This window comes from Bacillus sp. WMMC1349, from assembly GCF_013155385.1.
In the GTDB taxonomy this organism is placed as follows: domain Bacteria; phylum Bacillota; class Bacilli; order Bacillales; family Bacillaceae; genus Bacillus.
Genome location: NZ_JABJUQ010000008.1, coordinates 1 through 49,168 on the forward strand (window position 1 = coordinate 1; position 49,168 = coordinate 49,168).

The window sequence follows — 49,168 nt, forward strand, 5'->3', positions numbered from 1 at the left end:
AACGGAGTATCCTTTATTGGCTTGCCATCAGCCCACTGAGTAGCTCTATACTCTAGTTCCTGTACAACAATATAGGCTGGCTTACTTTTGATCCCAATTGGTACAGCTAGTTCAAAAATATTTGATGGTTTCACCAATAAATAAAAGCGCTGGATCATTCTCCAACGCTTCAAATACTTTGTTTTTCAGTAGTAAAGACCTTTCTACTACATTCATAGCTTGTACCCTCTTTTAATTACGCTTGCCATCGCTTGTAACATTCTTTCATTTGCGCTTCTCATACTTCGCTGAATAAATGGATTAGCTGGCTGATGAATGGTTCCGAATTCCGGTAAGTGAACACGGAATTTTGTGTCTTTAGTAGGTCCAACAACAGCATAGATTTCACCATCCAAATCCTTTCGAGTACGGTTTCCAACAATAATATCCTCATCAATATGGGGATGACTGCCCCCAATATCAGATCGAGGTGCATTTTTATCTATTTCTTTGGCAAGAATAGCACCCCGGCTTTTACGGCTGCTTTATTGATTGACTCATCTTTCCTTGCAAGGTCAGTTAAATATGAATCTAATTCTTTAAAGCCCTGCATCTCCATTTCAAATTCCATTATTCCACCGCCTTTGCCCTTATTGTGGTGAAATGTTTCCGAGAATAGTTCGGCAAAATTGATTCAATCTCGTATGGTTGATCTTGAAAAAGAATTCGCATATGTTCGTTAAGATCTTCACGGTGACGAATTGTAAATTTTATAGTTTTTTCTTTCTGAACAGCTGCCGCTGCATAATACTCTCGGCCTTTTAATCCCTCAGCTTTGGCCCAGCATTCCACAACAGTTTCATACTTACCTTCCACAGGGAGGCGCCCGCCCTCTTTTTTCTGTTGAAATTCAATCCGATACCGCATGTCATTCAACATTGGAACCAGTCTCCGAAACCGTATATTTTAATTGATTGATCATCATCGTTAGCACCCCATCAAGGTTTGAAGTTGTGCCAGCTACTTCCCTGTTTTCATACCAATGCGTTACAAATGCTTTTACACACATATCAGCTCGTGCTGAATGATTTGGGAACTTTAAACCAGTTGCAGCTGTAATATATTCCTTCGCCGAAGCGATAAATCCCAGGATTAAATCATCTTCCAAATCACCATCAACCCTGAGAAATTTTTTCGCTTCTTTAAGTTCTTTTTGCTCAATTTCTGTCATTGGGCATCACCTAGCTTTCATTCACCTATTATTTGTTCTCACCAGAACCGGGATTTGGAACCCCATTGTCTGGAGTTGCATCTTTGATTGATGAAAACTCTGCAAACACAACAGCATCAGTATCCCAAAGAACAACATCTTCACGTTCAATGATTCGCATATCTGTAGAATTACGATAGAATGCTTTACCGCCAACATTTGTCGTTAAAATGGAATATTGCTGACGGTCAAATAGTTTAACAGCTTCTTTAAGATCACCGACAATCAACGGATATTTTGGCGCTGCTTTTGTACCACCGTTTGGCAAATATTTATCAGATATAACGGACACAGGCTTTCCGAATAAAAGTTTTTTAGTCGGATCTGTTGGATTAGGCTGTAGTAAGTACCGGCCAAAAGCATCCTTCAATTTATCCAAAACATTAAATCCTGATTGATTTGTAATAAAAGAGGTTGTGGCGTTGATAGCTGGATCAAGCTTGACGTTCAAAATATCTTTAATATCGTCTTGCTTTGAAACTGCTGTTTTTACGAGTGTTCCTAATTGCTTAATAATCAACGTATTACGCGTAACAGCTGATTTCTTAGCGAGCCAATTGGTCAAATATTGAAGAGTTAAGTGAATTCTTGTGTATCTGAAAGCAAATCATTAGAAAGAACCAAAATTCCTGCATAATCTTTAATGTTATATTTAATGTTTTCAAATTTAGGATTCTCTAGTTCCGTAATATCCGCTAATTCTTCAAGGTTTGCTAATGGAGTGATATCTGCTAGTTTTTCAAGCACTCGTGAACCTTTATTTGTAGATACCGGAATGACATCAACGAGATTAGCCAGTGTATCAAATTGTCTACGTTTTTCGTTGATCTTCGTTGAAATATCTTGCGGAACAACAAGACCGCCATCTTCATCCACACCTTCTTTCATTGCGGAAAGAGGTTTCGGTATTGTTCCAGATTTAAGAGCTGACGCAAAAAGCTGAACATGGTTCTTTACTTCCGTTTTGGCGATATCATCTGTTGGCTGTTGACCAGTTGCTACTGAATCTTGTGATGTCTGCTCCTGTTCATAAGGGACTTGCATATTTCGGACTTCTTCATATGTCTGGATCTGCTCTTTTATTTGTTGAGCTTCAGAAAGTAGTTTTTTAGCTTCATCAATTTTCCCTTTGTCTGTCAATGCTTCAATTTCTGTACGCTTTTCTGCTAGCGTTTGGCGTAACTCCCGTTCTTTTTTAGACATTCCACCTCCAGCAAAAAATTGAATATCTAGTTTCAATAAAAAATTTTTTGTTTTAATAGTTTCGGTTTCAAATTCTTGTCCTCCTTAAAAGTGGCATTAAAAAAGAACCCTTAAAGATTTAAGAGTTCAAGTTTCATATCAATTTTTGTTTTTGTAATTCATCCAATCCTGCTTCTTCAGCCGAATTTTCAGCAACTGTTTTAGCAACTATCTTTCCTGGCACATGTTTAAAGTGTGCCAAAATTTGATGATCAATACAGGCTGCTACATCCTTTGATTCTGAGACCTCATCAATCAAACCATAATGTAATGCTTCATCAGCTGTCAGCCACGTTTCTTCATCAAGTAATTGATGTAAAGTAACATCATCCAGCTTGTCACCAGCTTTATCAAGGTATGTCGAAACAATACTTTCTGTGATCTTGTCAAGATCATCGGCAGCCTTTCGAAATTCTGTTGCATTCCCGACCATTCCCATGTAAGGATTATGAATCATCATCATGGCGTTACTTGGCATTGTAATGTTATCCCCGCCATTGCAATAACTGAGGCAATACTTCCAGCCAGTGCATCCACATAAACATTAATTTTAGCTTTATGACGTTTAAGCATTGAATGAATCGCTTGGCCCTCAAAGACATCTCCTCCAGGTGAATTAATGTACAAATCAATAGAGCTTACATCACCTAAACTTTTCAATTCTGACTGAAAAACTTTAGAAGAACTCTCACTAAACCATCCTTCACCCGTTATTGAGCCATAAAGTGTGATTTCAGCAGTAGAATCATTCAGAATCTTCATGTTCCAATACTTGTTTTTCTTCTTCGTTGCCATCACCCCCCTTCTGTTCATCAGATGTCCCTTTTACTTTGTTCAATTGATATTCTTTCATAATTGAAAGAGGAACAAGATTTAAATTCCCATAATGCTCATCCCCAATATCTCCAATTCCGGTCATGTCCTCTTTTTGAAGGATTGTGTTTACGCTAAAAGCGCCAACACTTTGCATCGTTTTATAAAACTCAGCACGAGATTTACTATCTCCACGAAGTTCTGATTCTAGGTTAAATTTAAAGTAATAACCACTTTTTAACTGGTTTTCTGTCAATATTTTATCGTTCAATTCTTGTTCTATATTTGTCACTAAAGGTTGTAACGTCGTTTTGACATAATCCAATGATTGTTGTTCGATATTAGAGAAAGTGGCTCGATCAAGTTCACCTATTTTATGTGGTGGTACCTTATAAATAGATGCGATCTGCTGACGGTTCCATTTCATGGACTCAATAAATTGAGCATCCTTCATCGGCATGGTTACTTGTGAATAGTCGAGACCAGCGTCTAGGACTGCAATAGACTGACCCGCATTTACACGCTCCCAGTCTTCTCTCACAATTTTTTTACTTTCTCTATCTAATAGAGTTGGTGCTTTGACAACGCCAAACGGAGCGCCACCATTTTTATAAAATTTGCATTGAATTTTGTGGCAGCTCGATTTGATCCGATATTGTCACGAATAACTGAAATCGGAGTTTGTCCCACAATTCCATCAAGAGAAAGGTTTTTAAAATGCAGAACTTCTTCATAAAAAAACTCACGATATTTGCTGTCAATCGTGGTTGAATACCAACCCGACCGTTATTAGGGTCAATATTTGTATTTGTTGCCTCAGGGTTTAAAGGTCTGATTCCAGTCACATTTCCGTCTTTATCAAAAAGCAAAAGATTGTAACTGTTCCCCCAAGTACAAAGCCTTGTGACCAAAAGCCTTTTCCAAATAAAACTTGTCATATAATCATTGACTTTGTTCAGAATCATCTCACTAATATCATTTTGGACTTGTTTGATATTGCCGTTTTTATTCTGAAAAAGTTTGATTGGCAGTTTCGCGATATCATCCGCCAAAACTATGACACATGCATAAACATCGGGATGAAGAACAGCTGTTTTTGATGATACTCTTTCACCTGATGAGGTTTCAGTGCCAGCAAAAATATTTCTAAACCAATTGGCTGGATGAAGAAGGGAAGGGAGCGCTATCTCTTCTGCGATTTCATTCTTGACCCCGCCCTTTAAACGGCTTAATAGCATCTAATCCCCTCCTTCCTCCTTACGCTGCCTATCTACACCTAACAAGCCAGCAAGAGAAAATAAAAAAACACCGGTCGCAATCAAACCCGCGTTGATATTTATTCGATATATGGCAGTAGAAATGAATATCATCCCTATAATAAGTAAGATATCATCTATAAACGGCTGCATACTTTTTATAAATTTCATATTCCCACCTCCTACAGGCTGAAAGATCCTGACTTGATATAAGCATTTAAGTCAATCGTCATATCAATTTGAGATGCTCTCACATGTGCATTAATAAGGGCTGCAGCAGGGTCAATCCGTTGTGTTGACTTTGATTTGTCCAGCATGATATTTTCTTGAGCATCTACTTTTGTAACAGCATTACCCATCGCCCATGTCAGTAGATCGTTTTTATTATGGATGATGTTTTTCGCCTTTACTTTTTCGCGAAAGTCTTTTGTAGGCTCTGAAAGTGTGGCAACTCCCTGCCTAATTTCAATCATCACATATCCGTCAGCCTCCATCTGTTGAGCAAACTGTGTCGCATTATATGGATCGTAACCGATTTCTTTAATTTTCCATCCTTTCTCTTTCTCCATTTTCTTGATATAAGCTCTGATATAGTCATAATCAACTACAGCACCATCAGTAACGGTTAACCAGTTCCTCTCCCTCCACAAGTCATAAGGGACATGATCTGTCTTCATACGTTCATAGAATGTATCTTCAGGCATAAAACCATGACTTTCTACAGCAAAGCTCCCATCATCTAACGGAAAAATAAAAGATACGGCTGTCAGGTCAATTCGTTTTGATAAGTCAATTCCAACATAGCACTCCCGGCCGGATAGATCAGGAAAATGATCAGATCCACAATCTTTCCAAGCTTGCATGTCCATGTAGCCATTTTCACGCATGTTAACCCAGATATTCATATTCTTAGTCAGAAAGTTCCTCATTTTCTCTGGTACAGCCAAGGCAACTTCCAACTCTCCACGCAGATAATTAAGTCCATGTTCATTTTTAGCAACAATAGGATTGGCTTTGATCCAGTTCTGCTCATCCTTAATGTCATCACCTTTGTCTAATTCATTAACCATCACAAAATACTGCTCATTTGTTTCTACTTTATTTGGATCTAAAATGCGTGACACGTAATCATATTCAACGCGGTAGGCAGGGTTATTTAATTCAAAACCGGCAGTCGTAATAATGACCATTAACGGCTGATTTCGTGCAGCCATACCAGAAACAAGTACATCATATATTTCAGATGTTTTATGTGCGTGATATTCGTCTATAATTCCGCACTGAGGATTGAACCCATCTCCTGTTTTCCCTGCATCTTTAGAGAGTGCCTCAATTTTAGATTGTGTTTTTGGATGTTCAATTTTCCCGTAGGCAATCCTATATTTTTGCTCAGGTTTTTTTAATAGCTCACACTGAAGAATCTGTGCTTTGATCTCATTCCAACATATTTTTGCTTGCTCAGTTTTCGTTGCCCCAATGTAGACCTCTGACATATTTTCATCATTTGCCATAGCTTCATAAGAAGCAACACAAGCTAAACTTTGTGTTTTCGCGTTCTTACGTCCAACTTGCCAATATACTTTTGTGAATCTGCGATACCTTGTTTCTTTGTGAACCCACCCATACACATTGCCAAAAATAAAAATTTGGATTGGTTCGGGGACAATATTTTCTCCTGCGAGAGGTCCTTTTGTATGCTTAAACTGAGTCATCCAATAAAGAAACCGTCTAGCTTTCTCGTCATCAAATATATAAGGGAACTCCCTTGTTCCTTCTCTCTTAATGTCATTTAAAAAGCGATGACAAGCCCAAATATGTTTTTGACACGCCACAATCTCACCCGATATCACATCGCGCGAGTAGTCAATCATAAACTGTTTAATTGTATTCATACATTACCAAACTCCTTTTCCGCTGCCGTCTTTTCTCGTTCTTCCTGAGTTTTGGTGATGGCTAGTTTTGCACGTGCAGACGGTGTAAGGCCAAAATGGTTGGCCGCAGATATCATCTGATCATAATAATTTTTCTCGCGTTTAAGAAGGGGATGTTCTTCACCAACCGACTTGATGGGCTGACCATTTTCATTACACCCTTCTGTGTTTATCATGATGCCATCTTCATCAATTTTTTTTGTAATAGAAATATATCGAGAGTAAATCTTACAATAGGTGGCCAACATGTTGATATCCGCCTCTGTGATGAGATCCACTTCAGACAATAAAGCAGCAACCCGTTTAAATTTTTTTTAGCTACCTTATCATCCAACCATGAAGGAGGCTTAATATTTTCAGTACGCATTTTCATTTGTTTTTCATATTTAGCTCTGGTGGCTAATTCCTCAGTATTCTTTTTATTCGGATTACCCTGTATTAGTTGAAGAGCTGCAGATTTTGCGGGTCTCGGCATGTTTTTCACCTCATTTCGTTAAAAAAATCTTCTTTTTTCGCTTGTTTTTTCCGTCAAACATGCTATGATGAAACTAACAATCAAATCGTTTATATCAAGCCCTCTTGGCAAATCGCCGAGAGGGTATTTTGTATTTTTCGGGAACTTTGAAAAGCGGTGTTTGTTTGCAGAAGAGGGCGCGCCGTTCCCCAGACGGTTGTTTTCCAAAGATTTTAGTAGGGGGGTATCCTACTGCCCTAGCTTACTTCGATCACCATGAACCTTGTTATGGCAAGCATTACAGAGACTTTCAAGGTTTGAAAGGTCTAAACGCTTGGACCAGTCCTCTTTTACTTCCACAATGTGGTGAACCATGTCAGCAGGTATGAAGCGATGTTCCCTCAAACATCTCTGACAAAGATAGTTGTCTCTTAACAAAGCAAGTTGTCTTGTTTGCTTCCAATCAGTTGATTTATAAAAACTTGTAATTGTTTTGTCTCTTGAATGTTTGTTGTATTGTTTTGTTTCCTCTTGCTTGATGTGCTTATGATCATGGCAATAGGCTTCTCTAGTTAGTGCCTTACACCCATAGGCCTTACACTCCCTTAACGGCTTAGGTGGCATTGTTATCCTTCCTTCGGTTGTAAAGAGATCGATTGTAAACGATTGCTTTTGTTCCATACTTGCTATCTTTATCGACAAATTCAATGTCAATATGCGTTGGATTAAGCGTTGAATCATCCCTAGTTAAGTATGAAAAATCTGCATTTATAATCTTGTCAATTTTTTTACCGTTATAAAAAATACGTGGCGGAGAATCAATATCATCAAGTTCAATTTGAAGTAAAGGTGGTGCCATTTTCTCTTTAGTTGTGATTGATTGATACGGTTGATATGGACCATTTACTACCCTTTCCAATAGGTCAGATATACTCATATTGGCTAAATCCTTTTTAAAATCCACTTTTTATACCTCCCTCAAATAAAAAAACACCCTCCCTTTCGGAAAAGCGCTTGGCTATATTCTTTCTAAACCATGCCCACACTCAGAGGCTCCCTTTGCCATCAATCGTCTTATCTGAGATTCACTGGACACGGTTTACAGAGAACATCAACCAAGTCCATTAACACGCTTATATTTAATAAAATTGAACTTACACATACCCCGGGAGGAAGCCAAGCATAGTAAGATCATGGGTACAATGAAAATACTATTCCCCGATACGGCTGCCGCAAGACTAGCGCTATCCAGGCTCAGAATGTTCCTCCCGTTCGGCTTCATTCCTCAACACCTTTGTTCCGTATCCGGATACGCCATTGATAAGGGAAAGGCGCGTCTCCCATATATTCTTGATAAGTAAATGTTATCGCTAATGCAGACATAAATAGTCCCCCTTTTTGTCCCCCATTTTATCGGAAAAATGTCGGGATTTTGTCGATAAAAAAAGCACTCAGATAATTCCGAGTGCTGTAGCTATACGGTTTATAGCGCGTTGCTTGATTTCATAATAAGTATCCTTTTTCATTCCGAGTTCTATATAGATATGAATATCTTTTACCCTTGCAGCAGTTAGATATTTCTTTTCAATGATTAACCGTTCTTCTTCATCCAAGCTGTTTTGTAAGGCGCGTTCCATCTGCTTGACCTTGAGTTCATTGAGATTTAATGAATCTCGGAGGGAAGGGAAAGTATTTATGCCAGCAGATGAACATTCCTTTTTGTTCTCCAATTGGACTTTAAGCGCACGGTAATTTTTCAATTCTTTGATGACAACTTTGCGGACGGCTTTTTCATCCACAGCTGGAAGAAAAGATAATTGTTTAGACATCCTATCCCTCCTATTCTTCTACTTTTCTTTTTCCCATTTTTCAATACGTCTTTCGGTAAACTCTATCCAAATCAACGGTGCTGCAATAATAATGATTCCTATAATTAGATAGATCATGATTCTCCCTTCCCGTCTTATGTTATTTTTTAGTCAACTACGACTGAACACTATGCCGTTAATTTCTTAAACTGTGAATTAGTCAATTTCTTCTTTCCAAGGCGCTTCATCTATAAGCTCAAGCCAACAATTTAATGAACAACAACATTCAAACCTATTTTCTTGATTAGTTGGATAACCTTCATCTGTTTGAAACTCATCACCACAATTTGAGCATTCTTTCATTTTCGTAACTCCTTTAACGAACAATTATCTCAATAATTTCAACATCTTTATCACTGAATACAATTGAACAGGCCGGACAATACTCTCCCGATTGCCAATCTTCCTCAAACTCTTCTCGTTCATCAAAATAGGAGCCGAACATTGGATCTTGTTCTAAGTGGTAGAAAAACTCTTTTATTGTTCCACTATCTTTTTCTAGCCAGTTAACGAGACAATACCCGTCTCCACTCCAACTTTTTGCGACAATAACCTCTACTCCGGCAATTAAGCCATATATTTTAAGCCAATTTTGAATTTCTTCTTCATTTGGTTCTAGCCCAGTTAATTCGTTTTTAATTTGTTCTGATGTTTTTTTACTGGTATTCAATTTTGCCTTGTATAGATTTAGGAATTCCCCTTGTAAGAGTGTCATTTCCATGCCTCCCAATAATTCTGTTTTTCAAATATAAAATTACGTGAAGGTTTTAAATACTCTCGGTAGACAATTGGGTACTTTTTGATATAAGCCAACCGTTCTTTCTCTGTCATCTTCCAAACTTTCACTTCCCCTGGCAATCTCCAATTTTTATTTGAACTCATATTTATTCCCCCCTTTACTTTTGTAAAGTACCCTGTGACGCCTGCAGAACGGTGTTTGATTTTTAGCAGCTTGTTTATTTATGCCTTCTTCAAAAACAGTAATGACCTGTAGATTCTCAGAATCATAGTTTGTTGCCACCCACTGAACAACACGCCTTATCATGTTTATCCCCCTTAAAACGGCAAATCTGAATCTTTTATATCAATCGGCTTTCCATTATTGGCAAACGGGTCATCTAGGAATCTATTTCCTTGCTGTTGTCTCTGGTTCTGTCCTTGATTCTGGTTGCTGTTTTTTGTATCCAGAAATTGAACTGATTCAGCGACTAATTCTGTAATGAACACCCGACCACCATGCTGGTTTTCATAGTTGCGTGTCTGCAATCGTCCGTCTACGCCTGCTAATGATCCCTTTTTAAGAAAGTTCGCGACGTTTTCAGCCTGCTTTCTCCAAGCCACACAGTTTATAAAGTCTGCTTCTGACTCTCCATTTTGATTTTTGAACGGTCGATTAACCGCAAGTGTGAATCCTGCAACAGCAACACCTGAGCCGGTATATCTTAACTCTGGATCTTTAGTTAAGCGTCCAACAATAATTGATCTATTTAACATGTTTAAATTCTCCCTCTCATTTTTTCGACAAAATTCGACAAATGAAGCCGTTATTTATTTTACTCTCCGGTGTGAAATCCCATTTATACGGAAAGTTGTTTCAATCTCATGAATAACCATGCTTTTCGAGCGCTGCCCTTACCTTGTCGAGATCGTATTCAATACCATCAATTTCGATATACTCTAAATCGTCGTTTAAAAAGCCATAGCGACGTTTTAACTCTATTAGACTATCAATGTTCCTCCATAGGGTGTTATGCCCCACAGTGCGCCTATAATCGTTTTTATAGCGTATAATCAGACGCTTAGCTGTTCCCATTCTTCTGTCGCCCTTGTAATCTGAACTCGATTCCTGGCTTTTCACCGTACTTTTTACAAGCAGTTACTTTTGAAACTTGGTTATCATCTTTCCAAGCAATTTTGTTTAGAGCATCGAACACGCCTTTTATAAGATTGTCGATGTCTGGCTTTTTGGTATGCAGCGTATTGATGGATTGTTGCTGTTTTTTCTTTGACCAACTTTTAGGAATCGGCATAACGAAAGTGATATCTACATGGAGTGCTCCCGATTCAAAAGGATCGCTTTTCATCTGTTTCTGCGCTTCCCACTTGATGAAATCTTTATAGGCTAAGTATCGTTGAGCGTTTTTATTTACGAATTTGCCACGCCCAGTCATTCGAACGGCTCCCATTGGTGTAACGGGTATGTTAAGGGTGATCATTGGTTGCCCCTCAATTCTTTTAACTCTTTTGATTTATACTGATTTTTCCGTCTTATTAATTTTTTATCTGGAACTTTAAGCTTTTTGCTTAATCCATCATGGTATGGGCAAAAGTCAAATGGGCCGTGTGATTTTGCACACTCCTTACACATTGGCAAATCACAAGTTCTATGAATACCACCATGAACTGATGTCCACACATAAGCTGTTACAAAATCACATAACTGAGTTACCTCATTTTTCCGACAGATAGCGCAAGGATTTTCAGGTAATTTAATCATTCCGCCACCTCCAATAGATCAGGATTTCGATATATGTCGCCGATAACTTCGATTCTGTCTTTCCAATATTCCAAACCCGCATAACTACTGGCCCTTATTTGCTTACCTATAAAACTAGTGTCTTTATATACAACAACGTACAAGATATTTAGGTCGCCTTGATGGTAGACATCCCCCTCGTAGATCTCCTGACCGTTTTTGTCCTTCAATCCGGTGTATTGTCCAATTGATGCCCACTCTACCTGTATATGACCGTTATAAGGAGCACTGATATAGGCTAATTTTTTATCATGGTATAAGTCGATACCGCCATAAAACCATTTAATATCGCCATAATCCTCAATCGGTTTACCTCGAAACTTGATCTCTCTCAATCTCCTTACCTCCCGTCATCATGTATCCATTGCTTAATCTGTTTTTCTCTGTATCCGGCCAGAAATAAGATCTCAAATGCAGCTTTTATTTGCTCAAGCACCGAATATCCCGCCTTCTCTTTCCCTGATATGCCCCAACTCCGCACGGTCATAGAGTAAGAGAAAGACTTCTTTCACTGGTCGTTTAACGATTTTTGCAATTCTTTCAATGGGTAAACCGCCCTGCCAGTAAGATTCAACTTCATCCACTTCGTCCGGCTTCCAATCAAAATTACAATGATCAAGCATGATATAAACACCCATTAGGCGCTCTCCTTTATCGCTTTTTCCATTTCGCGCATTTTCTCTTCTAGCATTTTGATAACTGGTGTCAGGTCTTTGCCTTTCCCTGTCTTCCTTGGCGACAATTCGTAAACTCCCGGCATCAATGGAATGATTTGATAGTTTTTCATTTCCAAGCTCCTAATCTATGATTTAATTTCATCCGGTCACCCTTGATGATGACTATATAGTTCTCACACATTTCATAAATCCGTGTGCCGAGTGCTTCGTCTATTTGTACAAGCTGCTCAATATCCAATTCACTTGAAATGAGAATCGGCTTATGATTGAGATAACGATAATTGATGACTGAATATGTCTGTTCCACCTGCCAATCAGTTGCCCTAGGTTTACCCTTCAGAGGCTTAAATAGATCGTCTATAAAAAGGACATCAACCTCTTTCATTCGCCGTAGCTTCTCTTCCAATTTTTCAAAATCATCTTTCAGATCATTGAAGCCCTCGACATATGGAAAGTATTGAACTGGCACGTTTTTCGATTTGATTAATTTATTTGATATGGCTGTAAGTAAATGTGTCTTTCCTGATCCTGGCTGTCCCAAAAGGGCAATGCTGTTTTTACGTTTATCCTTGATACTGTCGAAATTCTTATAGTAATCAACAGCGCAATCGTAAGCATCAACGATCAGACCGTGTTTCCCTTCCGTAACAAAATTCTTGAATTGTAATTTCTCAAACTCTGCAGTTATGTCACTAGAATTCATTAATTTCCTAATTCGACGCCACTCAACACATTTACAGCGTACCCACACCTCAATGCCGTCCCTGTTTTCTAGATAACCCAATTCATCCTTACAAGTGGGACAGTCATATTCACCCTTTTTTTCTAAGGCGTCCGACTCTTCCACCAAAGATTGAGCTGACCTTTCCTGAAGCTTCTTCAGTATTTTCTCCATAGCTTTGTCCGTACGGTTGTTGGTTGCCATTTCTCGTTCCCCTTCTTTCTTCTTCATTCTTCTGAACTACTAATCTGGCATATTGTTTTCGCAATTTATCAGCACTTAAAATATTTTTGTACCAGAATTCGTGTTTAGTAGACCACAAGATCACTTCTTGAATATCTTTTCCTGTGCGTCCGTCACGTTCCATCATCAGTCGAATTGTATTAGCCCATTTATCAAGGTTTGGTTGTTTCATGTCAGGGGCGTTTATATGGACATGTTTCCAAAGCAATTCAGCCAGCTGCATTTGTTTTTCATCAAAAACCAAACGTTTATTATTATTATTATTTTCCTTCTTTACCTTCTTTACATTCTTATTATTGTTCCATCTGCGTTCCGTCTCCGTTCCATCTGCGTTCTCTCTCCGTTCCAAGTTGCCTTTTTTGTAGTTCTCTAACCCCTGATATACCTCATAATTTACGACAGTGAAGAGCGTTCCAAGTTCGGTGTCCTCGATTTTCAAACGATTTTCTTTAATCAGTCGATCAACCGCCCTTTTGATCCTCGAAAGTGAATACTGTTTGACCGATCTATTTTCGATATACTGCAAGTCTTTTTGTAAATTTCGATATGATCTTAAAAATTGACCGCGCTTCACCAAAACATCGCCTTTTCGTTGCCCCTCTTCCGAAAAAACTGCATTTCCATAAATAAAGAAGAATAGACGGAATTCGACTGGGTTTTGCCATATATCGCTTGTAAAAATGTCTCTACTTGTTTGGAACGCTCCGCCCATAAAATCACCCTCTTGTTATGCTAATTCTTTCTCTGCTTTAGCCACCCATCTTTTAAGTAGATAGATACAATGGTCAGCTTGCCCTTTATTGATTTTGTTAATATCTTTGATGTCAAGAGCTGTTATAACGGTCTTCACATCGCCTTGTCCACGCAATTCAATATAATGTTGAGCAAGGGATTGAATTTCATCCTTTTGCTCCTGTGTGATCATTTCAGGTGGTTTTGTCGCTTCTACTTTTTGTTGAAATGCGTCTGGATCGTCTTTATCTGTCGGAATGTTGAATTGTTTCAAAAGAAAATATTTTTCAGCGTATGTCAAAGCCTTACCGACTCCCTTTTCTCCTGCTATATCAACACCCTGTGCATAAAAAGGGACAGTCAACGTTTCTTCGGGATTTTCTGCATTCACCCAAATAAATTCAAGGTCTAATTCTGTGAAATATGTCGTTTTCTTTTTCTGATTGCCGTACTTATCTTTACTTTCAACTGTTTCTGTTAAGATGCGTTTGTCTACAATTTTCGGAATCAGTAAAAGCGTTTGTTTGTCTAATTCATCTCTGATAGCGCCTAAAACCTGACTTGATCCGACATATTCGTACTGGTTTCCTTTGTTTTCTTTTTGGAGATACGGGATCGCCTTTCTGACCTCGATCAGCTTTTGATAAATATTCATTATTCGTTCACCTCGACTGTGAATTTATCTTCCCTATCAACCACTGTCACACCTGAAATAATCTCGCCATCTGCGTCTATTAGCTTGTCCCCGAAAACTGAAGATTTCTTTTTAATGGATGCCCAATCAACGTCTTTTTTAATTTTGACTAACCCTTTTGTTTCCGCGTATTTCAACAAGTCGGTTTCATTACGTTGATATTCCGGCTGCTGCTTGGTAAGCTTAATTTTTCCATACGGTAGATTGATTGACTTATATGGCTTTTTGCCACTTTCAATCTGCCTTCTGACTTCTTCCCGCATGTATCGCTCTAGTCTATGGATATAGAAGTTTTCACGCTCGACATATGGTTTTTTAGACTCATCACGCCAAAACTCAACCCGTTCAATTTGAGTTCTGAGGCGTTCAAGCTGCTTTTCAGCCACTGCATCTATTTCTGATTGTTTCCCTTTAAAGTAAGTGATGCGCCGTTGTGCTTCGGCTGCTGATTCTAGGTCAGTCACCTCAAACACTTCATAATCCTTTTCCTCTTCTTCGACCTGATCGATTAACACTTGTTCTGTTTCTGGAAGACTACTCATTAATTTGTTTCCTCCCTTGATTTTTCAAAAAATATTCGATATGCTTTAAATATTCTTTCTTAAAAAATCACTTCCCTAAAGTTCACTTGGCAGAGTGAACTTTTTTAATTGTCTTCCTCTTCGTTGTCTTTCTCTTTTTCATACTTCAAATATTCCAACGGATAACCGTAACGGTTGATTTCTGTAATGATTGGATGCTCGATATTCATTGATACGCCCTCCTTACAGTTGAAACGTCTATCCCTTTACTTAAGAGTTGGGACGCTATTTCATGCAGCTGAACAACTTGTTCTGGATGCTCCATCCGTTTAAGATCCTTACAATGGGCAATCATCGACCCTGCTATTTCAATACACCCTTCATAATCTCCGTCCTCAATAGCATCTGGTAACAGTTCAGTGATTAGAAAATCCATTGATTTGATTAGCCTTTCAGCTCTTTCCTGATCAGACTTTAGAAATCGATTTAAATTCATGCTTATCCTCCTCTTTGGTATAATGTTCCTGTAAGATAGGGGGTGAAACTATGAAACTTGATCACGATTGTGTAAGAGAAATCCTTCTTGAATTAGAAGAAAAACTTACATTGAACGACCAGCTAAATACTAGCGAGGTAAGAGAACTTCAAACCGTTCAAAAGTTTGGAGAAGAAACCTCGTTTTACGCTATTTTAAAGCTAATTGATGCCAATTTTATCGAAGGTAAAGCAATACGATCTGATGATTCACTAAGTGGCTTAATCCTAGGTCATTTGACCTGGGATGGCCATGTATTTCTTGATAACATAAGAGAGACATCAATATGGGAAGCTACTAAAGAAAAAACAAAAGGTCTTGCAAGTATTTCAGTGTCGTTAATGGCTGGAATTGCACAAGATTATTTAAAACAAAGGCTCGGTTTAAATTAATATTGTTTTCCTTCAGTCCAACCATGCTCATTAAGAAATCTAATAAGATCATTTATAAACTGTGTATATTTTTCTGTAGAATAATCATTACTGTTAAAAGTCAGTTCAAGATTGAGCTGGCTTTCTTTAGCATCACCCATGGAAAAAGCATTTCTATTTTTTATTTCAAACCCTTTAATCCAGACAGCTGCCCAGGCCTTACCTTTTTCTAATGTAACTGGCATTTGATATTTCATATTAGCCATTTATTCTCTCTCCTTTAACTTTTAGATATGCTTCTTCACAAAAGCCTGATAAATCTTCATAAAACGTTCTGCCTCGCTTAGAGCAAGCCATTCTTTTGTTTTGATCTTCACTTTACCCACCTCCTTTTAGTTGGTCAGTAATGACCTAATCTACTGGCTGTATATATCTCGGACGCTTCTTTATCACTCTCTGCACTTCACCAGTTGTATTGTTAACCAATACTTGCTTTCCTCTGTGATCAGTCCCCATTGTGTAAGTATCAATCCCCTTTTCCTCAGCAAACTCTTCTAACAAACCTTTTTGTCCTTCTGCTCTTCGTAAGGCACTGACTGTTGATAGCGATTCGATCATAAATGATGTAATATCCGAGTTTTGATAATCTGAAATAAAGTCAAATACTTCTCGTTCTGTTCCAATGCAATTGTCTAGTCCCTTTTCTTCAATAACTCGCATTGTGTAAAAATAGTCTTTCATTTCATATTTATCACCGTCATAATGCTTTTCGACCGGGAACATCTGCATCAATTCCCTTGGCGTTAACCAACCTATCATTGTATTGATAGAGCCAATAATGTGAAATCTCGTTAGTACGTCTTCATATGTTTCAGGCATGTCCTCACTATTAATCATTTTTAAACCACTAAAGACAACTCTTTTGAGGGTCTCTCTTTCAATAGATCCCTGGCTTTCGCATTGTGCCAATCCTTCGTATAGCTCATTTAAAAATATTTTTCGATAGATCGAATAATAATCCACCTTTTCCTTTTGAATACCATCTATAACCTGCAATTGATTTGACATTATGAAACCGCCTCTTCTTTCGTTAGAAACTTATTGATGAAATATACTTGACCCTTGCCAGTGACTTTAGGTGTCTTACTGATACTGATATGACCATCTGAATGTGTTATAGATGTTTCCTTAATTTCGAACAATCCACTTTCCATGCTCTTTTGAGTTGGCATGTTGTAATCTGTCCCTTTTCGCTTTATTAAATATCCGTTGTCTCTTAACCATGCGAAAAATCGTTTCTGTCCCGTTTCAATTCCATTCTGTTTTAATAGTTTTGCAAGCTCCCCCACCAAAATAGATGTACTGGATGCTGACACACTATCCGCAAACAGAACTTTAGGTTTGTTTTGCTCAATTTGCTTTTTTAGTTGATTGTTCTGATTTCGCAAATCTAGCACCATTGCTTGCTTTACTTCATCACTGAAACTAGGAAAATAGTTTTTAATGAATTGTTCTTCGTTACCTTTATTAACGTATCCGCCCGTTTTTCTAATTATAGGTAGCACTTCAGAGGTTACCCATCGTTTAAATTTTTTTGCCTTCTCTTTAATTTCTCGATTGTTCCCTTGTTTTGCAGCTCCAAATATTAAATCGTATAAACCTGATTCATTTACGAACTTTTTCTTTTGTTTTCTTCCTATTCTGTCGATGACTCCGTGGACCGCGGAGTCATCTTCCTCAACATGGTTTTGAATTGCATTATGTGGTTTCGAAAAGCTTAATGCTTTAGCAATTTCCTTTGCTCCAAACCACTCAACTCCATCCACTATCATTACAGGTAAATCTCCAAAAATTTTATGATTAAACGTTTGTAATTCATTCATTTATGAAATCTCCTTTTTTTGTTTTGCCTTTCGTTCTTTAATAATTGAATGCATGCTCGGTCTTATCTCTTGAACAAATGTAATAGCATACTTTCCGCTAAGAACAATTGATTCAACTGATTTGTTTTTTTTCATTAAGAAACATCCCTCTCTATATCTAACATTTTGTTAGGTTTTAGTTTAAAAAAAATGATTTCTGAAAAGTCACACCCAAATACATCAGCTAGTGCCACACCTTCTTCTATCTCCATCTTTTGCGGATTTCTCTCCCACGAAGAGTAAGTAGTTCTATGAATACCTAAGGCTTTAGCTACATCGTCTTGAGTTAAATTTAAACGCGCCCTCCATTCTTTTGGAGTTCTTGCAATTTTATATTCCAATTTACCTCACCTCCTCACACGTTAATAATATCTAACATTTTATTAGATGTCAACGATTTTTACACCATTTTTATATATTTGCGTTGTTTTTTCTAACTGTATGTTTGCTATAGCTAACATTTTGTTTTATAATAACAACATAAATAACAAGGAGGTGAAAAAATGGGGAAAAAAATAAACTTCGCCAAAAACATAGCAAGGATTAGAACAGAGTTAGGACTTTCTAAAGCTGAATTCGGAAAGCGACTTGGCTTTTCTGATGTCACAATAGGGTATTGGGAGCGAGGGGAACGAACTCCCAAGACAGGTACAATTGAAACGCTAGCAAGAAAACTAGGAGTTAGCACAGCCGAATTGATTTTTGACAATGTGGGCGAACAAAATACGCATAGTAGTATTGTTCCGATGACAGAGACAGTTCCTATATATGGATCTATTCCTGCAGGTTGCCCTAAATGGGCAGATGACAATATCATAGGTAGCCTTCCAATCCCTGATAAATTAATTAAAATGTATGGTTTGGAAAACCTCGTATCTTTGAAAATCGAAGGAGATAGCATGAACAAAATAGTGCCTAATGGTTTTTATGCTGTTATAGATACTAAAACTAAAGAAGTTGCAAACGGTGATATTGTAGCTGTCCGTATCAATGGTTATGAAACAACACTGAAAAGATTTTACCAAACAAACAACAGCATTATTCTTGAGCCAGACTCATACAATCCTGAACAAAAACCTTTTATTTTTGATTGCACCAATCCTTTTGAATGTCCTGAAATTACAATAACGGGAAAATACGTATGGAGTTGTGCGCCGATTGATTAATTCATAATTTACCAACGCGGGAGACTACCCGCTCTTCTTTTACAACCAAAAGAACATACATTCTGATAAAGGAGAATAAGGATGAAATGTGTGATATATACAAGGGTCTCTACTGATCTACAAGCAGAAGAAGGAATATCATTAGATCTGCAAAAAGAAAGATTGGAGCAATATGCTCTTTCTCAAGGGTGGGAAATAAAAGAAGTATATACTGATGAAGGATTTTCTGCTAAAAATACAGAGCGACCAGCTTTTCAAAAAATGCTTAATGACATGAAATCGAAAACTTTTGACATAATTTTGGTTTATCGCTTAGACCGCTTCACTCGTTCAGTTGTAGATTTATACGAAATACTAAAACAGATGGATAGGTATAATGTGAAATTCAAATCATCTATGGAGATATTTGACACAACCACCGCTACTGGGCGAATGTTTATAACATTAGTAGCCACTTTAGCACAATGGGAAAGAGAAACAATTTCAGAACGTGTCAAAGATGCTATGAAAAAGCGTGCTGAAGAAGGAAAATTTAATGGTGGGAAAGTTCCTTATGGTTATAGATTAAAAAATGGAGAATTAGTTACACATAAAGAAGAAGCTAAACTTGTAAAGTTAATATTTGAACGCTCCATATCTCTAGGAGCCGGTGCATTATCGCGATACCTAAATAAAAATGGATTTAGAACAAGAAGTGGTTCATTATTTCAACGTGCAGGAATATTAAGCATAATAAACAACCCGATCTATATTGGAAAAATACGCTGGGGAGAAGAGGTTTATACTGATATCGCGCAAAAAAGCTTTGAACAAATCATTTCTTTAGAATTATGGGAACAAGTCCATAAATCGATGGATATAAGAAAAAAGAACAATACTAAATCATACCGGAAATACACATATTTATTTAGTGGTGTTTTTAAATGTGCTCGTTGTGGTAATCCACTTATGGGTTCTCCTAAATACCGAAAAGATGGTAGCGTTAGATACGGTTATAAATGCAAGGGACATTACTCATTAGGAATATGCGATCTCCCGCAATTTGGACAAGATTCACTGGAAAAAACATTCTTAAACTTGTTAAAACTAACTGGTTTTAAAGACAAATTAGAAACAGATGAGACAAAAGATGATATGGGTAATATAAAGAAAAAAGTAAATGAATTAGATGCAAAGAAAAAGCGTGCAAAAGAACTTTATATTGAAGGTGACTTAACAAAGAAAGAATATCGAGAAATGTTAGAGAATTATTCAAATATGCAATCAAAACTTTTACAAAAAATCAAAACTGATTCTGAATCTGTAACACTTGAAGAGCTTGCCCTTTTCATTGAAAATATTCAAAGTGAATGGGTTAATTTAGATGACATTGAAAAGAAATCAGCTATCAACGCAGTATTTGATTACGTAAAAGTTGATGTAAAAACTTTCTCTAAACCATCTCGATATTCTCAACCAGCAGAGATTATCATTACTGAATATAAGTTAAATTAATCGTGATTTTCTGACCATAACGGAGTATCCTTTATTGGCTTGCCATCAGCCCACTGAGTAGCTCTATACTCTAGTTCCTGTACAACAATATAGGCTGGCTTACTTTTGATCCCAATTGGTACAGCTAGTTCAAAAATATTTGATGGTTTCACCAATAATAAAAGCGCTGGATCATTCTCCAACGCTTCAAATACTTTGTTTTTCAGTAGTAAAGACCTTTCTACTACATTCATAGCTTGTACCCTCTTTTAATTACGCTTGCCATCGCTTGTAACATTCTTTCATTTGCGCTTCTCATACTTCGCTGAATAAATGGATTAGCTGGCTGATGAATGGTTCCGAATTCCGGTAAGTGAACACGGAATTTTGTGTCTTTAGTAGGTCCAACAACAGCATAGATTTCACCATCCAAATCCTTTCGAGTACGGTTTCCAACAATAATATCCTCATCAATATGGGGATGACTGCCCCCAATATCAGATCGAGGTGCATTTTTATCTATTTCTTTGGCAAGAATAGCACCCCCGGCTTTTACGGCTGCTTTATTGATTGACTCATCTTTCCTTGCAAGGTCAGTTAAATATGAATCTAATTCTTTAAAGCCCTGCATCTCCATTTCAAATTCCATTATTCCACCGCCTTTGCCCTTATTGTGGTGAAATGTTTCCGAGAATAGTTCGGCAAAATTGATTCAATCTCGTATGGTTGATCTTGAAAAAGAATTCGCATATGTTCGTTAAGATCTTCACGGTGACGAATTGTAAATTTTATAGTTTTTTCTTTCTGAACAGCTGCCGCTGCATAATACTCTCGGCCTTTTAATCCCTCAGCTTTGGCCCAGCATTCCACAACAGTTTCATACTTACCTTCCACAGGGAGGCGCCCGCCCTCTTTTTTCTGTTGAAATTCAATCCGATACCGCATGTCATTCAACATTGGAACCAGTCTCCGAAACCGTATATTTTAATTGATTGATCATCATCGTTAGCACCCCATCAAGGTTTGAAGTTGTGCCAGCTACTTCCCTGTTTTCATACCAATGCGTTACAAATGCTTTTACACACATATCAGCTCGTGCTGAATGATTTGGGAACTTTAAACCAGTTGCAGCTGTAATATATTCCTTCGCCGAAGCGATAAATCCCAGGATTAAATCATCTTCCAAATCACCATCAACCCTGAGAAATTTTTTCGCTTCTTTAAGTTCTTTTTGCTCAATTTCTGTCATTGGGCATCACCTAGCTTTCATTCACCTATTATTTGTTCTCACCAGAACCGGGATTTGGAACCCCATTGTCTGGAGTTGCATCTTTGATTGATGAAAACTCTGCAAACACAACAGCATCAGTATCCCAAAGAACAACATCTTCACGTTCAATGATTCGCATATCTGTAGAATTACGATAGAATGCTTTACCGCCAACATTTGTCGTTAAAATGGAATATTGCTGACGGTCAAATAGTTTAACAGCTTCTTTAAGATCACCGACAATCAACGGATATTTTGGCGCTGCTTTTGTACCACCGTTTGGCAAATATTTATCAGATATAACGGACACAGGCTTTCCGAATAAAAGTTTTTTAGTCGGATCTGTTGGATTAGGCTGTAGTAAGTACCGGCCAAAAGCATCCTTCAATTTATCCAAAACATTAAATCCTGATTGATTTGTAATAAAAGAGGTTGTGGCGTTGATAGCTGGATCAAGCTTGACGTTCAAAATATCTTTAATATCGTCTTGCTTTGAAACTGCTGTTTTTACGAGTGTTCCTAATTGCTTAATAATCAACGTATTACGCGTAACAGCTGATTTCTTAGCGAGCCAATTGGTCAAATATTGAAGAAGCGCTTCTTGTGTATCTGAAAGCAAATCATTAGAAAGAACCAAAATTCCTGCATAATCTTTAATGTTATATTTAATGTTTTCAAATTTAGGATTCTCTAGTTCCGTAATATCCGCTAATTCTTCAAGGTTTGCTAATGGAGTGATATCTGCTAGTTTTTCAAGCACTCGTGAACCTTTATTTGTAGATACCGGAATGACATCAACGAGATTAGCCAGTGTATCAAATTGTCTACGTTTTTCGTTGATCTTCGTTGAAATATCTTGCGGAACAACAAGACCGCCATCTTCATCCACACCTTCTTTCATTGCGGAAAGAGGTTTCGGTATTGTTCCAGATTTAAGAGCTGACGCAAAAAGCTGAACATGGTTCTTTACTTCCGTTTTGGCGATATCATCTGTTGGCTGTTGACCAGTTGCTACTGAATCTTGTGATGTCTGCTCCTGTTCATAAGGGACTTGCATATTTCGGACTTCTTCATATGTCTGGATCTGCTCTTTTATTTGTTGAGCTTCAGAAAGTAGTTTTTTAGCTTCATCAATTTTCCCTTTGTCTGTCAATGCTTCAATTTCTGTACGCTTTTCTGCTAGCGTTTGGCGTAACTCCCGTTCTTTTTTAGACATTCCACCTCCAGCAAAAAATTGAATATCTAGTTTCAATAAAAAATTTTTTTGTTTTAATAGTTTCGGTTTCAAATTCTTGTCCTCCTTAAAAGTGGCATTAAAAAAGAACCCTTAAAGATTTAAGAGTTCAAGTTTCATATCAATTTTTTGTTTTTGTAATTCATCCAATCCTGCTTCTTCAGCCGAATTTTCAGCAACTGTTTTAGCAACTATCTTTCCTGGCACATGTTTAAAGTGTGCCAAAATTTGATGATCAATACAGGCTGCTACATCCTTTGATTCTGAGACCTCATCAATCAAACCATAATGTAATGCTTCATCAGCTGTCAGCCACGTTTCTTCATCAAGTAATTGATGTAAAGTAACATCATCCAGCTTGTCACCAGCTTTATCAAGGTATGTCGAAACAATACTTTCTGTGATCTTGTCAAGATCATCGGCAGCCTTTCGAAATTCTGTTGCATTCCCGACCATTCCCATGTAAGGATTATGAATCATCATCATGGCGTTACTTGGCATTGTAATGTTATCCCCCGCCATTGCAATAACTGAGGCAATACTTCCAGCCAGTGCATCCACATAAACATTAATTTTAGCTTTATGACGTTTAAGCATTGAATGAATCGCTTGGCCCTCAAAGACATCTCCTCCAGGTGAATTAATGTACAAATCAATAGAGCTTACATCACCTAAACTTTTCAATTCTGACTGAAAAACTTTAGAAGAACTCTCACTAAACCATCCTTCACCCGTTATTGAGCCATAAAGTGTGATTTCAGCAGTAGAATCATTCAGAATCTTCATGTTCCAATACTTGTTTTTCTTCTTCGTTGCCATCACCCCCCTTCTGTTCATCAGATGTCCCTTTTACTTTGTTCAATTGATATTCTTTCATAATTGAAAGAGGAACAAGATTTAAATTCCCATAATGCTCATCCCCAATATCTCCAATTCCGGTCATGTCCTCTTTTTGAAGGATTGTGTTTACGCTAAAAGCGCCAACACTTTGCATCGTTTTATAAAACTCAGCACGAGATTTACTATCTCCACGAAGTTCTGATTCTAGGTTAAATTTAAAGTAATAACCACTTTTTAACTGGTTTTCTGTCAATATTTTATCGTTCAATTCTTGTTCTATATTTGTCACTAAAGGTTGTAACGTCGTTTTGACATAATCCAATGATTGTTGTTCGATATTAGAGAAAGTGGCTCGATCAAGTTCACCTATTTTATGTGGTGGTACCTTATAAATAGATGCGATCTGCTGACGGTTCCATTTCATGGACTCAATAAATTGAGCATCCTTCATCGGCATGGTTACTTGTGAATAGTCGAGACCAGCGTCTAGGACTGCAATAGACTGACCCGCATTTACACGCTCCCAGTCTTCTCTCACAATTTTTTTACTTTCTCTATCTAATAGAGTTGGTGCTTTGACAACGCCAAACGGAGCGCCACCATTTTTATAAAATTTTGCATTGAATTTTGTGGCAGCTCGATTTGATCCGATATTGTCACGAATAACTGAAATCGGAGTTTGTCCCACAATTCCATCAAGAGAAAGGTTTTTAAAATGCAGAACTTCTTCATAAAAAAACTCACGATATTTGCTGTCAATCGTGGTTGAATACCAAACCCGACCGTTATTAGGGTCAATATTTGTATTTGTTGCCTCAGGGTTTAAAGGTCTGATTCCAGTCACATTTCCGTCTTTATCAAAAAGCAAAAGATTGTAACTGTTCCCCCAAGTACAAAGCCTTGTGACCAAAAGCCTTTTCCAAATAAAACTTGTCATATAATCATTGACTTTGTTCAGAATCATCTCACTAATATCATTTTGGACTTGTTTGATATTGCCGTTTTTATTCTGAAAAAGTTTGATTGGCAGTTTCGCGATATCATCCGCCAAAACTATGACACATGCATAAACATCGGGATGAAGAACAGCTGTTTTTGATGATACTCTTTCACCTGATGAGGTTTCAGTGCCAGCAAAAATATTTCTAAACCAATTGGCTGGATGAAGAAGGGAGCCGCTATCCTCTTCTGCGATTTCATTCTTGACCCCGCCCTTTAAACGGCTTAATAGCATCTAATCCCCTCCTTCCTCCTTACGCTGCCTATCTACACCTAACAAGCCAGCAAGAGAAAATAAAAAAACACCGGTCGCAATCAAACCCGCGTTGATATTTATTCGATATATGGCAGTAGAAATGAATATCATCCCTATAATAAGTAAGATATCATCTATAAACGGCTGCATACTTTTTATAAATTTCATATTCCCACCTCCTACAGGCTGAAAGATCCTGACTTGATATAAGCATTTAAGTCAATCGTCATATCAATTTGAGATGCTCTCACATGTGCATTAATAAGGGCTGCAGCAGGGTCAATCCGTTGTGTTGACTTTGATTTGTCCAGCATGATATTTTCTTGAGCATCTACTTTTGTAACAGCATTACCCATCGCCCATGTCAGTAGATCGTTTTTATTATGGATGATGTTTTTCGCCTTTACTTTTTCGCGAAAGTCTTTTGTAGGCTCTGAAAGTGTGGCAACTCCCTGCCTAATTTCAATCATCACATATCCGTCAGCCTCCATCTGTTGAGCAAACTGTGTCGCATTATATGGATCGTAACCGATTTCTTTAATTTTCCATCCTTTCTCTTTCTCCATTTTCTTGATATAAGCTCTGATATAGTCATAATCAACTACAGCACCATCAGTAACGGTTAACCAGTTCCTCTCCCTCCACAAGTCATAAGGGACATGATCTGTCTTCATACGTTCATAGAATGTATCTTCAGGCATAAAACCATGACTTTCTACAGCAAAGCTCCCATCATCTAACGGAAAAATAAAAGATACGGCTGTCAGGTCAATTCGTTTTGATAAGTCAATTCCAACATAGCACTCCCGGCCGGATAGATCAGGAAAATGATCAGATCCACAATCTTTCCAAGCTTGCATGTCCATGTAGCCATTTTCACGCATGTTAACCCAGATATTCATATTCTTAGTCAGAAAGTTCCTCATTTTCTCTGGTACAGCCAAGGCAACTTCCAACTCTCCACGCAGATAATTAAGTCCATGTTCATTTTTAGCAACAATAGGATTGGCTTTGATCCAGTTCTGCTCATCCTTAATGTCATCACCTTTGTCTAATTCATTAACCATCACAAAATACTGCTCATTTGTTTCTACTTTATTTGGATCTAAAATGCGTGACACGTAATCATATTCAACGCGGTAGGCAGGGTTATTTAATTCAAAACCGGCAGTCGTAATAATGACCATTAACGGCTGATTTCGTGCAGCCATACCAGAAACAAGTACATCATATATTTCAGATGTTTTATGTGCGTGATATTCGTCTATAATTCCGCACTGAGGATTGAACCCATCTCCTGTTTTCCCTGCATCTTTAGAGAGTGCCTCAATTTTAGATTGTGTTTTTGGATGTTCAATTTTCCCGTAGGCAATCCTATATTTTTGCTCAGGTTTATTTAATAGCTCACACTGAAGAATCTGTGCTTTGATCTCATTCCAACATATTTTTGCTTGCTCAGTTTTCGTTGCCCCAATGTAGACCTCTGACATATTTTCATCATTTGCCATAGCTTCATAAGAAGCAACACAAGCTAAACTTTGTGTTTTCGCGTTCTTACGTCCAACTTGCCAATATACTTTTGTGAATCTGCGATACCTTGTTTCTTTGTGAACCCACCCATACACATTGCCAAAAATAAAAATTTGGATTGGTTCGGGGACAATATTTTCTCCTGCGAGAGGTCCTTTTGTATGCTTAAACTGAGTCATCCAATAAAGAAACCGTCTAGCTTTCTCGTCATCAAATATATAAGGGAACTCCCTTGTTCCTTCTCTCTTAATGTCATTTAAAAAGCGATGACAAGCCCAAATATGTTTTTGACACGCCACAATCTCACCCGATATCACATCGCGCGAGTAGTCAATCATAAACTGTTTAATTGTATTCATACATTACCAAACTCCTTTTCCGCTGCCGTCTTTTCTCGTTCTTCCTGAGTTTTGGTGATGGCTAGTTTTGCACGTGCAGACGGTGTAAGGCCAAAATGGTTGGCCGCAGATATCATCTGATCATAATAATTTTTCTCGCGTTTAAGAAGGGGATGTTCTTCACCAACCGACTTGATGGGCTGACCATTTTCATTACACCCTTCTGTGTTTATCATGATGCCATCTTCATCAATTTTTTTTGTAATAGAAATATATCGAGAGTAAATCTTACAATAGGTGGCCAACATGTTGATATCCGCCTCTGTGATGAGATCCACTTCAGACAATAAAGCAGCAACCCGTTTAAATTCTTTTTTAGCTACCTTATCATCCAACCATGAAGGAGGCTTAATATTTTCAGTACGCATTTTCATTTGTTTTTCATATTTAGCTCTGGTGGCTAATTCCTCAGTATTCTTTTTATTCGGATTACCCTGTATTAGTTGAAGAGCTGCAGATTTTGCGGGTCTCGGCATGTTTTTCACCTCATTTCGTTAAAAAAATCTTCTTTTTTCGCTTGTTTTTTCCGTCAAACATGCTATGATGAAACTAACAATCAAATCGTTTATATCAAGCCCTCTTGGCAAATCGCCGAGAGGGTATTTTGTATTTTTCGGGAACTTTGAAAAGCGGTGTTTGTTTGCAGAAGAGGGCGCGCCGTTCCCCAGACGGTTGTTTTCCAAAGATTTTAGTAGGGGGGTATCCTACTGCCCTAGCTTACTTCGATCACCATGAACCTTGTTATGGCAAGCATTACAGAGACTTTCAAGGTTTGAAAGGTCTAAACGCTTGGACCAGTCCTCTTTTACTTCCACAATGTGGTGAACCATGTCAGCAGGTATGAAGCGATGTTCCCTCAAACATCTCTGACAAAGATAGTTGTCTCTTAACAAAGCAAGTTGTCTTGTTTGCTTCCAATCAGTTGATTTATAAAAACTTGTAATTGTTTTGTCTCTTGAATGTTTGTTGTATTGTTTTGTTTCCTCTTGCTTGATGTGCTTATGATCATGGCAATAGGCTTCTCTAGTTAGTGCCTTACACCCATAGGCCTTACACTCCCTTAACGGCTTAGGTGGCATTGTTATCCTTCCTTCGGTTGTAAAGAGATCGATTGTAAACGATTGCTTTTGTTCCATACTTGCTATCTTTATCGACAAATTCAATGTCAATATGCGTTGGATTAAGCGTTGAATCATCCCTAGTTAAGTATGAAAAATCTGCATTTATAATCTTGTCAATTTTTTTACCGTTATAAAAAATACGTGGCGGAGAATCAATATCATCAAGTTCAATTTGAAGTAAAGGTGGTGCCATTTTCTCTTTAGTTGTGATTGATTGATACGGTTGATATGGACCATTTACTACCCTTTCCAATAGGTCAGATATACTCATATTGGCTAAATCCTTTTTAAAATCCACTTTTTATACCTCCCTCAAATAAAAAAACACCCTCCCTTTCGGAAAAGCGCTTGGCTATATTCTTTCTAAACCATGCCCACACTCAGAGGCTCCCTTTGCCATCAATCGTCTTATCTGAGATTCACTGGACACGGTTTACAGAGAACATCAACCAAGTCCATTAACACGCTTATATTTAATAAAATTGAACTTACACATACCCCGGGAGGAAGCCAAGCATAGTAAGATCATGGGTACAATGAAAATACTATTCCCCGATACGGCTGCCGCAAGACTAGCGCTATCCAGGCTCAGAATGTTCCTCCCGTTCGGCTTCATTCCTCAACACCTTTGTTCCGTATCCGGATACGCCATTGATAAGGGAAAGGCGCGTCTCCCATATATTCTTGATAAGTAAATGTTATCGCTAATGCAGACATAAATAGTCCCCCTTTTTGTCCCCCATTTTATCGGAAAAATGTCGGGATTTTGTCGATAAAAAAAGCACTCAGATAATTCCGAGTGCTGTAGCTATACGGTTTATAGCGCGTTGCTTGATTTCATAATAAGTATCCTTTTTCATTCCGAGTTCTATATAGATATGAATATCTTTTACCCTTGCAGCAGTTAGATATTTCTTTTCAATGATTAACCGTTCTTCTTCATCCAAGCTGTTTTGTAAGGCGCGTTCCATCTGCTTGACCTTGAGTTCATTGAGATTTAATGAATCTCGGAGGGAAGGGAAAGTATTTATGCCAGCAGATGAACATTCCTTTTTGTTCTCCAATTGGACTTTAAGCGCACGGTAATTTTTCAATTCTTTGATGACAACTTTGCGGACGGCTTTTTCATCCACAGCTGGAAGAAAAGATAATTGTTTAGACATCCTATCCCTCCTATTCTTCTACTTTTCTTTTTCCCATTTTTCAATACGTCTTTCGGTAAACTCTATCCAAATCAACGGTGCTGCAATAATAATGATTCCTATAATTAGATAGATCATGATTCTCCCTTCCCGTCTTATGTTATTTTTTAGTCAACTACGACTGAACACTATGCCGTTAATTTCTTAAACTGTGAATTAGTCAATTTCTTCTTTCCAAGGCGCTTCATCTATAAGCTCAAGCCAACAATTTAATGAACAACAACATTCAAACCTATTTTCTTGATTAGTTGGATAACCTTCATCTGTTTGAAACTCATCACCACAATTTGAGCATTCTTTCATTTTCGTAACTCCTTTAACGAACAATTATCTCAATAATTTCAACATCTTTATCACTGAATACAATTGAACAGGCCGGACAATACTCTCCCGATTGCCAATCTTCCTCAAACTCTTCTCGTTCATCAAAATAGGAGCCGAACATTGGATCTTGTTCTAAGTGGTAGAAAAACTCTTTTATTGTTCCACTATCTTTTTCTAGCCAGTTAACGAGACAATACCCGTCTCCACTCCAACTTTTTGCGACAATAACCTCTACTCCGGCAATTAAGCCATATATTTTAAGCCAATTTTGAATTTCTTCTTCATTTGGTTCTAGCCCAGTTAATTCGTTTTTAATTTGTTCTGATGTTTTTTTACTGGTATTCAATTTTGCCTTGTATAGATTTAGGAATTCCCCTTGTAAGAGTGTCATTTCCATGCCTCCCAATAATTCTGTTTTTCAAATATAAAATTACGTGAAGGTTTTAAATACTCTCGGTAGACAATTGGGTACTTTTTGATATAAGCCAACCGTTCTTTCTCTGTCATCTTCCAAACTTTCACTTCCCCTGGCAATCTCCAATTTTTATTTGAACTCATATTTATTCCCCCCTTTACTTTTGTAAAGTACCCTGTGACGCCTGCAGAACGGTGTTTGATTTTTAGCAGCTTGTTTATTTATGCCTTCTTCAAAAACAGTAATGACCTGTAGATTCTCAGAATCATAGTTTGTTGCCACCCACTGAACAACACGCCTTATCATGTTTATCCCCCTTAAAACGGCAAATCTGAATCTTTTATATCAATCGGCTTTCCATTATTGGCAAACGGGTCATCTAGGAATCTATTTCCTTGCTGTTGTCTCTGGTTCTGTCCTTGATTCTGGTTGCTGTTTTTTGTATCCAGAAATTGAACTGATTCAGCGACTAATTCTGTAATGAACACCCGACCACCATGCTGGTTTTCATAGTTGCGTGTCTGCAATCGTCCGTCTACGCCTGCTAATGATCCCTTTTTAAGAAAGTTCGCGACGTTTTCAGCCTGCTTTCTCCAAGCCACACAGTTTATAAAGTCTGCTTCTGACTCTCCATTTTGATTTTTGAACGGTCGATTAACCGCAAGTGTGAATCCTGCAACAGCAACACCTGAGCCGGTATATCTTAACTCTGGATCTTTAGTTAAGCGTCCAACAATAATTGATCTATTTAACATGTTTAAATTCTCCCTCTCATTTTTTCGACAAAATTCGACAAATGAAGCCGTTATTTATTTTACTCTCCGGTGTGAAATCCCATTTATACGGAAAGTTGTTTCAATCTCATGAATAACCATGCTTTTCGAGCGCTGCCCTTACCTTGTCGAGATCGTATTCAATACCATCAATTTCGATATACTCTAAATCGTCGTTTAAAAAGCCATAGCGACGTTTTAACTCTATTAGACTATCAATGTTCCTCCATAGGGTGTTATGCCCCACAGTGCGCCTATAATCGTTTTTATAGCGTATAATCAGACGCTTAGCTGTTCCCATTCTTCTGTCGCCCTTGTAATCTGAACTCGATTCCTGGCTTTTCACCGTACTTTTTACAAGCAGTTACTTTTGAAACTTGGTTATCATCTTTCCAAGCAATTTTGTTTAGAGCATCGAACACGCCTTTTATAAGATTGTCGATGTCTGGCTTTTTGGTATGCAGCGTATTGATGGATTGTTGCTGTTTTTTCTTTGACCAACTTTTAGGAATCGGCATAACGAAAGTGATATCTACATGGAGTGCTCCCGATTCAAAAGGATCGCTTTTCATCTGTTTCTGCGCTTCCCACTTGATGAAATCTTTATAGGCTAAGTATCGTTGAGCGTTTTTATTTACGAATTTGCCACGCCCAGTCATTCGAACGGCTCCCATTGGTGTAACGGGTATGTTAAGGGTGATCATTGGTTGCCCCTCAATTCTTTTAACTCTTTTGATTTATACTGATTTTTCCGTCTTATTAATTTTTTATCTGGAACTTTAAGCTTTTTGCTTAATCCATCATGGTATGGGCAAAAGTCAAATGGGCCGTGTGATTTTGCACACTCCTTACACATTGGCAAATCACAAGTTCTATGAATACCACCATGAACTGATGTCCACACATAAGCTGTTACAAAATCACATAACTGAGTTACCTCATTTTTCCGACAGATAGCGCAAGGATTTTCAGGTAATTTAATCATTCCGCCACCTCCAATAGATCAGGATTTCGATATATGTCGCCGATAACTTCGATTCTGTCTTTCCAATATTCCAAACCCGCATAACTACTGGCCCTTATTTGCTTACCTATAAAACTAGTGTCTTTATATACAACAACGTACAAGATATTTAGGTCGCCTTGATGGTAGACATCCCCCTCGTAGATCTCCTGACCGTTTTTGTCCTTCAATCCGGTGTATTGTCCAATTGATGCCCACTCTACCTGTATATGACCGTTATAAGGAGCACTGATATAGGCTAATTTTTTATCATGGTATAAGTCGATACCGCCATAAAACCATTTAATATCGCCATAATCCTCAATCGGTTTACCTCGAAACTTGATCTCTCTCAATCTCCTTACCTCCCGTCATCATGTATCCATTGCTTAATCTGTTTTTCTCTGTATCCGGCCAGAAATAAGATCTCAAATGCAGCTTTTATTTGCTCAAGCACCGAATATCCCGCCTTCTCTTTCCCTGATATGCCCCAACTCCGCACGGTCATAGAGTAAGAGAAAGACTTCTTTCACTGGTCGTTTAACGATTTTTGCAATTCTTTCAATGGGTAAACCGCCCTGCCAGTAAGATTCAACTTCATCCACTTCGTCCGGCTTCCAATCAAAATTACAATGATCAAGCATGATATAAACACCCATTAGGCGCTCTCCTTTATCGCTTTTTCCATTTCGCGCATTTTCTCTTCTAGCATTTTGATAACTGGTGTCAGGTCTTTGCCTTTCCCTGTCTTCCTTGGCGACAATTCGTAAACTCCCGGCATCAATGGAATGATTTGATAGTTTTTCATTTCCAAGCTCCTAATCTATGATTTAATTTCATCCGGTCACCCTTGATGATGACTATATAGTTCTCACACATTTCATAAATCCGTGTGCCGAGTGCTTCGTCTATTTGTACAAGCTGCTCAATATCCAATTCACTTGAAATGAGAATCGGCTTATGATTGAGATAACGATAATTGATGACTGAATATGTCTGTTCCACCTGCCAATCAGTTGCCCTAGGTTTACCCTTCAGAGGCTTAAATAGATCGTCTATAAAAAGGACATCAACCTCTTTCATTCGCCGTAGCTTCTCTTCCAATTTTTCAAAATCATCTTTCAGATCATTGAAGCCCTCGACATATGGAAAGTATTGAACTGGCACGTTTTTCGATTTGATTAATTTATTTGATATGGCTGTAAGTAAATGTGTCTTTCCTGATCCTGGCTGTCCCAAAAGGGCAATGCTGTTTTTACGTTTATCCTTGATACTGTCGAAATTCTTATAGTAATCAACAGCGCAATCGTAAGCATCAACGATCAGACCGTGTTTCCCTTCCGTAACAAAATTCTTGAATTGTAATTTCTCAAACTCTGCAGTTATGTCACTAGAATTCATTAATTTCCTAATTCGACGCCACTCAACACATTTACAGCGTACCCACACCTCAATGCCGTCCCTGTTTTCTAGATAACCCAATTCATCCTTACAAGTGGGACAGTCATATTCACCCTTTTTTTCTAAGGCGTCCGACTCTTCCACCAAAGATTGAGCTGACCTTTCCTGAAGCTTCTTCAGTATTTTCTCCATAGCTTTGTCCGTACGGTTGTTGGTTGCCATTTCTCGTTCCCCTTCTTTCTTCTTCATTCTTCTGAACTACTAATCTGGCATATTGTTTTCGCAATTTATCAGCACTTAAAATATTTTTGTACCAGAATTCGTGTTTAGTAGACCACAAGATCACTTCTTGAATATCTTTTCCTGTGCGTCCGTCACGTTCCATCATCAGTCGAATTGTATTAGCCCATTTATCAAGGTTTGGTTGTTTCATGTCAGGGGCGTTTATATGGACATGTTTCCAAAGCAATTCAGCCAGCTGCATTTGTTTTTCATCAAAAACCAAACGTTTATTATTATTATTATTTTCCTTCTTTACCTTCTTTACATTCTTATTATTGTTCCATCTGCGTTCCGTCTCCGTTCCATCTGCGTTCTCTCTCCGTTCCAAGTTGCCTTTTTTGTAGTTCTCTAACCCCTGATATACCTCATAATTTACGACAGTGAAGAGCGTTCCAAGTTCGGTGTCCTCGATTTTCAAACGATTTTCTTTAATCAGTCGATCAACCGCCCTTTTGATCCTCGAAAGTGAATACTGTTTGACCGATCTATTTTCGATATACTGCAAGTCTTTTTGTAAATTTCGATATGATCTTAAAAATTGACCGCGCTTCACCAAAACATCGCCTTTTCGTTGCCCCTCTTCCGAAAAAACTGCATTTCCATAAATAAAGAAGAATAGACGGAATTCGACTGGGTTTTGCCATATATCGCTTGTAAAAATGTCTCTACTTGTTTGGAACGCTCCGCCCATAAAATCACCCTCTTGTTATGCTAATTCTTTCTCTGCTTTAGCCACCCATCTTTTAAGTAGATAGATACAATGGTCAGCTTGCCCTTTATTGATTTTGTTAATATCTTTGATGTCAAGAGCTGTTATAACGGTCTTCACATCGCCTTGTCCACGCAATTCAATATAATGTTGAGCAAGGGATTGAATTTCATCCTTTTGCTCCTGTGTGATCATTTCAGGTGGTTTTGTCGCTTCTACTTTTTGTTGAAATGCGTCTGGATCGTCTTTATCTGTCGGAATGTTGAATTGTTTCAAAAGAAAATATTTTTCAGCGTATGTCAAAGCCTTACCGACTCCCTTTTCTCCTGCTATATCAACACCCTGTGCATAAAAAGGGACAGTCAACGTTTCTTCGGGATTTTCTGCATTCACCCAAATAAATTCAAGGTCTAATTCTGTGAAATATGTCGTTTTCTTTTTCTGATTGCCGTACTTATCTTTACTTTCAACTGTTTCTGTTAAGATGCGTTTGTCTACAATTTTCGGAATCAGTAAAAGCGTTTGTTTGTCTAATTCATCTCTGATAGCGCCTAAAACCTGACTTGATCCGACATATTCGTACTGGTTTCCTTTGTTTTCTTTTTGGAGATACGGGATCGCCTTTCTGACCTCGATCAGCTTTTGATAAATATTCATTATTCGTTCACCTCGACTGTGAATTTATCTTCCCTATCAACCACTGTCACACCTGAAATAATCTCGCCATCTGCGTCTATTAGCTTGTCCCCGAAAACTGAAGATTTCTTTTTAATGGATGCCCAATCAACGTCTTTTTTAATTTTGACTAACCCTTTTGTTTCCGCGTATTTCAACAAGTCGGTTTCATTACGTTGATATTCCGGCTGCTGCTTGGTAAGCTTAATTTTTCCATACGGTAGATTGATTGACTTATATGGCTTTTTGCCACTTTCAATCTGCCTTCTGACTTCTTCCCGCATGTATCGCTCTAGTCTATGGATATAGAAGTTTTCACGCTCGACATATGGTTTTTTAGACTCATCACGCCAAAACTCAACCCGTTCAATTTGAGTTCTGAGGCGTTCAAGCTGCTTTTCAGCCACTGCATCTATTTCTGATTGTTTCCCTTTAAAGTAAGTGATGCGCCGTTGTGCTTCGGCTGCTGATTCTAGGTCAGTCACCTCAAACACTTCATAATCCTTTTCCTCTTCTTCGACCTGATCGATTAACACTTGTTCTGTTTCTGGAAGACTACTCATTAATTTGTTTCCTCCCTTGATTTTTCAAAAAATATTCGATATGCTTTAAATATTCTTTCTTAAAAAATCACTTCCCTAAAGTTCACTTGGCAGAGTGAACTTTTTTAATTGTCTTCCTCTTCGTTGTCTTTCTCTTTTTCATACTTCAAATATTCCAACGGATAACCGTAACGGTTGATTTCTGTAATGATTGGATGCTCGATATTCATTGATACGCCCTCCTTACAGTTGAAACGTCTATCCCTTTACTTAAGAGTTGGGACGCTATTTCATGCAGCTGAACAACTTGTTCTGGATGCTCCATCCGTTTAAGATCCTTACAATGGGCAATCATCGACCCTGCTATTTCAATACACCCTTCATAATCTCCGTCCTCAATAGCATCTGGTAACAGTTCAGTGATTAGAAAATCCATTGATTTGATTAGCCTTTCAGCTCTTTCCTGATCAGACTTTAGAAATCGATTTAAATTCATGCTTATCCTCCTCTTTGGTATAATGTTCCTGTAAGATAGGGGGTGAAACTATGAAACTTGATCACGATTGTGTAAGAGAAATCCTTCTTGAATTAGAAGAAAAACTTACATTGAACGACCAGCTAAATACTAGCGAGGTAAGAGAACTTCAAACCGTTCAAAAGTTTGGAGAAGAAACCTCGTTTTACGCTATTTTAAAGCTAATTGATGCCAATTTTATCGAAGGTAAAGCAATACGATCTGATGATTCACTAAGTGGCTTAATCCTAGGTCATTTGACCTGGGATGGCCATGTATTTCTTGATAACATAAGAGAGACATCAATATGGGAAGCTACTAAAGAAAAAACAAAAGGTCTTGCAAGTATTTCAGTGTCGTTAATGGCTGGAATTGCACAAGATTATTTAAAACAAAGGCTCGGTTTAAATTAATATTGTTTTCCTTCAGTCCAACCATGCTCATTAAGAAATCTAATAAGATCATTTATAAACTGTGTATATTTTTCTGTAGAATAATCATTACTGTTAAAAGTCAGTTCAAGATTGAGCTGGCTTTCTTTAGCATCACCCATGGAAAAAGCATTTCTATTTTTTATTTCAAACCCTTTAATCCAGACAGCTGCCCAGGCCTTACCTTTTTCTAATGTAACTGGCATTTGATATTTCATATTAGCCATTTATTCTCTCTCCTTTAACTTTTAGATATGCTTCTTCACAAAAGCCTGATAAATCTTCATAAAACGTTCTGCCTCGCTTAGAGCAAGCCATTCTTTTGTTTTGATCTTCACTTTACCCACCTCCTTTTAGTTGGTCAGTAATGACCTAATCTACTGGCTGTATATATCTCGGACGCTTCTTTATCACTCTCTGCACTTCACCAGTTGTATTGTTAACCAATACTTGCTTTCCTCTGTGATCAGTCCCCATTGTGTAAGTATCAATCCCCTTTTCCTCAGCAAACTCTTCTAACAAACCTTTTTGTCCTTCTGCTCTTCGTAAGGCACTGACTGTTGATAGCGATTCGATCATAAATGATGTAATATCCGAGTTTTGATAATCTGAAATAAAGTCAAATACTTCTCGTTCTGTTCCAATGCAATTGTCTAGTCCCTTTTCTTCAATAACTCGCATTGTGTAAAAATAGTCTTTCATTTCATATTTATCACCGTCATAATGCTTTTCGACCGGGAACATCTGCATCAATTCCCTTGGCGTTAACCAACCTATCATTGTATTGATAGAGCCAATAATGTGAAATCTCGTTAGTACGTCTTCATATGTTTCAGGCATGTCCTCACTATTAATCATTTTTAAACCACTAAAGACAACTCTTTTGAGGGTCTCTCTTTCAATAGATCCCTGGCTTTCGCATTGTGCCAATCCTTCGTATAGCTCATTTAAAAATATTTTTCGATAGATCGAATAATAATCCACCTTTTCCTTTTGAATACCATCTATAACCTGCAATTGATTTGACATTATGAAACCGCCTCTTCTTTCGTTAGAAACTTATTGATGAAATATACTTGACCCTTGCCAGTGACTTTAGGTGTCTTACTGATACTGATATGACCATCTGAATGTGTTATAGATGTTTCCTTAATTTCGAACAATCCACTTTCCATGCTCTTTTGAGTTGGCATGTTGTAATCTGTCCCTTTTCGCTTTATTAAATATCCGTTGTCTCTTAACCATGCGAAAAATCGTTTCTGTCCCGTTTCAATTCCATTCTGTTTTAATAGTTTTGCAAGCTCCCCCACCAAAATAGATGTACTGGATGCTGACACACTATCCGCAAACAGAACTTTAGGTTTGTTTTGCTCAATTTGCTTTTTTAGTTGATTGTTCTGATTTCGCAAATCTAGCACCATTGCTTGCTTTACTTCATCACTGAAACTAGGAAAATAGTTTTTAATGAATTGTTCTTCGTTACCTTTATTAACGTATCCGCCCGTTTTTCTAATTATAGGTAGCACTTCAGAGGTTACCCATCGTTTAAATTTTTTTGCCTTCTCTTTAATTTCTCGATTGTTCCCTTGTTTTGCAGCTCCAAATATTAAATCGTATAAACCTGATTCATTTACGAACTTTTTCTTTTGTTTTCTTCCTATTCTGTCGATGACTCCGTGGACCGCGGAGTCATCTTCCTCAACATGGTTTTGAATTGCATTATGTGGTTTCGAAAAGCTTAATGCTTTAGCAATTTCCTTTGCTCCAAACCACTCAACTCCATCCACTATCATTACAGGTAAATCTCCAAAAATTTTATGATTAAACGTTTGTAATTCATTCATTTATGAAATCTCCTTTTTTTGTTTTGCCTTTCGTTCTTTAATAATTGAATGCATGCTCGGTCTTATCTCTTGAACAAATGTAATAGCATACTTTCCGCTAAGAACAATTGATTCAACTGATTTGTTTTTTTTCATTAAGAAACATCCCTCTCTATATCTAACATTTTGTTAGGTTTTAGTTTAAAAAAAATGATTTCTGAAAAGTCACACCCAAATACATCAGCTAGTGCCACACCTTCTTCTATCTCCATCTTTTGCGGATTTCTCTCCCACGAAGAGTAAGTAGTTCTATGAATACCTAAGGCTTTAGCTACATCGTCTTGAGTTAAATTTAAACGCGCCCTCCATTCTTTTGGAGTTCTTGCAATTTTATATTCCAATTTACCTCACCTCCTCACACGTTAATAATATCTAACATTTTATTAGATGTCAACGATTTTTACACCATTTTTATATATTTGCGTTGTTTTTTCTAACTGTATGTTTGCTATAGCTAACATTTTGTTTTATAATAACAACATAAATAACAAGGAGGTGAAAAAATGGGGAAAAAAATAAACTTCGCCAAAAACATAGCAAGGATTAGAACAGAGTTAGGACTTTCTAAAGCTGAATTCGGAAAGCGACTTGGCTTTTCTGATGTCACAATAGGGTATTGGGAGCGAGGGGAACGAACTCCCAAGACAGGTACAATTGAAACGCTAGCAAGAAAACTAGGAGTTAGCACAGCCGAATTGATTTTTGACAATGTGGGCGAACAAAATACGCATAGTAGTATTGTTCCGATGACAGAGACAGTTCCTATATATGGATCTATTCCTGCAGGTTGCCCTAAATGGGCAGATGACAATATCATAGGTAGCCTTCCAATCCCTGATAAATTAATTAAAATGTATGGTTTGGAAAACCTCGTATCTTTGAAAATCGAAGGAGATAGCATGAACAAAATAGTGCCTAATGGTTTTTATGCTGTTATAGATACTAAAACTAAAGAAGTTGCAAACGGTGATATTGTAGCTGTCCGTATCAATGGTTATGAAACAACACTGAAAAGATTTTACCAAACAAACAACAGCATTATTCTTGAGCCAGACTCATACAATCCTGAACAAAAACCTTTTATTTTTGATTGCACCAATCCTTTTGAATGTCCTGAAATTACAATAACGGGAAAATACGTATGGAGTTGTGCGCCGATTGATTAATTCATAATTTACCAACGCGGGAGACTACCCGCTCTTCTTTTACAACCAAAAGAACATACATTCTGATAAAGGAGAATAAGGATGAAATGTGTGATATATACAAGGGTCTCTACTGATCTACAAGCAGAAGAAGGAATATCATTAGATCTGCAAAAAGAAAGATTGGAGCAATATGCTCTTTCTCAAGGGTGGGAAATAAAAGAAGTATATACTGATGAAGGATTTTCTGCTAAAAATACAGAGCGACCAGCTTTTCAAAAAATGCTTAATGACATGAAATCGAAAACTTTTGACATAATTTTGGTTTATCGCTTAGACCGCTTCACTCGTTCAGTTGTAGATTTATACGAAATACTAAAACAGATGGATAGGTATAATGTGAAATTCAAATCATCTATGGAGATATTTGACACAACCACCGCTACTGGGCGAATGTTTATAACATTAGTAGCCACTTTAGCACAATGGGAAAGAGAAACAATTTCAGAACGTGTCAAAGATGCTATGAAAAAGCGTGCTGAAGAAGGAAAATTTAATGGTGGGAAAGTTCCTTATGGTTATAGATTAAAAAATGGAGAATTAGTTACACATAAAGAAGAAGCTAAACTTGTAAAGTTAATATTTGAACGCTCCATATCTCTAGGAGCCGGTGCATTATCGCGATACCTAAATAAAAATGGATTTAGAACAAGAAGTGGTTCATTATTTCAACGTGCAGGAATATTAAGCATAATAAACAACCCGATCTATATTGGAAAAATACGCTGGGGAGAAGAGGTTTATACTGATATCGCGCAAAAAAGCTTTGAACAAATCATTTCTTTAGAATTATGGGAACAAGTCCATAAATCGATGGATATAAGAAAAAAGAACAATACTAAATCATACCGGAAATACACATATTTATTTAGTGGTGTTTTTAAATGTGCTCGTTGTGGTAATCCACTTATGGGTTCTCCTAAATACCGAAAAGATGGTAGCGTTAGATACGGTTATAAATGCAAGGGACATTACTCATTAGGAATATGCGATCTCCCGCAATTTGGACAAGATTCACTGGAAAAAACATTCTTAAACTTGTTAAAACTAACTGGTTTTAAAGACAAATTAGAAACAGATGAGACAAAAGATGATATGGGTAATATAAAGAAAAAAGTAAATGAATTAGATGCAAAGAAAAAGCGTGCAAAAGAACTTTATATTGAAGGTGACTTAACAAAGAAAGAATATCGAGAAATGTTAGAGAATTATTCAAATATGCAATCAAAACTTTTACAAAAAATCAAAACTGATTCTGAATCTGTAACACTTGAAGAGCTTGCCCTTTTCATTGAAAATATTCAAAGTGAATGGGTTAATTTAGATGACATTGAAAAGAAATCAGCTATCAACGCAGTATTTGATTACGTAAAAGTTGATGTAAAAACTTTCTCTAAACCATCTCGATATTCTCAACCAGCAGAGATTATCATTACTGAATATAAGTTAAATTAATCGTGATTTTCTGACCATAACGGAGTATCCTTTATTGGCTTGCCATCAGCCCACTGAGTAGCTCTATACTCTAGTTCCTGTACAACAATATAGGCTGGCTTACTTTTGATCCCAATTGGTACAGCTAGTTCAAAAATATTTGATGGTTTCACCAATAATAAAAGCGCTGGATCATTCTCCAACGCTTCAAATACTTGTTTTTCAGTAGTAAAGACCTTTCTACTACATTCATAGCTTGTACCCTCTTTTAATTACGCTTGCCATCGCTTGTAACATTCTTTCATTTGCGCTTCTCATACTTCGCTGAATAAATGGATTAGCTGGCTGATGAATGGTTCCGAATTCCGGTAAGTGAACACGGAATTTTGTGTCTTTAGTAGGTCCAACAACAGCATAGATTTCACCATCCAAATCCTTTCGAGTACGGTTTCCAACAATAATATCCTCATCAATATGGGGATGACTGCCCCCAATATCAGATCGAGGTGCATTTTTATCTATTTCTTTGGCAAGAATAGCACCCCCGGCTTTTACGGCTGCTTTATTGATTGACTCATCTTTCCTTGCAAGGTCAGTTAAATATGAATCTAATTCTTTAAAGCCCTGCATCTCCATTTCAAATTCCATTATTCCACCGCCTTTGCCCTTATTGTGGTGAAATGTTTCCGAGAATAGTTCGGCAAAATTGATTCAATCTCGTATGGTTGATCTTGAAAAAGAATTCGCATATGTTCGTTAAGATCTTCACGGTGACGAATTGTAAATTTTATAGTTTTTTCTTTCTGAACAGCTGCCGCTGCATAATACTCTCGGCCTTTTAATCCCTCAGCTTTGGCCCAGCATTCCACAACAGTTTCATACTTACCTTCCACAGGGAGGCGCCCGCCCTCTTTTTTCTGTTGAAATTCAATCCGATACCGCATGTCATTCAACATTGGAACCAGTCTCCGAAACCGTATATTTTAATTGATTGATCATCATCGTTAGCACCCCATCAAGGTTTGAAGTTGTGCCAGCTACTTCCCTGTTTTCATACCAATGCGTTACAAATGCTTTTACACACATATCAGCTCGTGCTGAATGATTTGGGAACTTTAAACCAGTTGCAGCTGTAATATATTCCTTCGCCGAAGCGATAAATCCCAGGATTAAATCATCTTCCAAATCACCATCAACCCTGAGAAATTTTTTCGCTTCTTTAAGTTCTTTTTGCTCAATTTCTGTCATTGGGCATCACCTAGCTTTCATTCACCTATTATTTGTTCTCACCAGAACCGGGATTTGGAACCCCATTGTCTGGAGTTGCATCTTTGATTGATGAAAACTCTGCAAACACAACAGCATCAGTATCCCAAAGAACAACATCTTCACGTTCAATGATTCGCATATCTGTAGAATTACGATAGAATGCTTTACCGCCAACATTTGTCGTTAAAATGGAATATTGCTGACGGTCAAATAGTTTAACAGCTTCTTTAAGATCACCGACAATCAACGGATATTTTGGCGCTGCTTTTGTACCACCGTTTGGCAAATATTTATCAGATATAACGGACACAGGCTTTCCGAATAAAAGTTTTTTAGTCGGATCTGTTGGATTAGGCTGTAGTAAGTACCGGCCAAAAGCATCCTTCAATTTATCCAAAACATTAAATCCTGATTGATTTGTAATAAAAGAGGTTGTGGCGTTGATAGCTGGATCAAGCTTGACGTTCAAAATATCTTTAATATCGTCTTGCTTTGAAACTGCTGTTTTTACGAGTGTTCCTAATTGCTTAATAATCAACGTATTACGCGTAACAGCTGATTTCTTAGCGAGCCAATTGGTCAAATATTGAAGAAGCGCTTCTTGTGTATCTGAAAGCAAATCATTAGAAAGAACCAAAATTCCTGCATAATCTTTAATGTTATATTTAATGTTTTCAAATTTAGGATTCTCTAGTTCCGTAATATCCGCTAATTCTTCAAGGTTTGCTAATGGAGTGATATCTGCTAGTTTTTCAAGCACTCGTGAACCTTTATTTGTAGATACCGGAATGACATCAACGAGATTAGCCAGTGTATCAAATTGTCTACGTTTTTCGTTGATCTTCGTTGAAATATCTTGCGGAACAACAAGACCGCCATCTTCATCCACACCTTCTTTCATTGCGGAAAGAGGTTTCGGTATTGTTCCAGATTTAAGAGCTGACGCAAAAAGCTGAACATGGTTCTTTACTTCCGTTTTGGCGATATCATCTGTTGGCTGTTGACCAGTTGCTACTGAATCTTGTGATGTCTGCTCCTGTTCATAAGGGACTTGCATATTTCGGACTTCTTCATATGTCTGGATCTGCTCTTTTATTTGTTGAGCTTCAGAAAGTAGTTTTTTAGCTTCATCAATTTTCCCTTTGTCTGTCAATGCTTCAATTTCTGTACGCTTTTCTGCTAGCGTTTGGCGTAACTCCCGTTCTTTTTTAGACATTCCACCTCCAGCAAAAAATTGAATATCTAGTTTCAATAAAAAATTTTTTTGTTTTAATAGTTTCGGTTTCAAATTCTTGTCCTCCTTAAAAGTGGCATTAAAAAAGAACCCTTAAAGATTTAAGAGTTCAAGTTTCATATCAATTTTTTGTTTTTGTAATTCATCCAATCCTGCTTCTTCAGCCGAATTTTCAGCAACTGTTTTAGCAACTATCTTTCCTGGCACATGTTTAAAGTGTGCCAAAATTTGATGATCAATACAGGCTGCTACATCCTTTGATTCTGAGACCTCATCAATCAAACCATAATGTAATGCTTCATCAGCTGTCAGCCACGTTTCTTCATCAAGTAATTGATGTAAAGTAACATCATCCAGCTTGTCACCAGCTTTATCAAGGTATGTCGAAACAATACTTTCTGTGATCTTGTCAAGATCATCGGCAGCCTTTCGAAATTCTGTTGCATTCCCGACCATTCCCATGTAAGGATTATGAATCATCATCATGGCGTTACTTGGCATTGTAATGTTATCCCCCGCCATTGCAATAACTGAGGCAATACTTCCAGCCAGTGCATCCACATAAACATTAATTTTAGCTTTATGACGTTTAAGCATTGAATGAATCGCTTGGCCCTCAAAGACATCTCCTCCAGGTGAATTAATGTACAAATCAATAGAGCTTACATCACCTAAACTTTTCAATTCTGACTGAAAAACTTTAGAAGAACTCTCACTAAACCATCCTTCACCCGTTATTGAGCCATAAAGTGTGATTTCAGCAGTAGAATCATTCAGAATCTTCATGTTCCAATACTTGTTTTTCTTCTTCGTTGCCATCACCCCCCTTCTGTTCATCAGATGTCCCTTTTACTTTGTTCAATTGATATTCTTTCATAATTGAAAGAGGAACAAGATTTAAATTCCCATAATGCTCATCCCCAATATCTCCAATTCCGGTCATGTCCTCTTTTTGAAGGATTGTGTTTACGCTAAAAGCGCCAACACTTTGCATCGTTTTATAAAACTCAGCACGAGATTTACTATCTCCACGAAGTTCTGATTCTAGGTTAAATTTAAAGTAATAACCACTTTTTAACTGGTTTTCTGTCAATATTTTATCGTTCAATTCTTGTTCTATATTTGTCACTAAAGGTTGTAACGTCGTTTTGACATAATCCAATGATTGTTGTTCGATATTAGAGAAAGTGGCTCGATCAAGTTCACCTATTTTATGTGGTGGTACCTTATAAATAGATGCGATCTGCTGACGGTTCCATTTCATGGACTCAATAAATTGAGCATCCTTCATCGGCATGGTTACTTGTGAATAGTCGAGACCAGCGTCTAGGACTGCAATAGACTGACCCGCATTTACACGCTCCCAGTCTTCTCTCACAATTTTTTTACTTTCTCTATCTAATAGAGTTGGTGCTTTGACAACGCCAAACGGAGCGCCACCATTTTTATAAAATTTTGCATTGAATTTTGTGGCAGCTCGATTTGATCCGATATTGTCACGAATAACTGAAATCGGAGTTTGTCCCACAATTCCATCAAGAGAAAGGTTTTTAAAATGCAGAACTTCTTCATAAAAAAACTCACGATATTTGCTGTCAATCGTGGTTGAATACCAAACCCGACCGTTATTAGGGTCAATATTTGTATTTGTTGCCTCAGGGTTTAAAGGTCTGATTCCAGTCACATTTCCGTCTTTATCAAAAAGCAAAAGATTGTAACTGTTCCCCCAAGTACAAAGCCTTGTGACCAAAAGCCTTTTCCAAATAAAACTTGTCATATAATCATTGACTTTGTTCAGAATCATCTCACTAATATCATTTTGGACTTGTTTGATATTGCCGTTTTTATTCTGAAAAAGTTTGATTGGCAGTTTCGCGATATCATCCGCCAAAACTATGACACATGCATAAACATCGGGATGAAGAACAGCTGTTTTTGATGATACTCTTTCACCTGATGAGGTTTCAGTGCCAGCAAAAATATTTCTAAACCAATTGGCTGGATGAAGAAGGGAGCCGCTATCCTCTTCTGCGATTTCATTCTTGACCCCGCCCTTTAAACGGCTTAATAGCATCTAATCCCCTCCTTCCTCCTTACGCTGCCTATCTACACCTAACAAGCCAGCAAGAGAAAATAAAAAAACACCGGTCGCAATCAAACCCGCGTTGATATTTATTCGATATATGGCAGTAGAAATGAATATCATCCCTATAATAAGTAAGATATCATCTATAAACGGCTGCATACTTTTTATAAATTTCATATTCCCACCTCCTACAGGCTGAAAGATCCTGACTTGATATAAGCATTTAAGTCAATCGTCATATCAATTTGAGATGCTCTCACATGTGCATTAATAAGGGCTGCAGCAGGGTCAATCCGTTGTGTTGACTTTGATTTGTCCAGCATGATATTTTCTTGAGCATCTACTTTTGTAACAGCATTACCCATCGCCCATGTCAGTAGATCGTTTTTATTATGGATGATGTTTTTCGCCTTTACTTTTTCGCGAAAGTCTTTTGTAGGCTCTGAAAGTGTGGCAACTCCCTGCCTAATTTCAATCATCACATATCCGTCAGCCTCCATCTGTTGAGCAAACTGTGTCGCATTATATGGATCGTAACCGATTTCTTTAATTTTCCATCCTTTCTCTTTCTCCATTTTCTTGATATAAGCTCTGATATAGTCATAATCAACTACAGCACCATCAGTAACGGTTAACCAGTTCCTCTCCCTCCACAAGTCATAAGGGACATGATCTGTCTTCATACGTTCATAGAATGTATCTTCAGGCATAAAACCATGACTTTCTACAGCAAAGCTCCCATCATCTAACGGAAAAATAAAAGATACGGCTGTCAGGTCAATTCGTTTTGATAAGTCAATTCCAACATAGCACTCCCGGCCGGATAGATCAGGAAAATGATCAGATCCACAATCTTTCCAAGCTTGCATGTCCATGTAGCCATTTTCACGCATGTTAACCCAGATATTCATATTCTTAGTCAGAAAGTTCCTCATTTTCTCTGGTACAGCCAAGGCAACTTCCAACTCTCCACGCAGATAATTAAGTCCATGTTCATTTTTAGCAACAATAGGATTGGCTTTGATCCAGTTCTGCTCATCCTTAATGTCATCACCTTTGTCTAATTCATTAACCATCACAAAATACTGCTCATTTGTTTCTACTTTATTTGGATCTAAAATGCGTGACACGTAATCATATTCAACGCGGTAGGCAGGGTTATTTAATTCAAAACCGGCAGTCGTAATAATGACCATTAACGGCTGATTTCGTGCAGCCATACCAGAAACAAGTACATCATATATTTCAGATGTTTTATGTGCGTGATATTCGTCTATAATTCCGCACTGAGGATTGAACCCATCTCCTGTTTTCCCTGCATCTTTAGAGAGTGCCTCAATTTTAGATTGTGTTTTTGGATGTTCAATTTTCCCGTAGGCAATCCTATATTTTTGCTCAGGTTTATTTAATAGCTCACACTGAAGAATCTGTGCTTTGATCTCATTCCAACATATTTTTGCTTGCTCAGTTTTCGTTGCCCCAATGTAGACCTCTGACATATTTTCATCATTTGCCATAGCTTCATAAGAAGCAACACAAGCTAAACTTTGTGTTTTCGCGTTCTTACGTCCAACTTGCCAATATACTTTTGTGAATCTGCGATACCTTGTTTCTTTGTGAACCCACCCATACACATTGCCAAAAATAAAAATTTGGATTGGTTCGGGGACAATATTTTCTCCTGCGAGAGGTCCTTTTGTATGCTTAAACTGAGTCATCCAATAAAGAAACCGTCTAGCTTTCTCGTCATCAAATATATAAGGGAACTCCCTTGTTCCTTCTCTCTTAATGTCATTTAAAAAGCGATGACAAGCCCAAATATGTTTTTGACACGCCACAATCTCACCCGATATCACATCGCGCGAGTAGTCAATCATAAACTGTTTAATTGTATTCATACATTACCAAACTCCTTTTCCGCTGCCGTCTTTTCTCGTTCTTCCTGAGTTTTGGTGATGGCTAGTTTTGCACGTGCAGACGGTGTAAGGCCAAAATGGTTGGCCGCAGATATCATCTGATCATAATAATTTTTCTCGCGTTTAAGAAGGGGATGTTCTTCACCAACCGACTTGATGGGCTGACCATTTTCATTACACCCTTCTGTGTTTATCATGATGCCATCTTCATCAATTTTTTTTGTAATAGAAATATATCGAGAGTAAATCTTACAATAGGTGGCCAACATGTTGATATCCGCCTCTGTGATGAGATCCACTTCAGACAATAAAGCAGCAACCCGTTTAAATTCTTTTTTAGCTACCTTATCATCCAACCATGAAGGAGGCTTAATATTTTCAGTACGCATTTTCATTTGTTTTTCATATTTAGCTCTGGTGGCTAATTCCTCAGTATTCTTTTTATTCGGATTACCCTGTATTAGTTGAAGAGCTGCAGATTTTGCGGGTCTCGGCATGTTTTTCACCTCATTTCGTTAAAAAAATCTTCTTTTTTCGCTTGTTTTTTCCGTCAAACATGCTATGATGAAACTAACAATCAAATCGTTTATATCAAGCCCTCTTGGCAAATCGCCGAGAGGGTATTTTGTATTTTTCGGGAACTTTGAAAAGCGGTGTTTGTTTGCAGAAGAGGGCGCGCCGTTCCCCAGACGGTTGTTTTCCAAAGATTTTAGTAGGGGGGTATCCTACTGCCCTAGCTTACTTCGATCACCATGAACCTTGTTATGGCAAGCATTACAGAGACTTTCAAGGTTTGAAAGGTCTAAACGCTTGGACCAGTCCTCTTTTACTTCCACAATGTGGTGAACCATGTCAGCAGGTATGAAGCGATGTTCCCTCAAACATCTCTGACAAAGATAGTTGTCTCTTAACAAAGCAAGTTGTCTTGTTTGCTTCCAATCAGTTGATTTATAAAAACTTGTAATTGTTTTGTCTCTTGAATGTTTGTTGTATTGTTTTGTTTCCTCTTGCTTGATGTGCTTATGATCATGGCAATAGGCTTCTCTAGTTAGTGCCTTACACCCATAGGCCTTACACTCCCTTAACGGCTTAGGTGGCATTGTTATCCTTCCTTCGGTTGTAAAGAGATCGATTGTAAACGATTGCTTTTGTTCCATACTTGCTATCTTTATCGACAAATTCAATGTCAATATGCGTTGGATTAAGCGTTGAATCATCCCTAGTTAAGTATGAAAAATCTGCATTTATAATCTTGTCAATTTTTTTACCGTTATAAAAAATACGTGGCGGAGAATCAATATCATCAAGTTCAATTTGAAGTAAAGGTGGTGCCATTTTCTCTTTAGTTGTGATTGATTGATACGGTTGATATGGACCATTTACTACCCTTTCCAATAGGTCAGATATACTCATATTGGCTAAATCCTTTTTAAAATCCACTTTTTATACCTCCCTCAAATAAAAAAACACCCTCCCTTTCGGAAAAGCGCTTGGCTATATTCTTTCTAAACCATGCCCACACTCAGAGGCTCCCTTTGCCATCAATCGTCTTATCTGAGATTCACTGGACACGGTTTACAGAGAACATCAACCAAGTCCATTAACACGCTTATATTTAATAAAATTGAACTTACACATACCCCGGGAGGAAGCCAAGCATAGTAAGATCATGGGTACAATGAAAATACTATTCCCCGATACGGCTGCCGCAAGACTAGCGCTATCCAGGCTCAGAATGTTCCTCCCGTTCGGCTTCATTCCTCAACACCTTTGTTCCGTATCCGGATACGCCATTGATAAGGGAAAGGCGCGTCTCCC

Annotated in this window: 82 protein-coding genes and 7 pseudogenes; 6 read left to right on the forward strand and 83 right to left on the reverse strand. The window is 37.7% G+C overall.

Features of this window, described 5'->3' with window-relative positions; all coding sequences use genetic code 11:
- The 32 genes and pseudogenes from HOO54_RS24985 to HOO54_RS23165 all read right to left on the reverse strand — a co-directional run.
- Window positions 1-216, reverse strand: a pseudogene (locus HOO54_RS24985) (hypothetical protein); the annotation flags it as partial.
- Window positions 213-610, reverse strand: a pseudogene (locus tag HOO54_RS24990) (HK97-gp10 family putative phage morphogenesis protein). The pseudogenes HOO54_RS24985 and HOO54_RS24990, both read right to left, overlap by 4 nt.
- The gene (locus HOO54_RS23035; protein ID WP_172292202.1) at window positions 610-918 is read right to left on the reverse strand and encodes a phage head closure protein; all 309 of its coding nucleotides are present in this window, start codon (window positions 916-918) and stop codon (window positions 610-612) included. Before HOO54_RS23035 ends, HOO54_RS24990 begins: the two are co-directional and overlap by 1 nt.
- On the reverse strand, window positions 908-1,210 hold the full coding sequence (locus tag HOO54_RS23040) for a head-tail connector protein (RefSeq protein WP_172292200.1): 303 nt from the start codon (window positions 1,208-1,210) through the stop codon (window positions 908-910). Before HOO54_RS23040 ends, HOO54_RS23035 begins: the two co-directional genes overlap by 11 nt.
- A 28-nt stretch (window positions 1,211-1,238) precedes the next feature.
- Entirely contained in the window at window positions 1,239-1,769 is a 531-nt protein-coding gene (locus HOO54_RS24575) for a phage major capsid protein (protein ID WP_253907842.1), read from the reverse strand.
- A 56-nt stretch (window positions 1,770-1,825) separates the two neighbouring features.
- The gene (locus HOO54_RS24580; RefSeq protein ID WP_253907843.1) at window positions 1,826-2,452 is read right to left on the reverse strand and encodes a phage major capsid protein; all 627 of its coding nucleotides are present in this window, start codon (window positions 2,450-2,452) and stop codon (window positions 1,826-1,828) included.
- 110 nt (window positions 2,453-2,562) lie between these two features.
- Window positions 2,563-3,286: pseudogene (locus HOO54_RS25295) on the reverse strand (head maturation protease, ClpP-related).
- The gene (locus HOO54_RS24595; protein ID WP_309244919.1) at window positions 3,237-3,953 is read right to left on the reverse strand and encodes a phage portal protein; all 717 of its coding nucleotides are present in this window, start codon (window positions 3,951-3,953) and stop codon (window positions 3,237-3,239) included. Before HOO54_RS24595 ends, HOO54_RS25295 begins: the two are co-directional and overlap by 50 nt.
- Entirely contained in the window at window positions 3,866-4,066 is a 201-nt protein-coding gene (locus HOO54_RS25300; protein ID WP_375335849.1) for a hypothetical protein, read from the reverse strand. The genes HOO54_RS24595 and HOO54_RS25300 overlap by 88 nt, the downstream gene beginning before the upstream one ends.
- Before the next feature lie 92 nt (window positions 4,067-4,158).
- A pseudogene (locus tag HOO54_RS25305) lies at window positions 4,159-4,542 on the reverse strand (phage portal protein); the annotation flags it as partial.
- Window positions 4,543-4,731 (reverse strand): DUF1056 family protein, encoded by a 189-nt coding sequence (locus HOO54_RS23060; protein WP_172292194.1) that lies wholly within the window; start codon window positions 4,729-4,731, stop codon window positions 4,543-4,545.
- An 11-nt stretch (window positions 4,732-4,742) separates the two neighbouring features.
- A complete protein-coding gene (locus HOO54_RS23065) occupies window positions 4,743-6,452 on the reverse strand; it encodes a terminase large subunit (RefSeq protein WP_172299798.1) in 1,710 nt (569 codons plus the stop codon).
- Window positions 6,449-6,966: pseudogene (locus HOO54_RS24995) on the reverse strand (phage terminase small subunit P27 family). Before HOO54_RS24995 ends, HOO54_RS23065 begins: the two are co-directional and overlap by 4 nt.
- Before the next feature lie 228 nt (window positions 6,967-7,194).
- Window positions 7,195-7,569, reverse strand: coding sequence for an HNH endonuclease (locus tag HOO54_RS23075; RefSeq protein ID WP_172292272.1), 375 nt, complete (start codon window positions 7,567-7,569; stop codon window positions 7,195-7,197).
- Window positions 7,559-7,909 (reverse strand): hypothetical protein, encoded by a 351-nt coding sequence (locus tag HOO54_RS23080; protein ID WP_172292270.1) that lies wholly within the window; start codon window positions 7,907-7,909, stop codon window positions 7,559-7,561. The genes HOO54_RS23075 and HOO54_RS23080 overlap by 11 nt, the downstream gene beginning before the upstream one ends.
- A gap of 487 nt (window positions 7,910-8,396) precedes the next feature.
- Window positions 8,397-8,774 carry an ArpU family phage packaging/lysis transcriptional regulator gene (locus HOO54_RS23085; protein WP_172292268.1) on the reverse strand — a complete coding sequence of 126 codons (378 nt, stop codon included), beginning with the start codon at window positions 8,772-8,774 and terminating at the stop codon, window positions 8,397-8,399.
- 195 nt (window positions 8,775-8,969) lie between these two features.
- On the reverse strand, window positions 8,970-9,116 hold the full coding sequence (locus HOO54_RS23090; RefSeq protein ID WP_172292266.1) for a hypothetical protein: 147 nt from the start codon (window positions 9,114-9,116) through the stop codon (window positions 8,970-8,972).
- Window positions 9,117-9,129: 13 nt separating this feature from the next.
- The gene (locus HOO54_RS23095) at window positions 9,130-9,528 is read right to left on the reverse strand and encodes a hypothetical protein (RefSeq protein ID WP_172292264.1); all 399 of its coding nucleotides are present in this window, start codon (window positions 9,526-9,528) and stop codon (window positions 9,130-9,132) included.
- Complete coding sequence (locus tag HOO54_RS23100; protein WP_172292262.1) at window positions 9,525-9,695, reverse strand: hypothetical protein; 171 nt, start codon at window positions 9,693-9,695, stop codon at window positions 9,525-9,527. Before HOO54_RS23100 ends, HOO54_RS23095 begins: the two co-directional genes overlap by 4 nt.
- Window positions 9,682-9,858 (reverse strand): hypothetical protein, encoded by a 177-nt coding sequence (locus tag HOO54_RS23105; RefSeq protein ID WP_172292260.1) that lies wholly within the window; start codon window positions 9,856-9,858, stop codon window positions 9,682-9,684. The genes HOO54_RS23100 and HOO54_RS23105 overlap by 14 nt, the downstream gene beginning before the upstream one ends.
- Before the next feature lie 11 nt (window positions 9,859-9,869).
- Entirely contained in the window at window positions 9,870-10,307 is a 438-nt protein-coding gene (ssb, locus tag HOO54_RS23110; protein WP_172292258.1) for a single-stranded DNA-binding protein, read from the reverse strand.
- 106 nt (window positions 10,308-10,413) lie between these two features.
- Window positions 10,414-10,626, reverse strand: a complete 213-nt coding sequence (locus HOO54_RS23115) for a hypothetical protein (RefSeq protein ID WP_172292256.1) — start codon at window positions 10,624-10,626, stop codon at window positions 10,414-10,416.
- Window positions 10,613-11,029 (reverse strand): RusA family crossover junction endodeoxyribonuclease, encoded by a 417-nt coding sequence (locus tag HOO54_RS23120; RefSeq protein WP_172292254.1) that lies wholly within the window; start codon window positions 11,027-11,029, stop codon window positions 10,613-10,615. Before HOO54_RS23120 ends, HOO54_RS23115 begins: the two co-directional genes overlap by 14 nt.
- Window positions 11,026-11,310 (reverse strand): hypothetical protein, encoded by a 285-nt coding sequence (locus tag HOO54_RS23125; RefSeq protein WP_172292252.1) that lies wholly within the window; start codon window positions 11,308-11,310, stop codon window positions 11,026-11,028. The genes HOO54_RS23120 and HOO54_RS23125 overlap by 4 nt, the downstream gene beginning before the upstream one ends.
- Window positions 11,307-11,684: a YopX family protein gene (locus tag HOO54_RS23130; RefSeq protein WP_172292250.1), complete on the reverse strand. Its 378-nt coding sequence runs from the start codon at window positions 11,682-11,684 to the stop codon at window positions 11,307-11,309. Before HOO54_RS23130 ends, HOO54_RS23125 begins: the two co-directional genes overlap by 4 nt.
- A 93-nt stretch (window positions 11,685-11,777) precedes the next feature.
- Window positions 11,778-11,987, reverse strand: coding sequence for a hypothetical protein (locus HOO54_RS23135; RefSeq protein WP_172292248.1), 210 nt, complete (start codon window positions 11,985-11,987; stop codon window positions 11,778-11,780).
- Window positions 11,987-12,136 carry a hypothetical protein gene (locus HOO54_RS23140; protein WP_172292246.1) on the reverse strand — a complete coding sequence of 50 codons (150 nt, stop codon included), beginning with the start codon at window positions 12,134-12,136 and terminating at the stop codon, window positions 11,987-11,989. Before HOO54_RS23140 ends, HOO54_RS23135 begins: the two co-directional genes overlap by 1 nt.
- Window positions 12,133-12,921, reverse strand: a complete 789-nt coding sequence (locus HOO54_RS23145; protein ID WP_172292278.1) for an ATP-binding protein — start codon at window positions 12,919-12,921, stop codon at window positions 12,133-12,135. Before HOO54_RS23145 ends, HOO54_RS23140 begins: the two co-directional genes overlap by 4 nt.
- Window positions 12,839-13,702: a hypothetical protein gene (locus tag HOO54_RS23150; RefSeq protein ID WP_172292244.1), complete on the reverse strand. Its 864-nt coding sequence runs from the start codon at window positions 13,700-13,702 to the stop codon at window positions 12,839-12,841. Before HOO54_RS23150 ends, HOO54_RS23145 begins: the two co-directional genes overlap by 83 nt.
- A gap of 15 nt (window positions 13,703-13,717) precedes the next feature.
- The gene (locus tag HOO54_RS23155) at window positions 13,718-14,377 is read right to left on the reverse strand and encodes an ERF family protein (protein WP_172292242.1); all 660 of its coding nucleotides are present in this window, start codon (window positions 14,375-14,377) and stop codon (window positions 13,718-13,720) included.
- On the reverse strand, window positions 14,377-14,958 hold the full coding sequence (locus HOO54_RS23160) for a host-nuclease inhibitor Gam family protein (RefSeq protein ID WP_172292240.1): 582 nt from the start codon (window positions 14,956-14,958) through the stop codon (window positions 14,377-14,379). Before HOO54_RS23160 ends, HOO54_RS23155 begins: the two co-directional genes overlap by 1 nt.
- Window positions 14,959-15,163: 205 nt before the next feature.
- A complete protein-coding gene (locus HOO54_RS23165) occupies window positions 15,164-15,433 on the reverse strand; it encodes a YqaH family protein (protein WP_172292238.1) in 270 nt (89 codons plus the stop codon).
- Window positions 15,434-15,483: 50 nt separating this feature from the next.
- Here HOO54_RS23165 and HOO54_RS23170 point away from each other — a divergent pair, with 50 nt between their 5' ends.
- Window positions 15,484-15,864, forward strand: coding sequence for a DUF2513 domain-containing protein (locus tag HOO54_RS23170; RefSeq protein WP_172292236.1), 381 nt, complete (start codon window positions 15,484-15,486; stop codon window positions 15,862-15,864).
- Here HOO54_RS23170 and HOO54_RS23175 read toward each other — a convergent pair.
- The 5 genes from HOO54_RS23175 to HOO54_RS23190 all read right to left on the reverse strand — a co-directional run bounded on the left by HOO54_RS23175 (window position 15,861) and on the right by HOO54_RS23190 (window position 18,106).
- Window positions 15,861-16,109: a hypothetical protein gene (locus HOO54_RS23175; protein ID WP_172292234.1), complete on the reverse strand. Its 249-nt coding sequence runs from the start codon at window positions 16,107-16,109 to the stop codon at window positions 15,861-15,863. The genes HOO54_RS23170 and HOO54_RS23175 overlap by 4 nt on opposite strands.
- Window positions 16,110-16,254: 145 nt before the next feature.
- Window positions 16,255-16,911 carry a hypothetical protein gene (locus HOO54_RS23180; RefSeq protein ID WP_216664702.1) on the reverse strand — a complete coding sequence of 219 codons (657 nt, stop codon included), beginning with the start codon at window positions 16,909-16,911 and terminating at the stop codon, window positions 16,255-16,257.
- Window positions 16,911-17,726, reverse strand: a complete 816-nt coding sequence (locus HOO54_RS23185; protein ID WP_172292232.1) for a phage antirepressor KilAC domain-containing protein — start codon at window positions 17,724-17,726, stop codon at window positions 16,911-16,913. Before HOO54_RS23185 ends, HOO54_RS23180 begins: the two co-directional genes overlap by 1 nt.
- Window positions 17,727-17,861 (reverse strand): hypothetical protein, encoded by a 135-nt coding sequence (locus tag HOO54_RS24840; RefSeq protein ID WP_301539265.1) that lies wholly within the window; start codon window positions 17,859-17,861, stop codon window positions 17,727-17,729.
- Complete coding sequence (locus HOO54_RS23190) at window positions 17,861-18,106, reverse strand: helix-turn-helix transcriptional regulator (RefSeq protein WP_172292230.1); 246 nt, start codon at window positions 18,104-18,106, stop codon at window positions 17,861-17,863. Before HOO54_RS23190 ends, HOO54_RS24840 begins: the two co-directional genes overlap by 1 nt.
- 162 nt (window positions 18,107-18,268) lie before the next feature.
- Here HOO54_RS23190 and HOO54_RS23195 point away from each other — a divergent pair, with 162 nt between their 5' ends.
- Complete coding sequence (locus HOO54_RS23195) at window positions 18,269-18,931, forward strand: LexA family protein (RefSeq protein WP_172292228.1); 663 nt, start codon at window positions 18,269-18,271, stop codon at window positions 18,929-18,931.
- Window positions 18,932-19,012: 81 nt separating this feature from the next.
- Window positions 19,013-20,425 (forward strand): recombinase family protein, encoded by a 1,413-nt coding sequence (locus tag HOO54_RS23200; protein WP_172292226.1) that lies wholly within the window; start codon window positions 19,013-19,015, stop codon window positions 20,423-20,425.
- Window positions 20,426-20,439: 14 nt separating this feature from the next.
- Here HOO54_RS23200 and HOO54_RS23205 read toward each other — a convergent pair.
- The 29 genes and pseudogenes from HOO54_RS23205 to HOO54_RS23345 all read right to left on the reverse strand — a co-directional run.
- Window positions 20,440-20,658 (reverse strand): annotated as a pseudogene (locus HOO54_RS23205) (hypothetical protein); the annotation flags it as partial.
- Window positions 20,655-21,053 carry an HK97-gp10 family putative phage morphogenesis protein gene (locus tag HOO54_RS23210; RefSeq protein ID WP_172292204.1) on the reverse strand — a complete coding sequence of 133 codons (399 nt, stop codon included), beginning with the start codon at window positions 21,051-21,053 and terminating at the stop codon, window positions 20,655-20,657. The pseudogene HOO54_RS23205 and the gene HOO54_RS23210, both read right to left, overlap by 4 nt.
- Complete coding sequence (locus HOO54_RS23215) at window positions 21,053-21,361, reverse strand: phage head closure protein (RefSeq protein ID WP_172292202.1); 309 nt, start codon at window positions 21,359-21,361, stop codon at window positions 21,053-21,055. The genes HOO54_RS23210 and HOO54_RS23215 overlap by 1 nt, the downstream gene beginning before the upstream one ends.
- The gene (locus HOO54_RS23220; protein WP_172292200.1) at window positions 21,351-21,653 is read right to left on the reverse strand and encodes a head-tail connector protein; all 303 of its coding nucleotides are present in this window, start codon (window positions 21,651-21,653) and stop codon (window positions 21,351-21,353) included. The genes HOO54_RS23215 and HOO54_RS23220 overlap by 11 nt, the downstream gene beginning before the upstream one ends.
- 28 nt (window positions 21,654-21,681) lie before the next feature.
- Window positions 21,682-22,962 (reverse strand): phage major capsid protein, encoded by a 1,281-nt coding sequence (locus tag HOO54_RS23225; protein ID WP_253907589.1) that lies wholly within the window; start codon window positions 22,960-22,962, stop codon window positions 21,682-21,684.
- A gap of 39 nt (window positions 22,963-23,001) precedes the next feature.
- Complete coding sequence (locus HOO54_RS23230) at window positions 23,002-23,727, reverse strand: head maturation protease, ClpP-related (protein ID WP_172292198.1); 726 nt, start codon at window positions 23,725-23,727, stop codon at window positions 23,002-23,004.
- Window positions 23,678-24,982, reverse strand: a complete 1,305-nt coding sequence (locus HOO54_RS23235) for a phage portal protein (RefSeq protein ID WP_172292196.1) — start codon at window positions 24,980-24,982, stop codon at window positions 23,678-23,680. Before HOO54_RS23235 ends, HOO54_RS23230 begins: the two co-directional genes overlap by 50 nt.
- Complete coding sequence (locus tag HOO54_RS23240) at window positions 24,983-25,171, reverse strand: DUF1056 family protein (protein ID WP_172292194.1); 189 nt, start codon at window positions 25,169-25,171, stop codon at window positions 24,983-24,985.
- Window positions 25,172-25,182: 11 nt separating this feature from the next.
- Window positions 25,183-26,892 (reverse strand): terminase large subunit, encoded by a 1,710-nt coding sequence (locus HOO54_RS23245; protein WP_172292192.1) that lies wholly within the window; start codon window positions 26,890-26,892, stop codon window positions 25,183-25,185.
- Entirely contained in the window at window positions 26,889-27,407 is a 519-nt protein-coding gene (locus HOO54_RS23250) for a phage terminase small subunit P27 family (protein WP_172292190.1), read from the reverse strand. The genes HOO54_RS23245 and HOO54_RS23250 overlap by 4 nt, the downstream gene beginning before the upstream one ends.
- Window positions 27,408-27,635: 228 nt before the next feature.
- Entirely contained in the window at window positions 27,636-28,010 is a 375-nt protein-coding gene (locus HOO54_RS23255; RefSeq protein ID WP_172292272.1) for an HNH endonuclease, read from the reverse strand.
- Window positions 28,000-28,350: a hypothetical protein gene (locus HOO54_RS23260; RefSeq protein WP_172292270.1), complete on the reverse strand. Its 351-nt coding sequence runs from the start codon at window positions 28,348-28,350 to the stop codon at window positions 28,000-28,002. Before HOO54_RS23260 ends, HOO54_RS23255 begins: the two co-directional genes overlap by 11 nt.
- A gap of 487 nt (window positions 28,351-28,837) precedes the next feature.
- On the reverse strand, window positions 28,838-29,215 hold the full coding sequence (locus tag HOO54_RS23265; RefSeq protein WP_172292268.1) for an ArpU family phage packaging/lysis transcriptional regulator: 378 nt from the start codon (window positions 29,213-29,215) through the stop codon (window positions 28,838-28,840).
- A gap of 195 nt (window positions 29,216-29,410) precedes the next feature.
- A complete protein-coding gene (locus HOO54_RS23270; protein WP_172292266.1) occupies window positions 29,411-29,557 on the reverse strand; it encodes a hypothetical protein in 147 nt (48 codons plus the stop codon).
- Window positions 29,558-29,570: 13 nt separating this feature from the next.
- Window positions 29,571-29,969 carry a hypothetical protein gene (locus tag HOO54_RS23275; RefSeq protein ID WP_172292264.1) on the reverse strand — a complete coding sequence of 133 codons (399 nt, stop codon included), beginning with the start codon at window positions 29,967-29,969 and terminating at the stop codon, window positions 29,571-29,573.
- On the reverse strand, window positions 29,966-30,136 hold the full coding sequence (locus HOO54_RS23280) for a hypothetical protein (protein WP_172292262.1): 171 nt from the start codon (window positions 30,134-30,136) through the stop codon (window positions 29,966-29,968). The genes HOO54_RS23275 and HOO54_RS23280 overlap by 4 nt, the downstream gene beginning before the upstream one ends.
- Window positions 30,123-30,299 carry a hypothetical protein gene (locus HOO54_RS23285; RefSeq protein WP_172292260.1) on the reverse strand — a complete coding sequence of 59 codons (177 nt, stop codon included), beginning with the start codon at window positions 30,297-30,299 and terminating at the stop codon, window positions 30,123-30,125. The genes HOO54_RS23280 and HOO54_RS23285 overlap by 14 nt, the downstream gene beginning before the upstream one ends.
- An 11-nt stretch (window positions 30,300-30,310) precedes the next feature.
- Entirely contained in the window at window positions 30,311-30,748 is a 438-nt protein-coding gene (ssb, locus tag HOO54_RS23290) for a single-stranded DNA-binding protein (RefSeq protein ID WP_172292258.1), read from the reverse strand.
- Window positions 30,749-30,854: 106 nt separating this feature from the next.
- Window positions 30,855-31,067 (reverse strand): hypothetical protein, encoded by a 213-nt coding sequence (locus tag HOO54_RS23295; protein WP_172292256.1) that lies wholly within the window; start codon window positions 31,065-31,067, stop codon window positions 30,855-30,857.
- Window positions 31,054-31,470, reverse strand: coding sequence for a RusA family crossover junction endodeoxyribonuclease (locus tag HOO54_RS23300; protein ID WP_172292254.1), 417 nt, complete (start codon window positions 31,468-31,470; stop codon window positions 31,054-31,056). The genes HOO54_RS23295 and HOO54_RS23300 overlap by 14 nt, the downstream gene beginning before the upstream one ends.
- Entirely contained in the window at window positions 31,467-31,751 is a 285-nt protein-coding gene (locus tag HOO54_RS23305) for a hypothetical protein (RefSeq protein WP_172292252.1), read from the reverse strand. The genes HOO54_RS23300 and HOO54_RS23305 overlap by 4 nt, the downstream gene beginning before the upstream one ends.
- On the reverse strand, window positions 31,748-32,125 hold the full coding sequence (locus tag HOO54_RS23310; protein WP_172292250.1) for a YopX family protein: 378 nt from the start codon (window positions 32,123-32,125) through the stop codon (window positions 31,748-31,750). The genes HOO54_RS23305 and HOO54_RS23310 overlap by 4 nt, the downstream gene beginning before the upstream one ends.
- 93 nt (window positions 32,126-32,218) lie before the next feature.
- Window positions 32,219-32,428, reverse strand: coding sequence for a hypothetical protein (locus HOO54_RS23315; RefSeq protein WP_172292248.1), 210 nt, complete (start codon window positions 32,426-32,428; stop codon window positions 32,219-32,221).
- Window positions 32,428-32,577: a hypothetical protein gene (locus HOO54_RS23320; protein WP_172292246.1), complete on the reverse strand. Its 150-nt coding sequence runs from the start codon at window positions 32,575-32,577 to the stop codon at window positions 32,428-32,430. The genes HOO54_RS23315 and HOO54_RS23320 overlap by 1 nt, the downstream gene beginning before the upstream one ends.
- Window positions 32,574-33,362, reverse strand: coding sequence for an ATP-binding protein (locus HOO54_RS23325; RefSeq protein WP_172292278.1), 789 nt, complete (start codon window positions 33,360-33,362; stop codon window positions 32,574-32,576). The genes HOO54_RS23320 and HOO54_RS23325 overlap by 4 nt, the downstream gene beginning before the upstream one ends.
- Window positions 33,280-34,143 carry a hypothetical protein gene (locus HOO54_RS23330; RefSeq protein WP_172292244.1) on the reverse strand — a complete coding sequence of 288 codons (864 nt, stop codon included), beginning with the start codon at window positions 34,141-34,143 and terminating at the stop codon, window positions 33,280-33,282. The genes HOO54_RS23325 and HOO54_RS23330 overlap by 83 nt, the downstream gene beginning before the upstream one ends.
- Window positions 34,144-34,158: 15 nt before the next feature.
- Complete coding sequence (locus HOO54_RS23335) at window positions 34,159-34,818, reverse strand: ERF family protein (RefSeq protein WP_172292242.1); 660 nt, start codon at window positions 34,816-34,818, stop codon at window positions 34,159-34,161.
- On the reverse strand, window positions 34,818-35,399 hold the full coding sequence (locus tag HOO54_RS23340; RefSeq protein WP_172292240.1) for a host-nuclease inhibitor Gam family protein: 582 nt from the start codon (window positions 35,397-35,399) through the stop codon (window positions 34,818-34,820). Before HOO54_RS23340 ends, HOO54_RS23335 begins: the two co-directional genes overlap by 1 nt.
- A 205-nt stretch (window positions 35,400-35,604) precedes the next feature.
- Window positions 35,605-35,874, reverse strand: a complete 270-nt coding sequence (locus tag HOO54_RS23345) for a YqaH family protein (RefSeq protein ID WP_172292238.1) — start codon at window positions 35,872-35,874, stop codon at window positions 35,605-35,607.
- Window positions 35,875-35,924: 50 nt separating this feature from the next.
- Between HOO54_RS23345 and HOO54_RS23350 the strand changes: the two genes are divergently transcribed.
- The gene (locus HOO54_RS23350) at window positions 35,925-36,305 is read left to right on the forward strand and encodes a DUF2513 domain-containing protein (RefSeq protein WP_172292236.1); all 381 of its coding nucleotides are present in this window, start codon (window positions 35,925-35,927) and stop codon (window positions 36,303-36,305) included.
- Here HOO54_RS23350 and HOO54_RS23355 read toward each other — a convergent pair.
- From HOO54_RS23355 to HOO54_RS23370, 5 genes are all read right to left on the reverse strand, one after another.
- Complete coding sequence (locus HOO54_RS23355) at window positions 36,302-36,550, reverse strand: hypothetical protein (RefSeq protein ID WP_172292234.1); 249 nt, start codon at window positions 36,548-36,550, stop codon at window positions 36,302-36,304. The two genes, HOO54_RS23350 and HOO54_RS23355, sit on opposite strands and share 4 nt — an antisense overlap.
- A 145-nt stretch (window positions 36,551-36,695) precedes the next feature.
- On the reverse strand, window positions 36,696-37,352 hold the full coding sequence (locus HOO54_RS23360) for a hypothetical protein (RefSeq protein ID WP_216664702.1): 657 nt from the start codon (window positions 37,350-37,352) through the stop codon (window positions 36,696-36,698).
- Window positions 37,352-38,167 (reverse strand): phage antirepressor KilAC domain-containing protein, encoded by an 816-nt coding sequence (locus tag HOO54_RS23365; RefSeq protein ID WP_172292232.1) that lies wholly within the window; start codon window positions 38,165-38,167, stop codon window positions 37,352-37,354. The genes HOO54_RS23360 and HOO54_RS23365 overlap by 1 nt, the downstream gene beginning before the upstream one ends.
- Window positions 38,168-38,302 carry a hypothetical protein gene (locus HOO54_RS24845; protein ID WP_301539265.1) on the reverse strand — a complete coding sequence of 45 codons (135 nt, stop codon included), beginning with the start codon at window positions 38,300-38,302 and terminating at the stop codon, window positions 38,168-38,170.
- Window positions 38,302-38,547 (reverse strand): helix-turn-helix transcriptional regulator, encoded by a 246-nt coding sequence (locus HOO54_RS23370; protein ID WP_172292230.1) that lies wholly within the window; start codon window positions 38,545-38,547, stop codon window positions 38,302-38,304. The genes HOO54_RS24845 and HOO54_RS23370 overlap by 1 nt, the downstream gene beginning before the upstream one ends.
- Before the next feature lie 162 nt (window positions 38,548-38,709).
- On the opposite strand from HOO54_RS23370, the gene HOO54_RS23375 reads away from it, so the two are divergent.
- Window positions 38,710-39,372: a LexA family protein gene (locus tag HOO54_RS23375; protein ID WP_172292228.1), complete on the forward strand. Its 663-nt coding sequence runs from the start codon at window positions 38,710-38,712 to the stop codon at window positions 39,370-39,372.
- A gap of 81 nt (window positions 39,373-39,453) precedes the next feature.
- Entirely contained in the window at window positions 39,454-40,866 is a 1,413-nt protein-coding gene (locus tag HOO54_RS23380; protein WP_172292226.1) for a recombinase family protein, read from the forward strand.
- 14 nt (window positions 40,867-40,880) lie between these two features.
- Here HOO54_RS23380 and HOO54_RS23385 read toward each other — a convergent pair.
- The 12 genes and pseudogenes from HOO54_RS23385 to HOO54_RS23440 form a co-directional block, all read right to left on the reverse strand.
- Window positions 40,881-41,098 (reverse strand): annotated as a pseudogene (locus HOO54_RS23385) (hypothetical protein); the annotation flags it as partial.
- Window positions 41,095-41,493, reverse strand: a complete 399-nt coding sequence (locus tag HOO54_RS23390) for an HK97-gp10 family putative phage morphogenesis protein (protein ID WP_172292204.1) — start codon at window positions 41,491-41,493, stop codon at window positions 41,095-41,097. The gene HOO54_RS23390 and the pseudogene HOO54_RS23385, both read right to left, overlap by 4 nt.
- Window positions 41,493-41,801 carry a phage head closure protein gene (locus tag HOO54_RS23395; protein WP_172292202.1) on the reverse strand — a complete coding sequence of 103 codons (309 nt, stop codon included), beginning with the start codon at window positions 41,799-41,801 and terminating at the stop codon, window positions 41,493-41,495. Before HOO54_RS23395 ends, HOO54_RS23390 begins: the two co-directional genes overlap by 1 nt.
- On the reverse strand, window positions 41,791-42,093 hold the full coding sequence (locus HOO54_RS23400; RefSeq protein WP_172292200.1) for a head-tail connector protein: 303 nt from the start codon (window positions 42,091-42,093) through the stop codon (window positions 41,791-41,793). The genes HOO54_RS23395 and HOO54_RS23400 overlap by 11 nt, the downstream gene beginning before the upstream one ends.
- A 28-nt stretch (window positions 42,094-42,121) precedes the next feature.
- The gene (locus tag HOO54_RS23405) at window positions 42,122-43,402 is read right to left on the reverse strand and encodes a phage major capsid protein (RefSeq protein WP_253907589.1); all 1,281 of its coding nucleotides are present in this window, start codon (window positions 43,400-43,402) and stop codon (window positions 42,122-42,124) included.
- A gap of 39 nt (window positions 43,403-43,441) precedes the next feature.
- Complete coding sequence (locus tag HOO54_RS23410; protein ID WP_172292198.1) at window positions 43,442-44,167, reverse strand: head maturation protease, ClpP-related; 726 nt, start codon at window positions 44,165-44,167, stop codon at window positions 43,442-43,444.
- Complete coding sequence (locus HOO54_RS23415) at window positions 44,118-45,422, reverse strand: phage portal protein (protein WP_172292196.1); 1,305 nt, start codon at window positions 45,420-45,422, stop codon at window positions 44,118-44,120. The genes HOO54_RS23410 and HOO54_RS23415 overlap by 50 nt, the downstream gene beginning before the upstream one ends.
- Entirely contained in the window at window positions 45,423-45,611 is a 189-nt protein-coding gene (locus HOO54_RS23420) for a DUF1056 family protein (RefSeq protein ID WP_172292194.1), read from the reverse strand.
- 11 nt (window positions 45,612-45,622) lie between these two features.
- Window positions 45,623-47,332 (reverse strand): terminase large subunit, encoded by a 1,710-nt coding sequence (locus HOO54_RS23425; protein ID WP_172292192.1) that lies wholly within the window; start codon window positions 47,330-47,332, stop codon window positions 45,623-45,625.
- Entirely contained in the window at window positions 47,329-47,847 is a 519-nt protein-coding gene (locus HOO54_RS23430) for a phage terminase small subunit P27 family (protein WP_172292190.1), read from the reverse strand. Before HOO54_RS23430 ends, HOO54_RS23425 begins: the two co-directional genes overlap by 4 nt.
- Window positions 47,848-48,075: 228 nt before the next feature.
- Window positions 48,076-48,450, reverse strand: a complete 375-nt coding sequence (locus HOO54_RS23435) for an HNH endonuclease (protein ID WP_172292272.1) — start codon at window positions 48,448-48,450, stop codon at window positions 48,076-48,078.
- Window positions 48,440-48,790, reverse strand: coding sequence for a hypothetical protein (locus tag HOO54_RS23440; RefSeq protein WP_172292270.1), 351 nt, complete (start codon window positions 48,788-48,790; stop codon window positions 48,440-48,442). Before HOO54_RS23440 ends, HOO54_RS23435 begins: the two co-directional genes overlap by 11 nt.
- Window positions 48,791-49,168 lie beyond the last annotated feature (378 nt).

Excerpts from the sequence above, each read along its gene's own strand:
- HOO54_RS23345 (WP_172292238.1), bottom strand. The coding sequence starts at position 35,874 with ATGAATTTAAATCGATTTCTAAAGTCTGATCAGGAAAGAGCTGAAAGG.
- HOO54_RS23185 (WP_172292232.1), bottom strand. The coding sequence starts at position 17,726 with ATGAATGAATTACAAACGTTTAATCATAAAATTTTTGGAGATTTACCT.
- HOO54_RS23035 (WP_172292202.1), bottom strand. The coding sequence starts at position 918 with ATGTTGAATGACATGCGGTATCGGATTGAATTTCAACAGAAAAAAGAG.
- HOO54_RS23365 (WP_172292232.1), bottom strand. The coding sequence starts at position 38,167 with ATGAATGAATTACAAACGTTTAATCATAAAATTTTTGGAGATTTACCT.
- HOO54_RS23430 (WP_172292190.1), bottom strand. The coding sequence starts at position 47,847 with ATGCCGAGACCCGCAAAATCTGCAGCTCTTCAACTAATACAGGGTAAT.
- HOO54_RS23040 (WP_172292200.1), bottom strand. The coding sequence starts at position 1,210 with ATGACAGAAATTGAGCAAAAAGAACTTAAAGAAGCGAAAAAATTTCTC.
- HOO54_RS23415 (WP_172292196.1), bottom strand. The coding sequence starts at position 45,422 with ATGCTATTAAGCCGTTTAAAGGGCGGGGTCAAGAATGAAATCGCAGAA.
- HOO54_RS23265 (WP_172292268.1), bottom strand. The coding sequence starts at position 29,215 with ATGTCTAAACAATTATCTTTTCTTCCAGCTGTGGATGAAAAAGCCGTC.
- HOO54_RS23165 (WP_172292238.1), bottom strand. The coding sequence starts at position 15,433 with ATGAATTTAAATCGATTTCTAAAGTCTGATCAGGAAAGAGCTGAAAGG.
- HOO54_RS23090 (WP_172292266.1), bottom strand. The coding sequence starts at position 9,116 with ATGAAAGAATGCTCAAATTGTGGTGATGAGTTTCAAACAGATGAAGGT.
- HOO54_RS23075 (WP_172292272.1), bottom strand. The coding sequence starts at position 7,569 with ATGCCACCTAAGCCGTTAAGGGAGTGTAAGGCCTATGGGTGTAAGGCA.
- HOO54_RS23285 (WP_172292260.1), bottom strand. The coding sequence starts at position 30,299 with ATGATAAGGCGTGTTGTTCAGTGGGTGGCAACAAACTATGATTCTGAG.
- HOO54_RS23200 (WP_172292226.1), top strand. The coding sequence starts at position 19,013 with ATGAAATGTGTGATATATACAAGGGTCTCTACTGATCTACAAGCAGAA.
- HOO54_RS23380 (WP_172292226.1), top strand. The coding sequence starts at position 39,454 with ATGAAATGTGTGATATATACAAGGGTCTCTACTGATCTACAAGCAGAA.
- HOO54_RS23250 (WP_172292190.1), bottom strand. The coding sequence starts at position 27,407 with ATGCCGAGACCCGCAAAATCTGCAGCTCTTCAACTAATACAGGGTAAT.
- HOO54_RS23315 (WP_172292248.1), bottom strand. The coding sequence starts at position 32,428 with ATGGGTGTTTATATCATGCTTGATCATTGTAATTTTGATTGGAAGCCG.
- HOO54_RS23325 (WP_172292278.1), bottom strand. The coding sequence starts at position 33,362 with ATGGAGAAAATACTGAAGAAGCTTCAGGAAAGGTCAGCTCAATCTTTG.
- HOO54_RS23120 (WP_172292254.1), bottom strand. The coding sequence starts at position 11,029 with ATGATCACCCTTAACATACCCGTTACACCAATGGGAGCCGTTCGAATG.
- HOO54_RS23065 (WP_172299798.1), bottom strand. The coding sequence starts at position 6,452 with ATGAATACAATTAAACAGTTTATGATTGACTACTCGCGCGATGTGATA.
- HOO54_RS23300 (WP_172292254.1), bottom strand. The coding sequence starts at position 31,470 with ATGATCACCCTTAACATACCCGTTACACCAATGGGAGCCGTTCGAATG.
- HOO54_RS23410 (WP_172292198.1), bottom strand. The coding sequence starts at position 44,167 with ATGGCAACGAAGAAGAAAAACAAGTATTGGAACATGAAGATTCTGAAT.
- ssb (WP_172292258.1), bottom strand. The coding sequence starts at position 10,307 with ATGTTAAATAGATCAATTATTGTTGGACGCTTAACTAAAGATCCAGAG.
- HOO54_RS23175 (WP_172292234.1), bottom strand. The coding sequence starts at position 16,109 with ATGGCTAATATGAAATATCAAATGCCAGTTACATTAGAAAAAGGTAAG.
- HOO54_RS23340 (WP_172292240.1), bottom strand. The coding sequence starts at position 35,399 with ATGAGTAGTCTTCCAGAAACAGAACAAGTGTTAATCGATCAGGTCGAA.
- HOO54_RS23235 (WP_172292196.1), bottom strand. The coding sequence starts at position 24,982 with ATGCTATTAAGCCGTTTAAAGGGCGGGGTCAAGAATGAAATCGCAGAA.
- HOO54_RS23160 (WP_172292240.1), bottom strand. The coding sequence starts at position 14,958 with ATGAGTAGTCTTCCAGAAACAGAACAAGTGTTAATCGATCAGGTCGAA.
- HOO54_RS23375 (WP_172292228.1), top strand. The coding sequence starts at position 38,710 with ATGGGGAAAAAAATAAACTTCGCCAAAAACATAGCAAGGATTAGAACA.
- HOO54_RS23435 (WP_172292272.1), bottom strand. The coding sequence starts at position 48,450 with ATGCCACCTAAGCCGTTAAGGGAGTGTAAGGCCTATGGGTGTAAGGCA.
- HOO54_RS23390 (WP_172292204.1), bottom strand. The coding sequence starts at position 41,493 with ATGGAATTTGAAATGGAGATGCAGGGCTTTAAAGAATTAGATTCATAT.
- HOO54_RS23320 (WP_172292246.1), bottom strand. The coding sequence starts at position 32,577 with ATGAAAAACTATCAAATCATTCCATTGATGCCGGGAGTTTACGAATTG.
- HOO54_RS23240 (WP_172292194.1), bottom strand. The coding sequence starts at position 25,171 with ATGAAATTTATAAAAAGTATGCAGCCGTTTATAGATGATATCTTACTT.
- HOO54_RS23425 (WP_172292192.1), bottom strand. The coding sequence starts at position 47,332 with ATGAATACAATTAAACAGTTTATGATTGACTACTCGCGCGATGTGATA.
- HOO54_RS23105 (WP_172292260.1), bottom strand. The coding sequence starts at position 9,858 with ATGATAAGGCGTGTTGTTCAGTGGGTGGCAACAAACTATGATTCTGAG.
- HOO54_RS23350 (WP_172292236.1), top strand. The coding sequence starts at position 35,925 with ATGAAACTTGATCACGATTGTGTAAGAGAAATCCTTCTTGAATTAGAA.
- HOO54_RS23145 (WP_172292278.1), bottom strand. The coding sequence starts at position 12,921 with ATGGAGAAAATACTGAAGAAGCTTCAGGAAAGGTCAGCTCAATCTTTG.
- HOO54_RS23180 (WP_216664702.1), bottom strand. The coding sequence starts at position 16,911 with ATGTCAAATCAATTGCAGGTTATAGATGGTATTCAAAAGGAAAAGGTG.
- HOO54_RS23125 (WP_172292252.1), bottom strand. The coding sequence starts at position 11,310 with ATGATTAAATTACCTGAAAATCCTTGCGCTATCTGTCGGAAAAATGAG.
- HOO54_RS23155 (WP_172292242.1), bottom strand. The coding sequence starts at position 14,377 with ATGAATATTTATCAAAAGCTGATCGAGGTCAGAAAGGCGATCCCGTAT.
- HOO54_RS23210 (WP_172292204.1), bottom strand. The coding sequence starts at position 21,053 with ATGGAATTTGAAATGGAGATGCAGGGCTTTAAAGAATTAGATTCATAT.
- HOO54_RS24845 (WP_301539265.1), bottom strand. The coding sequence starts at position 38,302 with ATGAAAAAAAACAAATCAGTTGAATCAATTGTTCTTAGCGGAAAGTAT.
- HOO54_RS24840 (WP_301539265.1), bottom strand. The coding sequence starts at position 17,861 with ATGAAAAAAAACAAATCAGTTGAATCAATTGTTCTTAGCGGAAAGTAT.
- HOO54_RS23275 (WP_172292264.1), bottom strand. The coding sequence starts at position 29,969 with ATGACACTCTTACAAGGGGAATTCCTAAATCTATACAAGGCAAAATTG.
- HOO54_RS23135 (WP_172292248.1), bottom strand. The coding sequence starts at position 11,987 with ATGGGTGTTTATATCATGCTTGATCATTGTAATTTTGATTGGAAGCCG.
- HOO54_RS23085 (WP_172292268.1), bottom strand. The coding sequence starts at position 8,774 with ATGTCTAAACAATTATCTTTTCTTCCAGCTGTGGATGAAAAAGCCGTC.
- HOO54_RS23170 (WP_172292236.1), top strand. The coding sequence starts at position 15,484 with ATGAAACTTGATCACGATTGTGTAAGAGAAATCCTTCTTGAATTAGAA.
- HOO54_RS23100 (WP_172292262.1), bottom strand. The coding sequence starts at position 9,695 with ATGAGTTCAAATAAAAATTGGAGATTGCCAGGGGAAGTGAAAGTTTGG.
- HOO54_RS23230 (WP_172292198.1), bottom strand. The coding sequence starts at position 23,727 with ATGGCAACGAAGAAGAAAAACAAGTATTGGAACATGAAGATTCTGAAT.
- HOO54_RS23355 (WP_172292234.1), bottom strand. The coding sequence starts at position 36,550 with ATGGCTAATATGAAATATCAAATGCCAGTTACATTAGAAAAAGGTAAG.
- HOO54_RS23255 (WP_172292272.1), bottom strand. The coding sequence starts at position 28,010 with ATGCCACCTAAGCCGTTAAGGGAGTGTAAGGCCTATGGGTGTAAGGCA.
- HOO54_RS23150 (WP_172292244.1), bottom strand. The coding sequence starts at position 13,702 with ATGGGCGGAGCGTTCCAAACAAGTAGAGACATTTTTACAAGCGATATA.
- HOO54_RS23270 (WP_172292266.1), bottom strand. The coding sequence starts at position 29,557 with ATGAAAGAATGCTCAAATTGTGGTGATGAGTTTCAAACAGATGAAGGT.
- HOO54_RS24580 (WP_253907843.1), bottom strand. The coding sequence starts at position 2,452 with ATGTCTAAAAAAGAACGGGAGTTACGCCAAACGCTAGCAGAAAAGCGT.
- HOO54_RS23280 (WP_172292262.1), bottom strand. The coding sequence starts at position 30,136 with ATGAGTTCAAATAAAAATTGGAGATTGCCAGGGGAAGTGAAAGTTTGG.
- HOO54_RS23305 (WP_172292252.1), bottom strand. The coding sequence starts at position 31,751 with ATGATTAAATTACCTGAAAATCCTTGCGCTATCTGTCGGAAAAATGAG.
- HOO54_RS23360 (WP_216664702.1), bottom strand. The coding sequence starts at position 37,352 with ATGTCAAATCAATTGCAGGTTATAGATGGTATTCAAAAGGAAAAGGTG.
- HOO54_RS23420 (WP_172292194.1), bottom strand. The coding sequence starts at position 45,611 with ATGAAATTTATAAAAAGTATGCAGCCGTTTATAGATGATATCTTACTT.
- HOO54_RS23095 (WP_172292264.1), bottom strand. The coding sequence starts at position 9,528 with ATGACACTCTTACAAGGGGAATTCCTAAATCTATACAAGGCAAAATTG.
- HOO54_RS23335 (WP_172292242.1), bottom strand. The coding sequence starts at position 34,818 with ATGAATATTTATCAAAAGCTGATCGAGGTCAGAAAGGCGATCCCGTAT.
- HOO54_RS23400 (WP_172292200.1), bottom strand. The coding sequence starts at position 42,093 with ATGACAGAAATTGAGCAAAAAGAACTTAAAGAAGCGAAAAAATTTCTC.
- HOO54_RS23195 (WP_172292228.1), top strand. The coding sequence starts at position 18,269 with ATGGGGAAAAAAATAAACTTCGCCAAAAACATAGCAAGGATTAGAACA.
- HOO54_RS23215 (WP_172292202.1), bottom strand. The coding sequence starts at position 21,361 with ATGTTGAATGACATGCGGTATCGGATTGAATTTCAACAGAAAAAAGAG.
- HOO54_RS23245 (WP_172292192.1), bottom strand. The coding sequence starts at position 26,892 with ATGAATACAATTAAACAGTTTATGATTGACTACTCGCGCGATGTGATA.
- HOO54_RS23140 (WP_172292246.1), bottom strand. The coding sequence starts at position 12,136 with ATGAAAAACTATCAAATCATTCCATTGATGCCGGGAGTTTACGAATTG.
- HOO54_RS23395 (WP_172292202.1), bottom strand. The coding sequence starts at position 41,801 with ATGTTGAATGACATGCGGTATCGGATTGAATTTCAACAGAAAAAAGAG.
- HOO54_RS23060 (WP_172292194.1), bottom strand. The coding sequence starts at position 4,731 with ATGAAATTTATAAAAAGTATGCAGCCGTTTATAGATGATATCTTACTT.
- HOO54_RS23330 (WP_172292244.1), bottom strand. The coding sequence starts at position 34,143 with ATGGGCGGAGCGTTCCAAACAAGTAGAGACATTTTTACAAGCGATATA.
- HOO54_RS23115 (WP_172292256.1), bottom strand. The coding sequence starts at position 10,626 with ATGGGAACAGCTAAGCGTCTGATTATACGCTATAAAAACGATTATAGG.
- HOO54_RS23295 (WP_172292256.1), bottom strand. The coding sequence starts at position 31,067 with ATGGGAACAGCTAAGCGTCTGATTATACGCTATAAAAACGATTATAGG.
- ssb (WP_172292258.1), bottom strand. The coding sequence starts at position 30,748 with ATGTTAAATAGATCAATTATTGTTGGACGCTTAACTAAAGATCCAGAG.
- HOO54_RS23220 (WP_172292200.1), bottom strand. The coding sequence starts at position 21,653 with ATGACAGAAATTGAGCAAAAAGAACTTAAAGAAGCGAAAAAATTTCTC.